Genomic DNA, 47,806 nt, shown 5'->3' with positions numbered 1-47,806 from the left:
CTGCACTTTTGTGGGTGTGGGAGAGTAGGTTATTGCCGCTTTATTATTCAATAGCCCCGGCTTCGCCGGGGCTATTTTTGTTTGGGGAGGCCCTAGGGCCTCCCCATTTGTCTTTAACATCCCATCAGTACGGGTGCACGGAAGGTGTTCTCTATACTAGAATGGTATGGCTTATGTTTAGGCATTAGCGGGTGCATCTAAGCACCCCTCATAGAGTTGATGCCTCAGGCAGCGGTTCGCCCGAATCGACTGCATACCCTACCCGCCCAAGAGCGGATACCTCCCAAGGAGATTCATGTCTGAGACCCCCCGTCACGAGTCTAACGGCTCCGGCCCCCGCCAGCACCGCAAGAACAGCGGAGGAAAGGACTTCCGCTCCAAGAAGGGCGGCAAGAACTTTGGCGGCAAGGGCGGTTTCAAGCGTAACGACCGCGGAGGCAAGAAGTTCGACGGTCGTCGCTCCGACTCCCGATCCAAGGCACCTCGCTCCAACGGCCCCGAGGCAGAAGCACCCCGCGAAGAAGTACGCAGCATTGGTGGCCGCGCAGGCTACCGCCCTGCAAAGCCCAAGGCACCGGAAATTGACGACGACATCACCGGTCGCGAGCTGGACGGTGCAACCTTCCGTCAGCTGCGTGCCCTGGAGCCCCGCAACGCTGAAACCGTTGCAAAGCACCTCGCCATGGCCGGTCGCTACCTCGACATCGACCCCGAGTTCGCGCTGGAACACGCGGTTGCTGCATCCCGAAGTGCAGGCCGTATTGCCGCAGTACGCGAAGCAGTCGGCGTCGCCGCATACGTTGCAGAAGACTTCGAACTGGCACTGCGCGAACTGCGCACCCACCGCCGTATTAGCGGCTCCGTAGACCACCTGGCACTGCTGGTGGACTGCGAACGTGCACTCGGCCGTCTGCCCAAGGCAATGGAAATGATTGCAGAATTCAAGAAGGAAGAACTGCCCGCCAACGTGCGCGTAGAGCTCGCCATCGTTGAATCCGGCATCCTCAGTGATCAGGGCAAGAAGTCTGAAGCTGTCGTAGCGCTGCAGATTCCTCAGCTGAACCCCAAGCGTGCCTTCGAGTACAGCCCCCGTCTGTTCAGCGCATACTCCGACGCGCTGGCTAACGCAGGCCGTAACCAGGAAGCAGAACGCTGGGCACGCCTCGCATTCATGGCAGAAGCAGCACTGGGCCAGGGCAACTTCGCAGAACCCGAAATCTTCGACATGTTCGGTGAAGCAGGCCTCTTCGAACAGGAAGAGAAGTCCGTAGAACTCACTGAAACCGCAGAAGACGCTGAAGGGACCGCGGAAGCTTCCGCAGAAGAGGAAGTAGCTGAGGACGAGAAGACCGAAGCGCCCAAGACTGAAGAAGCAGAAGAAACCTCCGCAGAATAAGACTGCAGAGAATCTAAGAATTCTAAATACGTGACCTAAGTGTCAGCGTGAAACCGCTGGACGCCACACCCAAGCAGGGGAGAGCGTCCAGCGGTTTTCTATATAATCGCCCGAAGGCACCAACGCTAGAGTGTCTAACAGGTACGATTAATAGCGACAACCGCCAGAGCCCCCGAGAGGAACACTCTATGACCACGAACGTACTCCTATCCCGCTACGATGCCCTCCTCTCCGATCTGGACGGCGTGGTCTACGCGGGTCCCTTCGCCATCGAAGGCGCACCCGAAGCGCTCAACCGTGCCGAAGAAGAACTCAATGTACCGGTCATCTTCGTCACCAACAACGCATCGCGCTCCGTAGAATCCGTAGCAGAGCACCTGCGAGAACTGGGTGTGCACACCCGAGCAGAACGAGTCGTCAGCTCCGCACAGGCAGGCGCCGCACTGCTCGCACAGCACGTACCCGCAGGCTCCAAGGTACTCATCACCGGTACCGAAGCACTCGCCGACTGCGTTCGTGCGGTAGGCCTCGAAACCGTACGCAAGGAAGAAGAAGGCCCCGTAGCCGTCATCCAGGGTTTCGACCCCAAGATCGGCTGGGAAGACCTGGCGGAAGCCGCCTACACCCTCGCAAACCCCGACATCCTCTGGATTGCCACCAACACCGACCAGAGCATCCCCAAGGAACGAGGCCAGGCACCCGGTAACGGCACCCTCGTAGCAGCCGTGGCAAGTGCAACCCGCCGCACCCCGCTCGTCGCGGGCAAGCCCGAAGCACCCATCTTCCACACTGCAGCAAAGGCAGTGAACTCCAGCCGCCCCGTTATCGTGGGCGACCGCCTGGACACCGACATTCTCGGTGCCAACAACGCAAAGATGGACGGTGCCCTCGTCCTCACCGGCGTACAGACCTACCAGGACGTCATCGAGGCAGTACCGAATCAGCGTCCGACCTATATTCTGCGCACCCTCGAGGACTTCTTCGCACCCTACCCCGAAATTGAGGTGCTCTACGAAGGCTATGAAGTCACCGCAACCGGCCCCACCTGGCAGGCACGAGTCCGCGGTGAAAACCTGAGCCTGACCGGCCCCGAGGTTGAAGACACCGAAGCATTTGCGGGCAGCGAGAGCGAAGCCGAAGCATGGCGTGTAGCCTGCGCGGCATGGTGGGCGGCAAACCCCGAACAGGGCGCACGCCCCAACATCCAGGGGATCCCCGGTGCCTAAAGAACCGGAGACTAATAGCACGGCAGAGGAAACCGCTGAGCTTGATGCAGAATTCGAGCGCCAACTCGCGGCGACCCTCGCCATGGATCCCGTAGAGCGCGTCAAGCGCCTCGAAACGATGAGTGAGCAGCTGGAGAAAGACCTCGAAAACCTCTCCTAGTTCGCGGCGGTGTCACCTCAGAACAGCAATGCTCTGAGGTGACACTAGATAACCCGTCACCAGACGATGACATCACCAGACGACGACAGAAAGAAGACAAGGACACCGTGCGCCTCGATAAATACCTGGTCGAAGCCGGATTCGTGAGTTCCCGAACCCTCGCCGCAAAACTCATCGCGGCAAGGGACGTGCAAGTCAACGGCAAGGTTGCGCGCAAAGCGTCCATGCTCGTGGGCCCGGAGGATACCCTCTACGTGCGCCAGAGCGAGCTGACCGAATACGTCAGCCGCGCAGGCCACAAGCTCGCCGGTGCCCTCGACGCGTTCCCCGAAATCGAGGTAGAAGGCAAGCGTTGCCTGGACGCGGGAGCATCCACCGGGGGCTTTACCGACGTGCTGCTTCGTCGAGGAGCCGCCCACGTAGCCGCCGTTGACGTCGGACACGGGCAGCTCGTGGACACGCTACGCGAAGAACCGCGAGTCGGCGTGTACGAAGGACTCAACGTTCGCTACATGAAGCCCGAAGACATTGGTGGGCAGGTCGAACTGACGGTTTCTGACCTCTCGTTCATCTCGCTGACCCTGGTTATGGAGGCGCTAGCGAACGCCACCGAAACCGGCGGCGACCTGGTGCTCATGGTCAAGCCGCAGTTCGAGGTCGGCAAGCACCGCATCGGACGTGGGGGAGTGGTGCACGAAGAATCCGCCCGCCGTGAAGCAGTAGAAAAAGTTCAGGCATCTGCGGTCAGCCACGGATTGCGTGTGATGGGTATGGAACCCAGCCCGCTCCCCGGACAGGACGGCAACGTAGAGTACTTCCTATGGTGCAAAAAATAAAGGGTCTTCGGAATATATAGTGGAATTACTTTCTTAATAGTTTAAAAACAACTGGTGTTTAAATCGGATTTTCTGGTGGGATGTTAGGATAATCAATAGTATTATATAAAAGTATCAATCACATACGAGTGATACTTTGGGAAAAAAATAAAATAGTCCAATTTACTTGACCGTGTACTATGGTACATGGTTTATAATATTCAGGGGGTGAAATAAGATGATTTATCGCATTAGTGAGTTTGCAGATAAATGTGGAGTTAATAAAGAAACGATCAGATATTACGAGCGAAAAAATTTATTACAAGAACCTCACCGAACGGAAGCTGGTTATCGGATATATTCATATGATGACGTTAAGCGTGTTGGGTTTATTAAACGAATACAGGAACTTGGTTTCTCTTTAAGCGAGATTTATAAATTACTTGGTGTTGTAGATAAAGATGAAGTTCGTTGTTAAGATATGTTCGAATTTGTTTCTAAAAACAAAAGGAAGTGCAAAAACAAATAGAGGATTTAAAACGAGTTGAAACTATGTTATAGTAGAAACATTAACAAACGAAAGGAGCTTTTTTATGAATAAATTTAAGGTAAACATTTCAGGAATGACTTGTACGGGTTGTGAAAAACACGTAGAGTCAGCACTTGAAAAGATAGGTGCTAAAAATATTGAGTCTAGTTATCGTCGTGGTGAAGCAGTATTTGAACTGCCCGATGATATTGAGGTTGAAAGTGCAATAAAGGCGATTGATGAAGCAAATTACCAAGCCGGAGAAATTGAAGAAGTATCATCACTAGAAAACGTGGCGTTAATTAATGAAGACAATTATGACCTTCTTATTATTGGTTCTGGTGCTGCTGCCTTTTCTTCGGCAATTAAAGCTATAGAATACGGTGCAAAAGTTGGAATGATTGAGCGTGGAACGGTTGGGGGAACCTGTGTGAATATTGGCTGTGTTCCGTCAAAAACTCTTCTTAGGGCAGGGGAAATCAATCATTTATCAAAAGACAATCCGTTTATAGGTTTACAAACATCCGCTGGAGAAGTGGATTTAGCTAGTTTAATCACGCAAAAGGATAAATTGGTGAGCGAACTTCGGAATCAAAAATATATGGATTTAATTGATGAATATAATTTTGATTTAATTAAAGGTGAAGCAAAATTCGTTGATGCTAGTACGGTTGAGGTCAATGGGACAAAGTTATCTGCAAAACGCTTTTTAATTGCAACAGGTGCATCGCCTTCGTTGCCCCAAATTTCAGGACTTGAAAAAATGGACTATTTAACTAGTACAACACTTCTTGAGTTAAAGAAAATACCAAAACGATTAACTGTAATTGGTTCAGGATACATTGGAATGGAGCTTGGACAACTATTTCATCATTTAGGTTCAGAAATAACGCTTATGCAAAGAAGTGAGCGACTTTTAAAGGAGTATGATCCTGAGATTTCAGAGTCAGTTGAAAAAGCGTTAATTGAACAGGGTATAAACCTTGTCAAAGGGGCAACTTTTGAGCGTGTTGAACAAAGTGGAGAGATAAAAAGGGTTTACGTAACAGTAAATGGCAGTAGAGAAGTCATTGAATCAGATCAGTTACTTGTTGCCACTGGAAGAAAACCAAATACGGATTCTTTAAATTTAAGTGCAGCAGGTGTTGAAACTGGAAAAAATAATGAAATCCTGATCAATGATTTTGGTCAAACAAGTAATGAAAAGATTTATGCAGCAGGAGATGTGACTTTAGGACCACAATTTGTATATGTAGCAGCCTATGAAGGTGGAATTATTACTGATAATGCTATTGGTGGATTAAACAAAAAAATAGATTTATCGGTAGTTCCTGCTGTTACGTTTACGAATCCGACGGTTGCAACGGTTGGTTTAACAGAAGAACAAGCAAAAGAGAAAGGGTATGATGTGAAGACATCTGTATTACCTTTAGATGCTGTTCCAAGAGCAATTGTAAACCGTGAAACAACCGGTGTATTTAAACTAGTAGCAGATGCAGAAACACTAAAAGTATTAGGGGTTCATATTGTATCTGAAAATGCAGGAGATGTCATCTATGCAGCATCATTAGCTGTTAAATTTGGCTTAACGATAGAAGATTTAACAGAAACCCTAGCGCCATATTTAACAATGGCTGAAGGGCTAAAATTAGTTGCACTTACGTTCGATAAAGATATTTCGAAATTATCTTGTTGTGCAGGCTAAGGGAACTTTTTTACAACTCCCTATTCAACGATGTCGAAAGTAAATATAGTGCCGAAAATAAATAGTGGTATTGGCAGTCTGAGAAAACCGCTCGGTAACGCAGGAGGCGTTGAGGGCGGGGCTTTCTCAGGCTGCCGCGCTATTCGCAGGTATTTTTACAGGTATTTTAGAGATACCCCAGCTGTACATTATTCGAAATAATTTTCTAAAAATATAGCTATTTAGAAAATCTTCGAGAACATATTCGGTATGATAGGTGTAGATACACCATCTCAACACCCGATGGGAGAGAGTCGTTATGGCAGAACACGAAAGCCACGCACCGCAGGAAGCAACCGCGCAGGTAGCTACCGCAGGTGCGCGTCATGGTTCCGAAGACTCGGTGGAACAACGTCACCGTAAGATTCTCGTCTTCGCCCACGTGGGGCGCAAAGAAGCACGAGATGCCGCCCGACAGGCATGCACCCAGCTCTACGAAGCGGGACTCGCACCCGTCATGACTCGCTCCGATCTGGAGACCCTGAGTGAAAACTGGGACGAGCCCGTCCCCGTGCAGGTCGTCCACGAATCCGTGGCGCTCATCGATATTGAACTCGGCGTGGTGCTCGGTGGTGACGGTTCGATTCTTCGCGCCGCAGAAATGGTGCGCCGAACCAGTGTTCCGCTCATCGGTGTGAACCTGGGGCACGTCGGCTTCCTCGCCGAATCCGAAGAGAGCGACCTGACCGAAACCGTTCGCTGCATCGTCAACAACGAATACACCGTTGAAGAACGCATGGCAATCGACGTGGAAGTCTGGAACGACGGCAAGCGCGTGCACAGCGACTGGGCGCTGAACGAAGCTAGCGTCGAAAAGGGCAACCGCGAAAAAATGATTGAAGTCATTATTGAGGTGGACTGCCGCCCGCTCAGCAGCTTCGGCTGCGACGGCGTGGTCATGGGAACCCCCACCGGCTCGACCGCCTACGCTTTCTCCGGCGGCGGCCCGGTCGTCTGGCCCGAAGTTGAAGCAATTCTCATGGTGCCGCTCTCGGCTCACGCGCTCTTCGCGCGCCCGCTGGTAGCAGCGCCGACCTCCACCCTGGCGGTAGAAATGATGCCCGGAAACGGTGCCTCCGGCGTGCTCTGGTGCGATGGCCGCCGAACCGTAGAGCTGGACCCCGGCTCCCGTATTGAGGTGCGACGCTCCGAAAAGTCGGTGCTGCTCGCCCGTATCCACCCGGCTCCCTTCTCTGAGCGACTGGTGCGTAAATTTGAGCTTCCGATCCGTGGCTGGCGTGGCCCGCAGGACACCGAGAAGCACTAAAGAAAAGGAATGAACGTTCGTGATTGAGGAAATCCATATTCGAGACCTCGGCATCATCACCGATGCGAGGCTCCCCCTCGAACCCGGATTCTCCGTGCTGACCGGTGAAACCGGCGCAGGTAAAACCATGGTCGTCACCGCCCTCGGTATGCTCCTGGGCGCCCGATCCGACGCCTCCAGCGTGCGCAACGGTGCTAAGAGCGCCCTCGCCGAAGCAGTGATTCGCCTGCCCCACGGGCACCGCGCCCTCGAGCTTGCCGAAGAAGCCGGCGGTACCGCCGAAGACATCGACGAACAGACCTCCGAGCTGCTGCTGGCACGCACCGTCAACGCCTCGGGACGCTCCCGTGCCCACGTCGGCGGTTGCTCCGCACCCATCGGGACCCTGTCTCAGATTGGTCAGACTCTTGTTGCAGTCCACGGCCAGTCCGATCAGCTGCGCCTCAAATCAGCGGCAGAGCAGCGCCAGTCCCTCGACCTGTACGCCGGTGAAGAGCTCTCCAACCTGCTGGAGAAGTACCGCGAAAACTACGAGCGATACCGCGCCGCCGCCGCAGAGCTGAAGGAAGTACGCGAAAACTCGCGCGCACGAGCCCTCGAAGCGCAGACCCTGCAGGGAGCCCTCGAAGAAATCAGTGCCGTCAACCCGCAGGAGGGCGAAGAAGAAGAGCTCAAAGCCGAAATGGTGAAGCTCATGAACGTTGAAGCGCTACGCATTGCCTCGGCAACCGCCTCCGCGGCGCTCAGCGGTAGTGAATACTCTACCGGCGACGAGCAGAGCGTCATGAGCCTGCTCGATGCAAGCCGCTCCGCGCTCCAGGCGCAGGCAGACGCTGATGAAGAGCTTGCTTCTCTCGCCGCGCGCGTCAACGAGCTGTTGATTCTTGCCACCGATATCTCCTCGGAGCTGTCCTCCTACATGGCCTCCCTGGATGTTGAAGGCCCCGAACGTCTGGCGCAGGTGCAGACTCGCCGCGCCCAGCTGGCGACCCTCACCCGCAAGTACGGTGCCGATATTGCCGAGGTCCTCGAATGGGCCGAAGAATCCCGTGCACGCCTCGAGACCCTGGTGGATGACCCGCAGCGACAGGAAACCCTGGAAACCGAGCTGGTACAGCTACGCAAGGTGCTTGGTGCCCAAGCAGAAGAGCTGACCGCCCTGCGCCGTGCCGCCGCGCAGAAACTGGCGGACGCCGTCAGTGAGGAGCTCACTGCTCTTGCCATGCCGAACGCCTCCCTGGTCGTGGAAGTTGCCGAAGCCGAAAAGTTCTCGGTACACGGCCGAGACACCGTGACCTTCATGCTGGCGCCCCACCGAACCGCCGTGCCGCGCCCGCTCGGTAAGGGCGCCTCCGGCGGCGAGCTCTCCCGCGTGATGCTCGCCCTGGAGGTAGTGCTTGCCGAAGTGGACCCCGTACCCACCTTCATCTTCGACGAGGTGGACTCCGGCGTGGGCGGTAAGGCCGCTATCGAAATCGGTCGCCGCCTCGCCATGCTCGCCCGACACGTGCAGGTTCTAGTGGTCACCCACCTGCCGCAGGTTGCAGCTTTCGCGGACCAGCACATCCTCGTGCTGAAAAACGATGACGCGTCCCTCTCAAAGGTCAAGGTACTTTCCGAAGAGGAACGCGTGGTGGAACTTGCGCGAATGCTCTCCGGACACGATCAATCAGAATCAGCGCGAGAGCACGCCCGAGAGCTGCTGGCCGCCGGTCGAGAAGTGCCCCAGGGGCGCTGAAACTGACGGCAAACCGGCAGGGAAAAGCATGAGGAAAGTGCTGGCAAAAGCACCGAAAGGCGGCATCTTTCGCACCAAAGACCATCAAAGGGGCTGAAGTGCGAGAGCATGCCTCGGAAAGTTGTCGGTGTAGCCCGTGCCGGTGACCAGCAGCGGCGCATGGAGCCCAGAGGATGTGAGATACTCTGTGAATGCTCCTACACCTGCTTCTACACGGCGCGGCGGGAATAATAAATCCCCGGCTCCGTTTACAGTGGTGATAAGGACAAATAGGGGAGGGAAAGCCGCCTGAGAGAATCCTCTCGCGGCAAAACCCTCTGCTTGGATAGCAGACAAGAAAATGGTAGGCTTGAATTCCGTGGTGAATGAAAAAAATAACGCTCTGAACGCGTCCTCTAACGACAAGGTAACCCGCCAGATTTTCGTGACCGGCGGCGTTGCATCTTCTCTCGGTAAGGGCCTGTCGGCCTCTTCCCTCGGTCAGCTTCTTCGCGCACGTGGCCTCTCTGTGACCATGCAGAAGTTCGACCCCTACCTGAACGTCGACCCCGGTACGATGAACCCCTTCCAGCACGGTGAAGTCTTTGTCACCGACGACGGTGCTGAAACCGACCTCGACATCGGACACTACGAGCGCTTCCTGGACGAGAACCTCGACCAGTCCGCTAACGTGACCACCGGCCAGGTCTACTCCTCCGTCATCGCAAAGGAACGCCGCGGCGAATACCTCGGTGACACCGTCCAGGTCATCCCTCACATTACCGACGAAATCAAGGCCCGCATGCGTCACGCAGCGGAAATTGACAACGCACCCGACATCATCATCACCGAAATCGGTGGTACCGTCGGCGATATCGAGTCCCTGCCCTTCATGGAAGCAGCACGCCAGGTACGCCGCGATGTTGGCCGCAAGAACGTCTTCTTCCTGCACGTCTCCCTGGTGCCCTTCATCGGCCCCTCCGGCGAGCTCAAGACCAAGCCGACCCAGCACTCCGTCGCAGCACTGCGCGGCCTGGGCATCCAGCCTGACGGCCTGATCCTGCGCTGTGAGCGTGAGGTCCCCGTATCGCACCGTACCAAGATCGGTAACGCATGCGACGTGGACAGCGACGCAGTCATCTCCTGCGCCGACGCACCCAGCATCTACGACATCCCCAAGACCTTGCACAGCCAGAAGCTCGACGACTACATCCTCGACTACTTCGGCATTGAGGCTCCCGCACCGGACTTCACCCAGTGGGACCGCCTGCTCGACGCAGTGCACCGCCCCGCCGCAGAGGTCAACGTTGGCCTGGTCGGTAAGTACATCGACCTGCCCGACGCATACCTGTCTGTCTCCGAGGCTCTGCGCGCCGGCGGCTTCGCAAACAACGTGAAGGTCAACATCAAGTGGGTTGCAGCCGACCTGTGCGCAACCGACGAAGATGCAGACCACCAGCTGCGCAACATGGACGCAATCCTCGTGCCCGGCGGCTTCGGCATCCGCGGCCTGGACGGCAAGATCGGCGCCCTCAAGTACGCACGTGAGCACAAGATCCCGACCCTGGGTATCTGCCTCGGCCTGCAGTCCATGGTCATCGAGTACGCACGCAACGTACTGGGCCTGTCAGAAGCATCCTCCACCGAGTTCGATCCGGAAACCTCCGTACCGGTCATTGCAACCATCGAAGAGCAGAAGCAGTTCGTCGAAGGTGCAGGCGACCTGGGCGGCACCATGCGCCTGGGCCTGTACAAGGCAAACCTGGTTCCCGGCTCTCAGGTTGCTAAGGCGTACGGTGCAACCGAGGTTGCAGAGCGTCACCGCCACCGCTACGAGGTGAACAACGAGTACCGCGAGCAGCTTGAAGAAGCAGGCCTGCGCATCTCCGGTACCTCCCCGGACTCCTCGCTGGTCGAGTACGTGGAACTGCCCGCAGAGGCACACCCCTACTACGTGGCAACTCAGGCACACCCCGAGTACCGCTCGCGTCCGACCCGCCCGCACCCGCTCTTCTCCGGCCTGATTAAGGCTGCTCTGGAGCGCCGCGGCGCCTAACAGCTAGGCACAAACGTTCAGCATCCCGCTCACCCCGCGCAGGGGAGAGCGGGATGCTTTCATTTAAACCTGAACATGCCTTATTCCGTGCCCGTACCTGACGCGCCAAACGTAGCGGGGCTAAGAAGCCGCCTACAATGAAAGAATGAGCAACAACCAGCAGATTATTGATGCACCCTCTGAACGCACCATCCGCACCCGCACCGTGAAGTACAGCGGCTACGTCATCGAAACCACCGTGGAAGAGTACGAACTTAACGAAAACACCGTGCTGACCCGCGACGTCGTGGAAATGCCCGGCGCCGTCGCCGTGGCGGTCCTCAACGACAACAACGAACTGCTGATGCTTAACCAGTATCGCCACCCGGTGCGCATGAACCTCTGGGAAGTACCCGCTGGACTGCTCGACATCGACGGTGAAGACCCCCTGGTCGCCGCGCAGCGCGAACTTGCCGAAGAGGCAGACCTGCAGGCAGAAACCTGGAACGCACTGACCGACTACTTCAGCAGCCCCGGCGCAACCAGCGAAGCAGGCCGCGTCTACCTGGCGCGTAACCTCTCGGAACTGCCCGCCGAAGAACGTAGCGAGCGTACCGAAGAAGAAGCTGAAATGACCTACCGCTGGGTGCCCCTCGCCGAGGCGGTACAGCTGGTACTGGGCGGAAAGGTTCATAACGCGCTCGCTATCCAGGCGGTACTCGCCACCTACGCGGCTGCGCAGAACAACTTTGAAGGCCTGCGCCCCGCCGAGGGTGGCTGGGAGTTCCACCCCTACATGGGACAGCGCCGCGAAAAGCCGGAGAACTTCCGCAACCACTAAGAACGGAACAGGGGGGGGGCGGGGGAGTAGCCTCGCCTACGGCAAGCCCAAATATCAAGAGGCCCAAACATCAACAGAACCGACAGAGGAGATAGCGTGAAGCAGACAAAAAGCACGGTGAGCAAGGCGCCCCGCGGCGCGGGTCTGCTCGGCGTAACCTCTTCTGCCGGTTCCTCCGTGCTGGGTTCTTCTGCTCTGGATTCTTCTAGCCTGGGTGCTTTCCACCAGGAGGCACAGACCCCGCTCCAGAAAGCCGTTGACCAGTACCTCATCCACCTGCGCGTGGAACGAGGAAGCAGCGAGCACACCATCGCCTCCTACGCGCGTGATTTGCGACGATACAGTGCCTACATGGCGACCCTCGGCGTCATCGACCCCGAACGCATCACCACCGCGCAGGTACGCTCCTTCATGCGGGAACTCGCCGCCCCCACCGTGCCCCTTGCTGGATTCGTTGCCGGATTCGAAGCGGGGGAGAAGGACAACCAGAACGCACGGGAAGCTCGGGAAGCGCAGGAAGAAGCCGCAGAATCGCTGGCGCTGATGATCGCCTCCGAATCGGGGCGAGGTACTGGAAACGGGCGTGCCGGGCAGTCGAAAGCTGGGGCCCCTGAACAAGAAACGCCAACCGCAGAAGGCGCGCCAAGCCTGCCCCTACCGTTGGGCCCGAACTCCATCGCCCGCACTATGGCGGCAGTCCGCGGCGCGCACGCCTTCTGGGTCTCCGCGCTCATCGTGCCCACCGACCCGGCGGCGCCGGTCACCCCGCCTAAGAACGTCAAGCGTCTGCCCAAAGCAGTTAGCGTCGAAGACATTCAGCGGCTACTTGCCGTACCCGACCGTGAAACCGCAACCGGGCTACGCAACCGAGCCATCCTCGAATTTCTCTACGCCACCGGCGCGCGCGTGAGCGAAATGCTCAACGCCGATATTGACGACGTGCACTTTGAAGGAACCCTCACCGACGAAGACGGCAACCAGATCACCCTGCCCGGCTACGTTCGTCTCTTCGGCAAAGGAAACAAAGAACGACTCGTGCCCATCGGTAGTTACGCCCAAAAAGCGATCCAAGACTACCTGGTGCGCGGGCGGCCCGCGCTCGTGGCGCACGGTAAAGGCACCGCCGCGCTCTTCGTCAACGGACGAGGCGGCAGACTCGGACGCCAAGGTGCGTGGCTCATCCTCAAAGAAGCCGCCGAAGCCGCCGGGCTCAGCTCCGACTTCTCGCCGCACTCCATGCGCCACAGTTTCGCAACGCACCTGCTACAGGGCGGAGCCGATATTCGTGTGGTGCAGGAACTGCTCGGGCACGCCTCCATCGCGACCACGCAGGTGTACACGAAGGTCACGCCCGAGGGGCTCATGGAGGTGTACCGCATGGCGCATCCGCGTGCTCACGAGAGGGGATAAAACCCCGTCAATCCGCGGAACAGCCGCTCTTGAGGTAACCTTATAGACAACGCTTAAACTTTAAAACTTCGAATTCATTGATGAAGGTGAACCATTGACTGAAGCTCAGGCTCAAGAACTCGGCCCCACCGGTCGACCCCTGCGCGTATACCCCGACCCGGCTCCGCTGAGCAGCCACGGTCCCGCCCGCATTATCTCTATGGTGAATCAGAAGGGCGGCGTGGGTAAGACCACCTCCACCATTAACCTGGGCGCAGCACTGGCAGAATGCGGCCGTAAGGTGCTACTGGTCGACTTCGACCCGCAGGGTGCTCTCTCCGCAGGTTTCGGTGCGAACCCGCACGAACTGGACCTGACCGTCTACAACGTCATGATGGACCGCAAGGTCGACATCAAGGACGTCATCCTGCCCACCGGCGTGGAGAACATCGACCTGCTGCCCGCCAACATTGACCTCTCCGCAGCTGAAGTTCAGCTGGTCAACGAAGTGGCTCGCGAGCAGGTTCTCGCCTCGGCGCTGCGCAAGGTCCGCGACGAATACGACGTCATCCTCATCGACTGCCAGCCCTCCCTGGGCTTGCTGACCGTCAACGCACTGACCGCCTCCGAAGGCGTCATCATCCCGTTGATTTGTGAGTTCTTCGCGCTGCGCGCCGTCGCACTGCTGGTCGACTCCATCGAGAAGGTGCAGGACCGCCTGAACCCCGACCTCGAAATCTCCGGCGTACTTGCCACCATGTTCGATGCCCGCACCATCCACTCCAAGGAAGTTCTGGCACGCATCGTGGACGCATTCGGCGACAAGGTCTTCGACACCGTCATCAAGCGCACCGTGAAGTTCCCGGACGCATCGGTGTCCGCTGAGCCGATTCTCAGCTACGCCTCCAGCCACCCCGGCGCGGAAGCATACCGCCAGGTGGCACGCGAACTGATCTACAAGGGCGGCGCACGCTAAAGCCCCCACACCTATACGCCCTCTGCTGAGGTGACTCTCACCCTTGAGTCACACCGGCAGAGGGCGTATAATTGTGTGGATTCTAAAGACCCCGCACACTGCTTACGCCGAAAAAGTAGGCGAAGTAGCAGCCGCATCTGAGACGGCACCAACAAAGCCGGGGAGAATAAACCTAAGGAGAATAGGTCGTTTATGACCACGAACGTCGCTGCCGTGAGGGTACCGACACCGAACGCAGACACCGCCGCGAACGCCCGGACTGAGGGCCGCGGCCTGCAGAACCCGGGTTTCACCCTCACCCTCAGTAATTTTGAGGGTCCCTTTGATCTTCTACTGACCCTGATTTCGCGCCGCAAACTCGACATTACCGAGGTGGCGCTCGCAGAGGTCACCGACGAGTTCCTCGCATACCTGCACGCCCTCTACGCTGAAGGCACCGAACGCGCACTCGACGAAGCCAGTGAATTTCTGGTCACCGCCGCAACCCTGCTGGAACTCAAAACCGCACGCCTGCTCCCGCAGCATCGTGAACCCCTCGAAGAGGACGTTGCACTGCTGGAGGCGCGCGATCTGCTCTTCGCCCGTCTGCTGCAATACCGCGCGTACCGCGAAGTCGCCGATATTTTTGCTGAACGCTGGGCGCAAGAAGCGCAGCGTTTTCCCCGTGCGGTAGCCCTCGAAGAACGATTCGCCCAGGCACTTCCCGAGTTGGTCTTCACCGGAGGTGCCGAAGAGTTCGCCCGCATCGCCGCAGCAGCGCTGAGCCGAACCCCCAAAGATCCCGAACCGGAACCCGAAGAAATCGTTGAAGAACTCAACGAGCACTTGCACGTTCCGCTAACCACCATCGCGGCTGAAGAACATTACATTCTGCACAGCCTGCTCGATACCGCGGCGCGGGAACTGAGCTTCGCCGAACTGGTTCAAGGATCCGGCGAACTAGAAATCGCGGTGGTTCGTTTTCTCGCCCTGCTCGAGCTCTACAAAGAAGGTGCCCTGCACGTGGAACAGGACGCACCGCTCGGAGCCATTCGGGTACGTGCGAGCGCGAGCGCCGCACAGTTCGTGATCCGCGAAGAAAGTACAGACACCGCAGGCACTCAGGATGCGCACGAAACCAGCGAAGCACCTGAACCACCCGAAGCGAACGGATCTGAAGCTAACACGGGACCGGTAAAGGAGGATTATGAGTAATCACGGCTCACGCTTTGACCGTGAATTCACCCCCGACGACCTTGCCATCGTGAACATGGGCTACTGGGATCCGAACGCAGACGAGGATTCGGAACAGGCAGACTTAGCGCCGGTAGAGGCGGTAGAGGCCGAGATATCAAAGCCTGCTGAGGCGGACGCTGAGCCGGCTGGGCACGAAGTAGCCGTAGCGCCTCTGGAGGCTGAGATTCCCGAAGATGCTGAGGTTACCGAAGAAGCTGAGGAGGCTGAAGCCGCTGAAACGGTAGAGGACTCCGATGGTTCCGACATTTCCGACAGCTCCGAGGAATCGCAGGAAACCGCACCCCGCGAGTCGAAGAAATCTGTAACGAAATTGGCAGCGAAATCGGCAAAAATTCCGGCGGGAGGTCCCTCCACCGCACCCAGCGTGGCGGTCGATGCCGAAGCCGAATTCTCCAAGGTCGAGGCAATCCCCGGCGGCGTCAAAAGCGCCATCGAAGCAATCCTAGCCGTTGCCGAAGCGCCCGTGAGCGTGCGTGAACTCTCCGCCGCGCTCATCGTCAGCGAACGCGCTGTTGAGCACGCGCTCGACCAGCTGTACCGCGAGTACAACGGCGAAGAAAGCGGCTACGGAGAAGACGAAAACCGAGTGGCGCCCGAACCGCGCGGATTCCAGCTGCGGAACGTCGCCGGAGGCTGGAAACTCTACGCCCGCGACGACTTCGCCCCCTGGGTGGCACGCTTTGTGACCCGCTCCAAGAGCGCGACGCTGAGCAAACCAGCCTACGAAACGCTGGCTGTCATTGCCTACCAGCAGCCGGTGACCAGGGCGAGGGTAGCCTCCATTCGAGGCGTAAATGCGGATGCGGCAATCCGTCAGCTGCTGCAACGGCAGCTGATTCGTGAAGCAGGGCGAGAAGCCGGAAGCGGCGCGACCCTCTACGAAACCACGGAGCTACTGCTGGCGAAGCTCGGGCTGAACTCCCTGGAGGAGCTGCCGGCGCTTGCGCCCTTCCTGCCCGATGATACGGAAGCCGCAGTGCTTGCCGAGGGCAACGACTAAGACAAAGACAACGAATCAATAAGACGAACGAACGTTCGGGAAATTCCTGAAACGTTCGCACTATACGACAGAAAAGAGAAGAACACCATGGCATATGGAAACTCCTCCCGCGGCGGCCGCTCTGCATCCGGTCGCCCCCAGAACTCCCGCGGTGGCCGTCCCGGCGCTGCTCGTCCCGGTCAGGGCGGTAAGCCCGGCGCTAAGGGCGCATCCGCACGCGGCGGTCGTCCCGGCGCACCGAAGAGTGGCGCAGGCAAGGGCGGCGCAAAGGGCTTCGGCGAGAAGAAATTCGGTGACAAGAAGTTTGGCGAGAAGAAGTTCGGCGCAGGCCGCGCAGGTTCCGGCCGAGGCCGCGGTACCGAACTGCCCAAGCGCGAACGCCGCGCACCGGGCCGCCCCTACCGCTCCGGCGAAGCCTTCGCAAACGAGCGCGGCGAATACCGCGTCAGCAACTACGCTGGCCCGCACCGCCCCCGCCGCCCCCGCAACGCCCCGGTAGACCACTACGAGTTCTACGACCACGACGGCGTACGCCTGCAGAAGCTGCTTGCCCAGGCCGGTGTGGCATCCCGCCGCGTCTGCGAAGAAATGATTACCGAAGGCCGCGTCACCGTCAACGGTGAAGTCGTGACCGAGCTGGGCGTGCGCGTGGACCCCTCCAAGGTCACCGTGCAAGTGGACGGCATGACCGTTCAGACCAACGACAAGCTCGTCTACATGGCATTCAACAAGCCCGCCGGCGTGGTCTCCACCATGGAAGACCCCGAAGGTCGCCCCTGCATCTCCGACTTCCTGCGTTCCTCCATGAGCGAGCGCGTATTCCACGTGGGCCGCCTGGACGTCGAAACCGAGGGTCTGCTGCTGCTGACCAACGACGGTGAACTGGCGAACCGCCTCACCCACCCCTCTTACGAGGTGCCCAAGACCTACCTGGTGCAGGTTCCCGGCCCCATGGAGCCCGGCGTCGGCGCAGCCATGAAGAAGGGTATTCGCCTGGAAGACGGCGTGACCCGCGTTGACGAGTTCAAGCTGGTGGACTCCACCCCTGGCCACGTGCTCGTTGAGGTGACCATCCACTCCGGTAAGAACCGCATTGTGCGCCGCCTCTTCGACGCGGTCGGCTACCCGGTCGAGCGCCTGGTCCGTGTCGAGATGGGCCCGATTCGTATTGGTTCGCAGAAGCAGGGCACCGTCCGTAACCTCTCCAAGGTCGAGATCGGTCACCTGCTCGCTTCGGTGGACATGTAATAACGCTAAGGAGTTGTCATGAGCTCGCCCGCTGAGCTTTCCGCATCTGAGCTGCCCATGGACTCAACGCTAACCGGGCCGGTGCTCATTATCGGCTCGGGTCTGCTGGGTGCCTCCATTGGTTTGGGGTTGCGTGCGGCAGGATGCGAGGACGTGTACGTCCAAGATATTTCACCCACCGCCGAGGCAGTGGCGCAGGATATTGGTGCCGGTACAAGCATCTCCACCCTGTCGGAGGAGGAACGCGCCGCCTTCGCCCCGCAGCTGGTGGTGGTGGCGGCGCCTCCGGATAGTGCCGGTGCCGTGTGCGCTCGCGCGTTGAACACCTATGCGCCTCGACCGGAGGCGGGCTACCCCGGCGCCGTGGTGACGGATGTTGCCTCGGTGAAGGTGCAACCGCTGGCTGATGTGCTTGCCTCGGGTGCGGATGCGTCCCGTTACGTGGGTTCGCATCCGATGGCTGGGCGTGAGAAGTCGGGCCCGGTGGCTGCTCGCGGTGAGCTGTTCCAGGCGCGTCCGTGGATTATCTGCGAGCACGATTCGGTTCGCCCCGAGTGTGTGCGTCTGGTGCGTTCTGTGGCGGTGGAACTGGGCGCGATTGTGACTTCTCTGAGCGTTGAGGAGCACGATCAGACGGTTGCTCTGATCTCTCACGTGCCGCAGGCGATGAGTTCACTGTTGGCTTCGCGTCTGCAGGACACTCCGCTGTATGCGCTGTCTTTGGCGGGTCAGGGTTTGCGCGATACGGTGCGTATTGCGGCTTCGGACCCGACGCTGTGGGTGCAGATTTTTGCGGCGAACGCTGACCCGATTGTGAAGACCCTCTACGGGGTGCGTGATGACCTGAACCGCCTCATCGCAACGCTGGAGAACCCGACGGCATCCGGCGCTCGCCTGGATTTGGCGCAGCTGATGAGCGAAGGCAACGCGGGCGTGAGCCGTATTCCGGGTAAGCACGGTACAGCCCCCGCCGCGTTCGCAAAGATGACGGTGCTGGTGGACGACACCCCCGGCACGCTGGCTCGTTTGCTTGCCGAGATTGGTGAGCTGGGCGCGAACCTTGAGGATTTGCGTCTGGAGCACTCGACGGGCGCCCCGGTGGGTATGGCTGAAATCTCGGTCAATCCGTCCATTCATGAGGCGCTGGTCCGCGATTTGTCGGCTCGCGGTTGGCGTGTTGTGAAGTAGAGTTAAAGCTGTATTTTCCGGCATAAAGTTTGAGACGAATTTTAAGGAGTGCTGATGCACGAGAACCCTAAACTGACGATTGCTATTGACGGTCCCTCCGGTTCCGGTAAGTCGTCTGTGTCTAAGGAAGTTGCACGCCACTTTGGTCTGGCGTACCTGGACACCGGTGCAATGTACCGTGCCGCAACCTACCGTGTGCTGGAACTTGGCATTGACCTGAACGACGCTGAAGCGATCGCGAAGGCTGTCGAGGAGATGCCCCTGGTGTTCGGTACGAACATTAAGGAAGAAGAGATTCTGATGGGCTCGACCGATATCCGTGAGGAGATTCGTAGCGAGCGCATTTCTTCGGCTGTTTCTGCTGTGGCTTCGGTTCCGGCGGTTCGTGAGCACCTGATCGGTCTGCAGCGTTGGATGATTGACCACGCTATTAACGGCATGGTCGCTGAGGGCCGCGACATCACCACCGTGGTCGCTCCCGACGCTGATGCGCGCATCCTGCTGACTGCTTCTGAGGAGGTGCGCATGGCGCGCCGCGGCCTGGAGAACGCGGAGAAGTCCGGCGCTTCGGGTGATTTGAGCAAGCAGATTGCTGAGCGTGATGCGAAGGATTCGAAGGTCAATAACTTTATGGAAGCTGCCGAGGGCGTGACCCTGGTGGACAGCTCGGATCTTGATTTTAATGCGACGGTCTCTGCAGTGATTAACGCTGTGAATGACCAGTTGAAGGCGAAGCGCGCGGGCTAGGCCCCGCCGAAACGCTGGGGGAGTGGTGCATCCGCTCCCGATAAGACGTTGAGCCGTGCTCGCGTGCTGACCAATGGGTTGGGCGCGGGGGCGGGTAGAGAAAGGAATGCGCATGGCTGAGGACGCTATCCGCGACGATTACGAAGATAAGTACCTGGGCGGTGGCGAGGACGACGTTACCGAGCGCCTCGCTGAGATTGATGATGAGACCGCTGACCAGCGTGCTCAGGCTCTGCTTGAGGGTCTTGAGGACTACGACCTGGATGAAGAGGACCGCGCCCTGCTGGGTGCCTGGGGTTTCGACATTGAGGAAGAGGAAGAGCAGCTCGCTGATCCGGTAGTGGCGATTGTTGGCCGCCCGAACGTGGGTAAGTCGACCATCATTAACCGTATTCTGGGCCGCCGTGAAGCGGTGGTTGAGGATAAGCCGGGTGTGACTCGTGACCGCGTGTCCTATAAGGCTGAGTGGCTGGGTAAGAGCTTCACCCTGGTTGATACCGGTGGTTGGGAGTCTGACGCTCGCGGTATTGATGCTCAGGTTGCTGAGCAGGCTGAGATTGCTGTGGAGCAGGCCGATGTTGTGGTCCTGGTGGTGGATGCCCGCGTGGGTGTGACCGCTTCGGACGAGCAGATTGTGCGTATGCTGCGCCGCGTGAAGAAGCCGATCATTCTGATTGCTAACAAGATTGACGACGCTCACCTGGAGCCGGAGATTTATAACCTCTGGTCGCTGGGTATGGGTCAGCCGTTCCCGGTGTCGGGTCTGCACGGTCGTGGCCTGGCGGATGCTCTGGACGAGATCCTTGAGGTCATGCCGGAGCACTCGCAGTTTGCTCAGCCGGAGGCGCTGGGTGGTCCGCGTCGTGTGGCTCTGGTGGGTCGCCCGAACGTGGGTAAGTCGTCGCTGCTGAATAAGCTGGCTGGTTCTGAGCGTGCCGTGGTGAATGACCTGGCTGGTACGACTCGTGACCCGATTGACGAGATTATTGAGCTGGGCGGCTACCCTTGGCGTTTTGTGGATACCGCGGGTATTCGCCGTCGCCAGCATATGGCTAAGGGTGCGGAGTTCTACTCTTCGCTGCGTACTCAGACTGCTCTGGAGCGCTCTGAGGTTGCCGTGGTGCTGCTGGATGTTTCCGAGCCGATCTCTGAGCAGGACGTGCGTATCGTGCAGACCGTGATTGATTCGGGTCGTGCGATGGTCCTGGCATTCAATAAGTGGGATACCCTCGATGAGGATCGCCGCTACATGCTTGAGCGCGAGATTGAGCGCGACCTGGCCCACGTGCAGTGGGCGCCTCGCGTGAACATTTCGGCGAAGACCGGTTGGCACAAGGACAAGCTGGTCCCGGCCCTGGAGCACTCGCTGGAGTCGTGGGATTCGCGTATTCCGACCGGCCGCCTGAACGCATTCCTGGGTGAGATTGTGGCCGCGCATCCGCACCCGCTGCGCGGTGGCAAGCAGCCGCGTATTCTCTTCGGTACTCAGGTGTCTTCGCGCCCGCCGAAGTTCGTGCTCTTTACTACCGGTTTCTTGGATCCGGGTTACCGACGCTTCATCATGCGTCGTCTGCGTGAGACCTTTGATTTCACAGGCACCCCGATTGAGATTTCGATGCGCGTGCGTGAGCGCCGCTCCCTGGGTGAGCGTCAGAGCGCGAAGGCTAAGAAGGGTAAGGGCGGCCGCCGCTAGTAGCGGGGGTGTCTGCCTGATGCCGTGTTGCTGGGCTGGGCCCCCACGCGCTGGATCCTGTGCAGAAAATCTGCAAAAAAAGATTTTTAAGATTTTTTCTAAAAATGGGGATTCTGGCTTGCGCGGGGGTTGAAAGCCCGGTATAGTTATTCGAGTGTTCAGGGGAAACCTTGAAAACAATATCGTGAATAACGAATCGGGTTGTGGCGCAGCTTGGTAGCGCACTTGACTGGGGGTCAAGGGGTCGCAGGTTCAAATCCTGTCAACCCGACAGATAAAGCTCCGGAAGGTTTTTCCTTCCGGAGCTTTTTGTATGCCGTTTAGTGGTTTTTGTTTTGCTTGCTTGGATGGGGAAATACGGGAGTCGGTGCCAAATACACGGCTGGAAGCACTGAAGGGCGCTCTCTTCCTTGGGATGGCGGGGGAGGGGCCGGCATTGCACCTGTAAAGCGGTGGGTCTTTAGGTTAGTGTGCAATTATGAGCTTCGATCTAAATGTTGGAATATGCCCGATTTTGTGGGTGATGGGTGGTACATTGGGTACACAAGGAATCGCGTTTTAGCGGTCAGAAATTTTAGCTTTGGCACTGAATTTCCCTTGACAAATCAAGGAATATTTAGGTTTCTGTGACTAAAACACGACTTCATACACACTGAATTTCATAGCCGCAAAACCAACACGAACCCAAGTGAAGGCATATATCCCCAGAGGATAGCGCCCATAACGCATAAAACAGCTAGGTGCACGCACCTGCAACACACGGCACACACGCCGCCACAAGCGTCGCTGGGAAGGTTTTACGGCACAACTCGATCCCGCCCCTCGGGGCGCGGAAAGGAACGCAATACAATCATGTGGCAGCAAGTCTACGACCCGCTACACTCGAGTGCCCTCTCTGCACTCGTGGCAGCAGTCCCGATTATTTTCTTCCTTCTGGGCCTCACCGTCCTGAAGCTCAGCGGTATTAAATCTGCCGTCATCTCCCTGGCGCTCGCACTCGTGATCGGTTGCGGCATCTTCGGTATGCCCGTCACCGCAGGTGCAGGCTCCATCCTCTACGGTTTCCTCTCGGGCATGTGGCCCATCGGCTGGATCGTTCTCATGGCAGTGTGGCTCTACCGCATTTCCGTGCGTTCCGGCGGCTTCGAAATCGTTCGCTCCTCCATCTCGTCCATCTCTACTGACCAGCGCATCCAGATGCTGCTGATTGCATTCTGCTTCGGCGGCTTCCTTGAAGGTGCTGCAGGCTTCGGTATCCCGATTGCTATCTGTGCTGCACTGCTCGTGTCCCTGGGCTTCAACCCGCTCAAGGCTGCAATGTTCGCTCTGATTGCTAACGTGAGCTCCGGCGCATATGGCGCTATCGGTATCCCCGTGACCACCGCAGCAACCCGCGGCGGCGTGGACCTGCACGGTCTGTCCATCGAAATGGTCCTGGTTATCCAGATCATGGCAGGCCTGATTCCCCTGGTGCTCGTCGCTATTCAGGACGGTCTGCGCGGTATCCGCGAAGTCGGTCTGGTAGCTCTCATGGTTGGCGTTATCTACTCCGGCGGCCAGTCCGTTCTGCTCGCAACCCTGGGTAACCCCGAGCTCGTTGACATCATCCCGCCGCTGCTGGCACTGGTCGCTCTGGCACTGGTCATGCAGAAGTGGCAGCCCAAGCACATCTTCCGCGAGCCCACCGCTCCCTCCCTGGAAGAAGTCCAGGCGCAGCAGAGCGTCAAGCACACCGGTGGCGAAATCCTCAAGGCTTGGAGCCCCTTCGTCTACCTGTCCGTCGTGATTCTGCTCTGGTCCACCGTTCTGAAGCCCCTCTTCGCTGCTAAGGGCGCGCTCGGCTTCACCAACATCTCCTTCCCCCTGCCCTGGCTGCACCAGAGCATCTCGCAGGCGGCACCGATTGTTGCAACCCCCAAGCCTATCGACGTGACCTACACCTGGAACATTGTGGGCGCATCCGGTACCGCAATTCTGGTGGCTACCATCATCACCATCCTGACCTCCTCCATCAGCTGGGGTGAGGCTATCGAGGAGCTCGGCGGCACCTGGAAGCAGCTGCAGACCCCGATCCTCATGATCTGCCTGGTCATGTCCGTTGCTAACGTCATGAACTACGCAGGTATGATTACCTCTATCGCGCTGGCTGTTGCCGCTGTGGGCGCAATCTTCCCGCTGCTGTCCCCGATCATCGGTTGGATTGGCGTGTTCGTGACCGGCTCTGTGGTGAACAACAACATCCTCTTCGCTGGCCTGCAGGCTACCACCGCACAGCAGATTGGCGTCAGCCAGACCCTGCTGGTTGCATCTAACACCGCCGGTGGTGTGATGGCGAAGATCGTGTCCCCGCAGTCCATCGCAATTGCAGCTGCTGCTGTGAACAGCGCAGGCGAGGAATCCAAGATTACCTCCATGGCAATCAAGTACAGTGCAGCTCTGCTGGCTATCACCTGTGTTTGGGTTTACGTCCTGTCTCTGGCCGGCCTCTAAACAGCGTGAAACCCCGATGCGTGTAACCTACCTTCTTTGAAGGTAAGGTGCCCGCGACACGGTTGAGCGAAAGCCCCTTCTACTTCGGTAGGAGGGGCTTTTGCGTGTCTGTGTTTGTGCGCTGGGGAGGAGGTTTGTGGCTAAGGAGCGCAATTATGCACATAAGTTTCATTTGTGCACACTTAAGGTCATCCTATCCTGAAGTCTCGAGGAGGACCTGTTAGCTTAGACAGATAAAGTCAAGAGCACCTAGTGAGAGGGACAGAGTCCCGCTCACCGCCGCCGCGCCACGGTATATTGCCTCGGTATATTGCCTCGGCATATCGCCACGTCATACAACCAAACGCCCGGCAGCTAAAGACCATCACGCTTCACCGATGGACCCATCCACGACGCAAGGACTGGGGCCATCGGTTTTTATGCGGCCTAACGCTTCCATACAGCGCAGGCGCCGTACCGGAAGAAGCGACCGCTAATACACACAGACCGAAAGGAACACCCGCCCCAATGTGGCAGCAAACCTACGACCCGCTGAACTCACCGGTGCTCTCCGCACTGGTCGCAGCAGTACCCATCATCCTCTTCCTGCTGGGCCTGACCGTCCTGAAACTCAGCGGCCTCAAATCAGCACTGCTGACCCTCGTCACCACCCTCATCATCGGTTGTGCCATCTTCGGCCTGCCTATCACCGCAGGTGCCGGCTCCATCCTCTCCGGCTTCCTCTCCGGTGCATGGCCCATCGGCTGGATTGTGCTCATGGCGGTGTGGCTCTACCGCATTGCCGTACGCGCCGGTAACTTCGACATCGTGCGCTCCTCCGTCTCCTCGATCTCGAACGACCAGCGCATCCAGGTGCTGCTGATTGCCTTCTGCTTCGGTGGCTTCATCGAAGGCGCGGCAGGCTTCGGCATCCCGATCGCTATATCCGCGGCACTGCTGGTATCCCTGGGCTTCAACCCCCTCAAGGCATCCATGCTGGCGCTGGTAGCCAACGCCGCATCCGGCGCCTACGGTGCTATCGGTATTCCCGTGACTACCGCAGCTAAGGTTGGTGGCCTCGACACCGCGCACCTGTCCGCAGGTATGGTTCCGGTACTGCAGATCTTCGTCGCCTTCGTGCCGCTGCTGATGGTTGCAATCCAGGACGGCATCCACGGCATCCGCGAAGTCGGCCTCGTAGCGCTCATGACCGGCGTGATTTTCTCCGGCGGTCAGGCGGCTATCCTGATGCTGCTCGGCTCGCCCGAACTGGTCGATATCATCCCGCCGCTGCTCTCCCTGGTAGCACTGGCGCTCGTGATGCAGAAGTGGCAGCCCAAGCACATCTACCGCGAATCCACCGCACCCAGCCTCGAAGAAGTTCAGGCGCAGCAGGGCGTCAAGCACACCGGTGCTGAGATCGTTAAGGCGTGGAGCCCCTTCATCTTCCTCTCCGCAACCATCCTGCTCTGGTCCACTGCCCTGAAGCCGATTTTCGCAACCAACGGCCCGCTGGGTGCTGCAACCCTGGCGTTCCCCATCCCCGGCATTCACGAATCCATCACCACCGGTACCGGCAAGACCGTGACCGCGATGTTCTCCTGGAACACCCTGGGCGCATCCGGCACCGCAATTCTGGTGGCGGCAATCATCACCATCCTGACCTCGAAGATTAGCTGGGGCGAAGCCTTCGAAGAACTCGGCGGTACCTGGAACCAGCTGAAGATGCCGATCCTCATGATCTGCCTGGTCATGTCCGTCGCAAACGTCATGAACTATGCCGGTATGACTACCTCCATCGCTCTGGCGCTCGCGGCAGCCGGCCCGGTCTTCCCGCTGCTGTCCCCGATTATCGGTTGGATTGGCGTGTTTGTGACCGGTTCCGTGACCAACGCTAACGTGCTCTTTGCGGGCCTGCAGTCCACCACCGCAGCCCAGATCGCTGTTGACCCGACTCTGCTTGTTGCCGCAAACACCGCCGGTGGCGTGATGGGTAAGATCGTCTCCCCGCAGTCCATCGCGATTGCTGCGGCGGCTGTGAACAGCGCAGGTGAGGAATCGAAGATTACCTCCATGTCCATCAAGTACAGCGCTATTCTGCTGGGCCTGGTCTGCGTCTGGTCCTTCGCGCTGTCGCTCATGGCTGGCTAAAGCCATTCGTGAGTCTCATATCGGGGCAGATAGCAATAAGACGCTGAACCCCTAATGATTCTGAGGTAAAGCCCCCTTCTCGACCCGTGCGGTCGGGGAGGGGGCTTTGTCTTACCTGCCGCCGTATAAGTTTGGCTCGGGCAGTAGAAAGGGACTGAGCGGAGAAAATAACTACCGACAAGGACTAAATCGTAATGACTCTTAACTAGCGTTTCACACTGTAAAAGCACCCAGTACCTAGCAAAGGACCCACATGCCACAGTGATACAGTTCTCAGTGGGCATTGGCGCCGTAGGCGAGAGCACGAGCTAAGGAACTTTTAGCTTCGAGGCCTCCAACGAGAGAACCAACGCCCCGCATCGTGGAAATATCCTTCCCCGCGCCCCCTGCCTTCAGCCAAGGCTACAACACAGACACATGATGTTGCTACGCCTTTCACGTTCAGGGACCCTCAGCGGTAGAGGCGTCGTGAGGCTACGCCTCGTGCTACCCCATAAGGGCAGGCGGACGCACCCTACAGCGGCATCCAAACCGCTGTAGGTACACCCTGCGGCGAGGAAGGACATACCACTCTCATGTGGTCGCAGACCTACGATCCCCTCAGCTCCCCGGTGCTCTCTGCACTCGTAGCGGCATCCCCCATTATTCTTTTTCTACTCTGCCTCACGGTTTTCAAACTCAGCGGCATCAAATCAGCGCTAATCACCCTAGCCCTGACCCTGTGCATCGCACTCGGAGTCTTCCACCTGCCCTGGACAGCAGCCGCAGGTTCTATTTTCTACGGATTCCTCTCAGCGCTATGGCCTATTGCATGGATTGTGCTCATGGCAGTGTGGCTCTACCGCATCGCGGTGCGCAGCGGAAAATTCGCCATCGTGAGGTCCTCCGTCTCCTCAATCTCAGCAGACCAGCGCATCCAGGTGCTACTCATCGCCCTCTGCTTTGCCGGGTTTATTGAGGGTGCGGCGGGCTTCGGCATCCCGATTGCTATTTCTGTGGCGCTACTGGTTGCCCTGGGCTTCAACCCGCTCAAAGCCGCTATGCTCTCCCTGGTCGCTAACGCCACCGTGGGCGCCTACGGTGCGGTCGGTATTCCTGTGACCACCGGTGCCGCTATCGGTAACGTAGACCTGGGGCACCTATCCAACCAGATGGTTTGGGTCCTGCAGATCTTTGCGGCCCTCGTACCCGTGCTCGTGGTAGCTATTCAGGACGGTCTGCGCGGCATTCGTGAGGTAGGCTTAGTAGCGCTCGCAACCGGTATCGTGATTTCTGGCCTGCAGAGCATCATGCTGTGGGTCCTGCAGGACCCCGAGCTCATCGGCATTGTGCCGCCCCTTGTCGGCCTGGTGTTCCTGGCAGTAGTGATGCGTTTCTGGCAGCCCAAGAACATCTATCGCGAGCCCACCGCACCGACTCTAGAAGAGCTCTCCGCACAGGACGAACCGACGTACACCCTGCGCGAAGTTGCGAGCGCCTGGAGCCCCTTCATCTTCCTTTCCATCACCATCCTGCTCTGGTCCACCGTGCTGCGCCCCGTCTTTGACCATAACGGAGCCCTGGGTTTTGCAAACCTGAGCTTCCACGTGCCCGGTATCCACCATCAGATCGGCGACGGTGAAGGCCTCGCTATCCACGCAGTCTTCAACTGGAACATTCTGGGTGCGGCGGGTACCGCCATTTTGGTGGCGGCTCTGCTCTCTGCGTTCACTTCGAAAATTACCGTCCGTGAGACTCTGGAAGAACTCAACGGCGCATGGCAGCAGTTGAAGAAGCCCATCTACATGATTTGCCTGGTCATGTCCGTAGCAAACCTCATGAACTACGCGGGCATGACCTCCTCCATCGCTCTGGCGGTAGCTACCGCGGGTGCACTCTTCCCGCTCTTCTCGCCCATAATCGGCTGGGTTGGCGTGTTCGTGACCGGTTCGGTGACCAACAACAACGTGCTCTTCGCCGGTCTGCAGGCAAGCACCGCGCATCAGATTGGTGTAGACCCCGCCATACTGGTTGCAGCCAATACCTCCGGTGGTGTGATGGGTAAGATTGTGTCCCCGCAGTCGATTGCGGTGGCGGTTGCCGCCGTGAACGAGGCAGGGCAGGAGTCGAAGGTTACCTCCATAACCATCAAGTACAGTCTCTTCCTGCTGGTACTGCTGTGCATGTGGACGTACCTGCTCACGCTCATCGTGCACTAGGCTTTTAAGCGACTTTTCCTGTCTTCGAGGAAGAACCGGAGAGATACGCAGAACGCTCGTTGCGAGGTCATGTCGCGGCGAGCGTTCGCCGTATCTGAGGTACCCAATGTCATACGATGAGGATAATCCGCCCGGCAGGAGTAGAATTAGTGTTTGTGCCCACACACCGGAGACGTGCACAGGAGAGGCTGCCCGGCTGTTATCTGTGCGTTACTCGCTCGCCCGCTGCGTGAGACACACGGCTAACAGATGACCTACTACTCAAGGAGAAACAATGCAGGCACTCGCAACGGTCACCACCGTTTTTGCCTTCGTAGCAATCGCTATTCACGTGTACATCTGGATTATCGAATCCTTCCTCTGGACTAAGCCCAAGGGTCGCGAAACCTTCGGAATGACCGAAGAATTCGCCGAGTCTACCAAGGAGATGGCGGCAAACCAGGGCCTGTACAACCTGATGCTCGCCTGGATCGCCGCAACCGGTCTGCTCGCTTTCTGGTTCGGCTCCCCGCAGGTGGGTGTGGCACTCATGTTCGCAGGCCTGGGCTCCATGGCGATTGCCGGTGTCTACCTGTTCCTCACCTCCCCGGCAAAGCGCAAGCCGGCACTGATTCAGCTGACCCCGCCGCTGCTGGCGCTGATTTTCCTCTTCGTGATGATCTAACCCTGTGACGATCTAATTCAGGGCGGAACATCTCAACGTATAAAAGCCGCGTGCTTACTTCTACGAAGTGGCGCGCGGCTTTTCTGCGCCCTTAGACGCGAGCACGCCGAGTGAGGGGAGCTTAGGGCGAGGGGGCTTAGGCAAAGAGCCCCGAACAGCCTCGCCGATGTGAACCCACCAGGTGAGCGTCGACCATACCGACCGCGCACATGAGCGCATAGGCGGTCACCGGACCCAAGAACACACCTCCTAGAGCTTTAAAAGATTTGGTAAGAAGCGCGGACTCGGGCGTATCGGTAGGAATATCCTCCAGGGTATGCGGTGCGATAGTCTCGCGCGGCGCGAAGGACCACAGCCACGCCGACAGCCCGCCCGGTACACGCGTGCCGTCAGATAGGGTGCGCTCGCGCATCCGGTCCAGATCTTCGGGGTTTAGCGTCCGCACACGACGACGGCGGGTATTCGGCGCCTCAACGCTATCCGTATTGGTCGGGGTAGAAGAGTGGGTGATAAGGGGAAGATGAATATCCTCCGCGGAGGCGTCACGCGGCGTGGCGGCAAGCTCACGCATCCGAAGGGTCAGTTGTGCATTGGAGATGACCGCGCGAATCTTCCGCTCGTTACGGATAATCTCTTCGTCCTGGAGGAGCCGCGCAACATCCTGATCAGTGAACGCAGCTACACGTTCGGGATCGAACCCCTCGAAAGCGCGACGAAATGCCTCACGGCGGGCAAGAATCGTGCGCCAGGAGAGGCCCACCTGAAAAGCCTCGAGGCTCAGGGCTTCGAAGAGTCCCCGCTCATCGGTGACGGGCATACCCCATTCGGTGTCGTAGTAGTCGCGCAGAAGCTCATCGGTCACCCACGTGGGGTAACTCAGGGGGTTTTCGAGGGGGTTGGCGGGAATAGTAGGCTGTGAGGTCACGGTTTCTCCTCTCTGAGAGTGCTGAGCTCATCCGAATATTTCGGAAGCATGTTCTACTTAAACAGTAGCCCTAGCGTGAGTAAATCGCAAGTATATTCGATTATATGTCGTGGTGCAGAGCAACGAAACCGAAAATAGGTACGACAAAGGGCAGAGCCCGCATCCGATGCATGCTCCGCCCTCTGATAAGTCTCAAACACCGCCGAGTGACACCGCCGGGTGACCTAGCTAGAAGAGCCGCGCCTCCCGCACCTCTTCCGGCTCCTCCAGATCCAGGAGGAACTGCTTACGCTCAACACCGCCAGCGTAGCCAGTCAAACTACCATCAGCACCAATAACGCGGTGACACGGAATCATAATAGAAACCTTATTGCGGCCGACCGCCTGCCCCACAGCCTGCGCCGGAGCGCCGGGGCCAACCGCACGCGAAATCTCGCCGTACGTGGTGGTGTACCCGGCAGGAACAGTCTTCAGGTGCTCCCACACAATCAGCTGAAAATCGGTGCCCTCAGGGTCTAGGGGCAACGTAAAAGAAGTGCGCTTGCGCTCAAAATACTCGGAGAGCTCTGCCTCAGCACGCGACAGCAGCCGCGCTGCAGCATACTTGCCGGTAGGCTCTTCACCTTCTGCAACGTTGTGCCCCCGCAGATAGTCACCGGGGTTTTCAATCAGTCCACCAAGCTCATGGGGGAGCGGGAAGTGCGCCTGATCCTCGTACCAGATGCCCACAATCGCATCCGTACGGGCGGCAAGGTAGAGCACGCCGACGGGGCTCGAATAGCGAGTGTACCAGCGCGCGAGTGCTTCCGGCGGCTGCGGCGAATCGGTCGCTTTGGTCATGCTCTTCCTCGTAGGCTCGTGGGCGTGTACTGCAGATGATGGTAGGGGTAAATACCCCTTTCAACCATCATAGGGGAGGGGCGCCTCCGTACCGTACCCGCGGCGGGTTTTGTCTATAACTAACCGCTACGAGATATATGCATCGCCGGTTATGCCTCTCACTGTGCCCCGCCAATTTTGATTGAGCCCCAAGAGCTGGCATTCTGTGAAGTACACACCGATACACCGCAATTCAATACTCCGGCTTCTCCACCCCGTAGCGGGTAGGGGATGGCCTGTGTTTCTCGTGCCTCAACGATGGGTTCAACGACGACTGAAATTGCAAGGAGAAACATGGAAGACCTGAAAGACCTCCGCCGGCAACTCAAGGAAAACCCGGAGAGCCGAGAACTCAATAACCGTTACGCGCAGGCGTGCCTCGACATTGCGAAAGAATATACCGTTACGTCCCAGGGACATATCTTTATTTGCTCGCCCTCAGATTTAGAAGCTGTACGGTACATCATGGCCAAGATCCCTAACGCTTCGCCTCTAGACGGCGAAACCTTGCAGGAATACAAACGCCTGGAGAGAGCCGTTACCCAAGCTCGTATGAATAGAGGCAAGCCCGGTAGCAAGATGGGCATTTACTATGCCCTCATCCTTTTTATGGTGATGCCTTCCATGGCGGCACCAGTCCTTCTGTTATGGGAACTCACCGTGCTTGGCTCAGACCACACCCGCGACCCGAGAGCTCTTATTTACCTGATTCCTGTCGCTCTCATTACCGCTGCGCTTCTCTGGGTTGGGTGGCTTTTTGAACGAATCCCCGGCTGGAAATATAACGCTCTGATCGTCGAAAAGAACAAAAAGATAGAACTAGCCAGAGCCGAAGCTGAAACACGTCAAAGTACTGACTCAAACCGTTCAGACATGGTTGCAGTATCGGACTCTGAACCGCAATCTTAAAGTAAATGTGCCGCCTCACCGGTATTGGTGAGGCGGCACATTTTGCTATCTAGGGGATGAAGAGCTCGCTACTTAGCGGCTACTCCATCAGCGTTGCCCTCCGTGTGGTGCAGATGCGGCAGGTGAGTCGAGTGCAGGTCGTGGCCGAGCACATCGTGCGCATCCGGGTCCTCGTTCGGGAGCACGTGCGAGTACTTGGAGTAGTAGCGGTACAGCGCGTAGGCGCCAATCACCGTCAGCACGATAGCAATGCCCAGAGCCCACGGCACAGCGGCGGCAGAATACATAACAGAGAAGAGCACCAACAGCCAGGAGAGAGCAGCTGCAAGAACCGAAATATTCATAGCAATAATTGCAAGCTTACGGCGACGGACATCAACCATAATCGGTGCGGGAAAACCCGCTCCCTCCTTCCAACGGAGCCTATCTCCGTTCTCGCGTGCACCCGAAGGTGTCAGATGCTTAACTAACCGCCATCTTCGGTGGTCAGAATAGAATCATAAGCCTATATATCTATGATACGGCGCTTGAAGTAGACATCAAAGGTTTACAAACACCATTAGAGCAACCCCACATAACAGGTGAACGGGTATCTCAATATGAGGTATAGAATGCGTAATTCTTACACAAAAGATGGGTACTCCATACCCTCTCATTCACTCTACGAACTGTGTAGGAAACGATAAAAGCTCACCGCCCTCCGCGGTACGTGAAGCACCACGGCGGACGGTGAGAGGAGCGTAAATAAGTATCAGCGCGAACCGCTGGTTGCGCGAGGAAACCCAGAATATGTCAACGGAATCCTGGACGGTACTGACACCTCACGAACAACACCGCGCCAGGTGATCGGCGGAAGATACCAAATTTACAAAAACCAACGGTACCCCCAGCACTAATTTTTGTAGAAATTACGCCGCAATAAACGCTGAATTGAGCGTCATAAAACAGCGAAAAGCCCCGGCTACTTCAACCCCATAGCGGGGGAGAAGCAGCCGGGGCGTCGCTAGTACGCGGGCCGTGCCGTTAGGCAACGGGTGCTGCGATTAGGCGGTCGGAACGTCCTCGTCAACCCACTCGAGGGTGCGGGAGACAGCCTTCTTCCACAGGCGGTACTGGCGGTCGACCTCTGCAGGCTCCATGGAGGGCAGCCAACGCTTGTCTTCAACCCAGTTGTCCACAACGTCCTGCTCGCCGGTCCAGAAACCAACAGCGATACCTGCAGCGTATGCTGCGCCCAGAGCGGTGGTCTCAACAACCTTCGGGCGGATCACGGGAACGCCGAGGATGTCAGCCTGGAACTGCATTAGGAACTCGTTAGCGGTCATGCCGCCGTCCACGCGCAGCTCGGAGAGCTCAACACCGGAGTCAGCGTTCATTGCGTCCAGAACTTCACGGGTCTGGAATGCGGTTGCTTCCAGCGCCGCACGCACGATGTGTGCACGGTTCACGTAGCGGGTCAGACCAACGATGACGCCGCGAGCGTCGGAACGCCAGTGAGGCGCGAACAGGCCGGAGAATGCGGGAACAACGTAGCAGCCGCCGGAGTCCTTGACGGAGGTAGCCAGTTCCTCAGACTCTGCAGCGTGCTCAATCATGCGCAGGTTGTCGCGCAGCCACTGGATCAGGGAGCCGCTCATTGCGACCGAGCCTTCCAGAGCGTAGACGGGTGCTGCATCGCCAATCTTGTATGCGACGGTGGTCAGCAGACCATTGTTGGAGAAGACAGGCTCGTTGCCGGTGTTCATGAGCATGAAGTTACCGGTACCGTAGGTGTTCTTCGCCATGCCCTTCTCGAAGCAAGCCTGACCGAAGGTTGCAGCCTGCTGGTCGCCGAGGATACCCGCGATAGGGGTGCCTGCGAGCAGACCGGTCGCGCGGCCGAAGCCGTACACCTCGGAGGAGGACTTGATCTCGGGCAGCATGCTCATGGGGATACCCATATCTGCAGCAATCTGCGGATCCCATTCGAGGGTGCGGATGTTCATCAGCAGGGTGCGGGATGCGTTGGTTACGTCGGTGACGTGCACGCCGCCGTCAACACCACCGGTCAGGTTCCAGACCAGCCAGGTGTCGGTGTTGCCGAAGAGCAGGTCGCCGCGTTCTGCGCGCTCGCGTGCGCCTTCAACGTTGTCCAGGATCCACTTGATCTTGGGGCCGGAGAAGTAGGTGGAGAGGTTCAGGCCGACGATGTCGTGGTACTTGCCAACGCCCTCTTCGCCTGCGAGCTCTTCAACGATTTCCTGGGTGCGGGTGTCCTGCCAGACGATTGCGTTGTAGACGGGCTCGCCGGTGTTCTTGTCCCATACGACGGTGGTTTCACGCTGGTTGGTGATGCCGACTGCAGCGATTTCGTGGTGGTTGACTTCGCCGTTTGCCATAGCGGTTGCTACGACCTTACGGACGTTCTGCCAAATTTCGGTTGCGTTGTGCTCGACCCAGCCTGCCTTGGGGAAGATCTGCTCGTGCTCGAGCTGACCGTGCGCTACGTTCTCGCCCGCCTTGTTGAACAGGATCGCGCGGGAGCTCGTCGTGCCCTGGTCAATGGAGAGGATGTACTTGCGCTCGACGTTGAGGGTTGCGGAGTGCAGAGAAGTCGTCATTGATTTTTCCTTAGAACAAAAGAACGGGGGTATTAGAGAGGTTTAGAGGGGCAGAACTGCCGGAACGATCAGGCCTGCGAGGATAGCGCCGATGATCGGGCCAACAACCGGAACCCAAGCGTAAGACCAGTTGGAACCGGTCTTACCGGGGATAGGCAGGAAGGTGTAGGCGATACGGGGGCCGAGGTCACGTGCGGGGTTGATAGCGTAACCGGTTGCGCCACCAAGACTCATACCGATAGAAACAACGACCAATGCAACAGCCAAGGGGCCAATCTGGGCGGGGGTCTTACCGGATGCGATGATCCAACCAATCAGGACGAAGGTGCCGATAATCTCGGTGAGCAAGTTCCAGCCGTAGGACTTGATAGCGGGGCCGGTTGCGAAGATGCCGAGGCGGTCGCCCGGGTCCTCATCGAAGTGCTTCTTGTAAGTCAGGTAGGCTGCGGTTGCACCAGCCATTGCGCCGAGCATCTGAGCGACGATGTACAGGGTGATGTTCAGCGGGGTTGCGGGAACGCCGGTTGCCAGGTCGCGGCCTGCAGTTGCCAGGCCAACGGTCACAGCGGGGCTCAGATGTGCACCGGAGTGGAAGGAGAGGTATACGGCGGTGAACACTGCCAGACCCCAACCGAAGGTGATAACAACCCAGCCTGCGTCCTTAGCATAGGACTTCTTCAGGGTCACTGCGGCGCATACGCCGGCACCGAGCAGAATCAGGATGAAGGTGCCGAAGAACTCGGAAAGTACAAAACCAAGAGTGGTGGGGGCACCGGATGCATCCACGAGTGCGGATGAGCCGGCTGCAAGTACAGTTCCTGCGGAAGCAAGAAGAGACATTGATGCTCCTTGAAGACGAAGCGTCTGGAAGGCAAGCGAACCTTTGCTTGCGTGTTCCCGTGCGTCCTCACCGCACGGGCGGATCGGGGCACAACGCTGTGCTGAAATGTGTAGCGGATTGCTACGAAAAATTGATAGATGTTTTTGGATGAGAAGCAGATCGTACCAGTGGGTTAACCCTGTATTTAGCTCGCTGCTTCTTATGCAGGGGATTATCGTAAACGGTTATTTAACCTCTCGTCCACCCCTCACCGAAAATATGAGATAACCCATGCTCGGTGAGGGGTGAACGGTCGGTTCGTACCGGATAACCGGTCACGAAAGGTGCGTGGAATCTCTACGGATTAGAGCTTCACACGGGGTGCCACGGGGGTGACAGCCTCAATCTTTGCCGATGCCTCAGCGTCGGTGGAGGTGGACTCTGCCTCGCGCATTGCTGCAACGCGTGCTGCGTAGAGGTCGAGTTCTTCCTTGACCTTCTTGTCGTCCCAGCCGAGCTCGGCACGCATGATGTCGAGGATCTCGTCTGCTGCTGCCAGACCGCGGTCGCGCTGCTCGAGGTCGAGGCGTACGCGGCGGACCAGTACATCCTCCAGGTGTAGTGCACCCTCGTAGCGGACAGCGAAGACGACGTCTGCACGCAGGAACTGGGGTGCCTTAGCCAGGGGAGCACCGAGGGAGGGGTCAGCGTCGATGAGAGCGCCGAGGTCCTCAATCTGCGCGCCGTAACGCTCGAGCAAGTGGGTGATACGGTCCTCATCCCAGCCGTAACGCTCTGCGTAGCGTGCACGGTTAGCAGCGATTGCGTGGTAGCCGTCTGCACCGACCAGGCCGATGGTTGCGGTCACGGAGGGGTTCTGCTTAGCCTGCTCGCCCAGTGCGAAGTCGACAGCGTCGGCAGCCATGACACGGTAGGTGGTGAGCTTGCCGCCTGCGATGGCGCTCATGCCGGGTGCAACCTCGGTCACGGTGTGCTCGCGGGAAACCTTGGTGGATGCTGCGCCGTCCTTGACCTTGGGCTGCAGCAGCGGGCGCAGACCGGTGTAGGTGCCGATGATGTCCTCGCGGGTCAGCGGGTTAGCGATCAGCTTGTTGGCCTGCATCAGGACGTAGTCGATGTCCTTGCTGGTTGCGACGGGGCGCTCGCGGTCCTCGGCGTAGGGGGTGTCGGTGGTGCCGATGATCCAGTAACGCTGCCAGGGGATGATGAAGAGAACGGACTTCTCGGTCTTGGTGAAGATACCGCTGGTTGCGTTGATGCGGTCGCGGGGAACCACGATGTGGATACCCTTGGAAGCCAGAACCTCCAGGCCACCCTCGGGGTTAGCGAGGGACTCAGACTCTTCGGTCCACACGCCGGTTGCGTTGATGATGTGCTTTGCGCGTACGTTCAGGCGCTCGCCGGTCTCCAAGTCTGCCAGCTCTGCGCCGATGACGCGGCCGGATGCATCCTTGGTGAAGCCGACAACCTGGGTGCGGGATGCAGCCAGTGCGCCGTAGCCTGCAGCGGTGCGGACGACGTCGATGACGAGGCGTGCGTCGTCAACGCGTGCATCGTAGAACTGGATTGCGCCGCTGAATGCGGAGTCCTTGATGTCGGGGAAGACGGTCTTGGTGCCGGTCTTGGTGAAGTGACGCTGGGAGGGGACGCCCTTGTTGCCGCGGGAACCGAGGAATGCGAGGGTGTCGTACATGCCGATGCCGATTGCGGAGTATGCGCGCTCGATGACGGGCATCTTCAGGGGCCACAGGAAGGGCTGTGCGTGCACCAGATGGGGTGCGATCTTGTTCAGCAGCAGGCCGCGCTCGGTCAGTGCTTCGGTCACGAGCTTGAAGTCGAGGTTGTAGAGGTAGCGCAGGCCGCCGTGAACGAGCTTGGAGGACCATGCGCTGGTGCCTGCAGCCCAGTCGCCTGCTTCGACGATACCGGTGCGCAGACCGCGGGTTGCTGCGTCGAGGGCAATGCCTGCACCGGTGATGCCGCCGCCGACGACCAAGATGTCGAGTTCTTCGTTGACCATGCTCTTGAGCGCCTTGGCGCGGGACTCGGCGGTCAGCTGAGACTGCTGTGCAATGTGCTGGGAGCTCATGTACTGCTCTTTCCTGTATTGCCGCTTGTGCGGCGTGGGGGTTTCATCTTGCATTTAGTAAAACCCAATGGTGAAATAATAACCAAGCAGTATGAACGGATTTTCACTGGGGGTCTGTGGCAGATGAACGAACGCGCTAACCATACCTACGAGGCAGCGCAGCTTTACTACATTCACAACATGACGATGGACGCTATCGCGGCTCGTCTGGGGGTTTCTCGAGCCACTGTGTCGCGTCTGCTTAAAAGTGCTCGTGAGAGCGGCATGGTGCAGATCCGTCTAGATGATTCCTTCCGTGCCCGCAGCGAGCTTGAGCGCCGCATCGGTGAGCGCTATAAGGTGCGCGTTACTCTCGTGAATGTCCGTTCGGACGCCACCCCCATCGCCCGCATGAGCCAGGTATCCCGTACTGCGGCGGCTCTACTTGATTCCCTGATTGATAATGGAACGAGCCTGGGTGTGGCGTGGGGTTCAACGATGACCGAGATTTCTCGTCATCTGCCGCGCCGCCCTCTGAAGGGCGTGACTGTGGTGCAGATGAATGGTGCCGGTAACGCGCACCATTCGGGCATTCCGTACCTGGGTTCCCTGCTGGGGCAGTTGGTGAATGCCTATGATGCGCAGACTATCCATTTTCCGGTTCCCGCGTTCTTTGACTATGCGGACACGAAGACCGCCATGTGGCGTGAGCGTAGCGTGCAGAAGAATCTGCATGCCCAGCAGAATGTTGACCTCGCTATTTTTGGCGTGGGTGCTTTTGGTGGACCTATTCCTTCTCACGTGTATTCGGGTGGCTATTTTGAGGTGCAGGAGCAGCGTCAGTTGCGTGAGCTGGGCGTTGTGGGGGATATGTGCACGATTCTTCTGCGTGAGGACGGCTCGTGGGCTGATCTTGAGTTGAATAAGCGTGCGTCCGGTCCGACTCCGAAGGAGCTTGCCCGCATTCCGCGCCGTATTTGCGTTGCGTCCGGTACTCACCGTGTGCGTGCTTTGCGCGGCGCGTTGCGTACGGGCGCAATTACTGACTTGGTTCTTGATGATGCCCTGGCAAAGGCGCTCATGGAGAAATAGCTAAAAATAATCGCCGCGGGTATGAGAGTCCGTGGTGATGGGGTAAAGGGGCGCCTTGAATCTGAAAGGTAGTGCTTGAGAGCTTTCCTGGTGAAGCTCTCAAGTGTCGCCTGAACAATGTTTCAAGGTGCCCTTTAGTGTCGTCAAAAGCTGCTTTCTGACCCTACAATGTGAAACGTTTGCGCATGTGAAAGCGCATATTTGTGCACTCCATTGAATCCAATGAAGGTGTGTGCCACTCACCGTTAGAAAGAACCAACCATGACCCCCACCTATAACGCCCAGGCGAATCCGCACCTGGGCGCACCCGGCATTACCACCATGCACGGTGATGCCCAGTCTTCCGACGCTACTCCTCTTGCCGGCCCCGGCGCTGGTGACTGGAAGATTACCGGCACGAAGCTCGGCGGCGCCTGCCCGACGATCCTTGCCGGACGCGACGGCTTCATTCAGGTGCTCTGCACCCAGGTCTTCGCCCACGGCGAGTTCATCACCCCGAAGCTTTCTATCCTTGACCCGCATACCGGTCGTGAACTTTCGCACCTGGACATTCCGAAGGGCGCACTGCTCGGTGGCGTATACGCCTACCTTGATGCGCAGGACCGCATGGTTCTGGTGGATGGCTCTCAGTGTCTGCTGCGCCTCTCCCACTCTGCTGACGGACGCAGCATCCGGGTTGATGAGCGTATTGACCTGAGCCGCATGCTCGCGCAGAGTGCCAATGACGCTGTGGTTGGTCTGGTGCCCGACTGGTCCGGTCGCATTTGGGTTGCGACGAAGAACGGCTACATTGCGGTGATTGATTCTGCCCGCGGCACGATTCGCTCGATGCGCCTGAATAAGGCGTCGATTGCGGGTGAACGTATCGATAACTCGATTTCGGCGTGCCCGCAGGGCGTGAGTGTGGTTACTTCCCACGCTATTTATATGCTGAACGCTACCGCAACCGGTGCGCCCACCCTCAAGTGGTGGCATGCGTACGATCGAGGTAGCGCCCGCAAGCCCGGTAAGCTCGCGTGGGGTTCCGGCGCCTCCCCGACGTTCTTTGGTCCGAACGGTTCGGATTACGTGATGCTGACCGATAACTCTGATATTCAGGAGTCGGTCATTGTGTACCGCACCGATAACGGTGCGAAGATCGGTAGCGCCGGCCTGTTTACTGCCGGTACCTCTGGCACTGAGAACTCCATGATCGGTGTGGGTAACACGATGGTCGGTGCAAGCACCTACGGCTACCCCTACCCGAAGTACCCGGAGGGTGCCGGCCCGTCGGTTCCTGCGAATGCGCTTTTTGCTCCCGGTATGGAGCGTTGGGATATTACCGACCGCGGTCTGCGTAAGATCTGGGACCGTAAGGACGTGTACTCTTCGGCTGTTCCTCGCTATTCCACCGCTGACGGCCTGATTTACACCTGTGAGCGTCGCCGCGGTCCGGCTGGTTTGGCGAATGGTGCTTACGCGTGGGCTGTCGCGCTGGACATGGAAACCGGTAAGACGATGCACGAGCAGCGCCTGCCTCAGCATGTGAGCCTGCTGCTTGGCGGTGGTGACACCCTGCAGATGGTGGGCACGATTGACTGTTACGGCACCTGGTGGCAGGGCACGATTAGCGGCGTGTACCGTATCGCGAAGGCTTAGGGGAGTAGAAAATGACTAAGAATAATCTGATGAATGCTTCTCGCCGTACCGCGTTGAAGGTTGCGGGCGCTTCGGCTGCCCTGGTGGCTGGCGGCGTGAGCGCTGCGGAGGCGGCAACTCGTTCGGGCGGTAAGCGCGCTCGCGTGACCCCGGTGACCCAGCGTCCTGGTGGACAGCGCGGCGGGCAACGCGGTCAGCACGGCGGTGGACAGCACGGTGGCGCGGCGAGTTCTGCGCTGGTGCAGGTTCCGATGCGCTATAACGAGTCGTGCATCCGTCTGGAGTTGAAGGCTGCTAACGGTGTGCAGGCTGTGTCTTTGCAGAGTCAGCCGGCGCGTACTGTTGCTTTCCGGAATCTGCCGACTCGCCTGAGCATTATTAATGAGGGCAATTCGACGCTGCCGGTGGGTACTCGCCTGATGGTGCGTGCTCGCGCGCAGGACCCGAAGACTGGTTTGTTGTTGAATCCAGCGGTGACTCTTCGTGTTACCTCGGGGCAGGCGGTGCTACCTTCGGGTAGCCTGGGTGCTTCAGCCCTGGTGGCTCCTGTGGATGCTCTGAATCTTGATGCGGTGCGCCGTAGCGAGCAGACCGGTCAAGCTGGTGCCGGCAGCGAGAACGTTCTGGAGTTGCGTACTGCTATTCCTCGCGGTCACCGCTTGGATGTTCAGCTGAATTATCAGGTGGCTTCGGATGTTGCCGGTTCTGCGTTGAAGCAGGTTCATGTGAGCGCTGTGCTGGATATGGCGGCAGCTGGTTTGTCATCTTCGTTCTACGAGGTGCAGAGCTCGGCTGTGGTTGCTTCGCTGAACTAGCAGTTGGGCTGACCCTGTGAAGGATAGGCACGGCGGGGGAATGGCTCCGTTGTGTGTTTTTATACCTTATATATAGGCGCCTGTTCAAAAAGGTATGTTGAAAGGTCGGAGTCGTTCCTGGGAACGGCCCCGACCTTTGCATTGTCTAGTCTGCTGGCGTGGCTGGCAGTTAATTTTTCTTATGCGGTTTCGCTCCTGTCGTGTTCGCCGAATGCAACCTGCACCGCGTGGTGCAGTGCTTCGCGCACCATGGCGATGGCGGGGTTGGCGGCGGACTCTCGGCGTACGGCGGTAAAGATTTTGCGGCAGGGCTTGCCGGGTAGCTCGACGATGCGTAGCCCCTCGGTGGTGGAGAGGGAGGAGAGGATGAAGCCGGGCACGATGGTGACGGCGAATCCTGCTTTGACGAGGTTGGAGTTCGTAATCATGTCATTGGCGCTGTAACGGATGACCGGCTCGAATCCTGCGGTGCGGCACTGGTTGAGCGCCCAGCTGCGGGAGGTGTTCTGTTCCATTTCGAGAACCCAGGGCAGTGCGTGCGCCTCCTCGATTGAGGTGATGGTGGAGGTGCTGGGCACAATCAGGCTGAGCGGGTCTTCGGTGAGTAGTTCGGAGTGCAGTTCGGGGTATTCGGGGATGTGGTGGTGCGGGTAGGCTTCGGAGAGCACCATGTCGTATTCGCGGCTTCGAGTCAGGGAGGTTCCGGTTTCGGGGTCGATTTGCAGTACCTGCAGGGTGAGTGAGGGTGCGTGTTCGGTAAGGTAGCTGAGGGTTTCCGGTAGCAGTGCGAAGGCTGCGGACTGGAAGATGGCGAGGCGGACCATGCCTGCGGGTTCGCCGGTGAGGTTGGCGACGGAGGTTTGCATGCGGTCGAGTTCGCGCAGGATGCTGCGGGCGCTGTCGACAATGATGAGTCCGGCGCTGGTGAGCTGTACACGCCTGCCGATGCGCTGCAAAAGCGGGGTGCCGGTTTCTTTTTCGAGGGTGGCAATCTGCTGGGAGACGGCGGAGGGGGTGAGGCTGAGTGCTTCGGCTGCGGCGATGACGGTGCCGCGTTCTTGGATTTCGAGGAGCATTTGCATACGTCGGATGTCGTAGATGGACATATTTTCCTCCCTGGTGCACTCGGCATTGCGCTGGCTGTGGCTGCCACCGTATTCCATGGTGCGTCTCTCATCGTGGACTCTTGTATATGGTACCGCGCAGGCTTCCGGCCGGCTCTTTTTGAGACGCCTGAAATGGGGTGCCGGCATGTTGGCTTGTGTAGCGAGTATTTTCGCGCTGAATGTGACGATTCTTGGGGTTGAAGATGCTTTTGGGACTGGTTTTGAAGTGTTCGTCTGTTACGAAGTGGGTTCGATATTTGCGCTCTGAAAGTGCTAGCCTGAGAGAGATGGATAGCGATGTCGCTACAAACTTCACCTTGTCTCTTCGAACAGGAGGTTCGGAGGGGGCGCGGGGTGAAAACCTCACCGCACAATCATTAAGAAAATCTAAATGAATTTTGGAAAAAACATTCAGTTTTTCTAATGAGGTATTTATTACCCTTTTGTGGTGAAATAGAGACATCGCCAAACGTGGTGCGTACCGCACACAGTAAGATAGTTAGGAGTCAAGGATGACCCATCCTTTCGCATCTGAGCACTACCAGAAGATGGCTCTGGAAGCTCGTCAGCTTGTTCGCCAGTGGGTAAATGAGTCCCAGTCGATCAAGCCCACCTTCGCAGCTGAGCAGCTCGCCGGTGTTCTGAAGGACCCCAATGGTCTTCCCTTCACCGTCGGCTTTGTTGATGGCGTTATTCGCCCCGAAGACGACAACGTCTCCGGCCGCAACCTCTCCCGCATTTCCGGCCTGGCACCTTCCTTCCTGCCCTGGTACATGAAGTCCGCTGTTGGCTTCGGTGGCAAGCTGGCTGGCAAGGTCGCATGGCCCACCGTTCCCGTTGCACGCCGCGTGCTGCGCGAGATGGTTGGTCACCTGATCGTCGACGCTTCCGAGGAGAAGCTGGGCGACGCAATTGCAGAGCTGACCAAGACCGGTAACCGCCTGAACGTCAACCTGCTCGGTGAGGCAGTTCTGGGTGACAAGGAAGCAGAGCACCGCCTGGCTGAGACCAAGCGCCTGCTGGCACGTGACGACGTTGACTACGTCTCCATCAAGGTGTCCGCTGTTTCCGGCCCCCACCAGCACTGGGCATTCGACGAGGTCGTTGAGACCGCTGTTCGCCGCCTGACCCCGCTGTACGAGCTGGCTGCATCTAGCTCCCCCAAGAAGTTCATCAACCTGGACATGGAGGAGTACAAGGACCTGGACCTCACCATTGAGGTGTTCACCAAGATCCTGGACCAGCCCCACCTGAAGGACCTGGAAGCCGGTATCGTGCTCCAGGCATACCTGCCCGACACCCTGGCTGCAATGCAGCACCTGCAGGAGTGGTCCGCAAAGCGCGTTGCTGCTGGCGGCGCAGGCATCAAGGTCCGCCTGGTTAAGGGCGCAAACCTCTCCATGGAAATCGTCGAAGCTGTTATGCACGGCTGGCCGCTGACCACCTGGGACACCAAGCAGGCTGCTGACACCAACTACAAGCGCGTTCTGGACTACGCACTGCGCCCCGAGCACGTGAAGAACGTTCGCCTCGGTATTGCAGGCCACAACCTCTTCGACGTTGCTTTCGCACTGCTGCTGTCCGAGGACCGCGGCGTGAAGGACCGCGTCGAGTTCGAGATGCTGATTGGTATGGCTGAGCAGCAGGCAGAGATCATCCGCCGTCGCGTTGGCCACCTGCTGCTGTACGTGCCCGTCGTGAACCCCAAGGAATTCGACGTTGCTATCGCATACCTGATCCGTCGTCTCGAGGAGAACGCTTCCTCCGAGAACTTCATGTCCGGTATCTTCGACCTGGCAACCGACGAGTCCATCTTCAAGCGCGAAGAGGACCGCTTCATGCGTGCACTGAACTCCGTCACCGACGAGGTTCCCGCATCCAAGCGCACCCAGAACCGTCTGACCGAGAACGAGGACAACGTCTTCGTACCGGCAGGCCGCTTCGAGAACACCCCCGACACCGACCCCGCACTCTCCGGTAACCGCGAGTGGGGCCGCGCAATCCTCGAGCGTTCCAAGACCACCAAGCTGGGCATCGACACCCTCAAGGCTAACGAGCTGACCAGTGAGGCTGAGGCTGAGAAGCTGATCAAGGAAACCGAAGAGGCTGGCAAGGCATGGGGCAAGCTCTCCGGCCACGAGCGTGCAGAGATTCTGCGCAAGGTCGGTAAGGCTATCGCACTGCGCCGCGGTGACCTGCTGGAGGTTATGGCAGCTGAGGCTGGCAAGACCCTGGAGCAGGGCGACACCGAGGTCTCCGAGGCAATCGACTTCGCATACTACTACGCAATGCTGGCTGAGGACCTCGAGAAGATCGACGGCGCAAAGCCCAAGTCCGTTGACCTGACCCTGGTTGTTCCCCCGTGGAACTTCCCGACCGCTATCCCCGCCGGTGGTGTTCTGGCTGGTCTGGCTGCAGGTTCTGCTGTCATCTTCAAGCCCGCAACCATCACCGCTCGCACCGGTGCCCTGATCGCAGAGATCATGTGGGATGCAGGCGTTCCCAAGGAAGTTCTGAAGCTCGTCAAGGTTGTTGACCGCGGTGCAGGCAAGCTGCTCATCTCGCACCCCGAGGTTGACCGCCTGATCCTGACCGGTGGTTACGAGACCGCTGAGCTCTTCCGCTCCTGGCGTGATGACCTGCCCCTGTTCGGTGAGACCTCGGGTAAGAACTCCATCATCGTCACCCCGAACGCTGACATCGACCTCGCCGTCAAGGACGTCGTCTACTCGGCATTCGGCCACGCAGGTCAGAAGTGCTCCGCTGGCTCCACCGTCATCCTGGTTGGCTCCGTGGCACAGTCCGAGCGTTTCCGCCGTCAGTTGCTTGACTCCGTCAGCTCCCTGCACGTGGCACACCCGCAGGACATCGAGTCCGAGATGGGCCCCGTTGTTCAGAAGCCGGAAGAGAAGCTGCTGCGCGGTCTGACCACCCTCGGCCCGGGCGAGCGCTGGCTCGTTCAGCCCAAGGAACTGGACGAGACCGGTCGCCTCTGGAGCCCCGGTGTTCGCGAAGGTGTCAAGCCCGGTTCCGAGTACCACATGACCGAGTACTTCGGCCCCATCCTGGGTATCATGACCGCTGACACCCTGGAAGAGGCAATCGAGCTGCAGAACGCACCCGATTACGGCCTGACCGCAGGTCTGCACTCGCTGGATGCTGACGAGCTCGAGCTGTGGCTCTCCAAGGTCCAGGCAGGTAACCTGTACGTCAACCGTGCAATTACCGGTGCAATCGTTCAGCGTCAGCCCTTCGGTGGTTGGAAGAAGTCCACCGTTGGCTCCGGTACCAAGGCAGGTGGCCCCAGCTACCTGATCGCTCTGTCCGATTGGGAGCCCGCACAGGCAACCGCAACCGCTGTCACCCAGTCGGTGACCGTCCGCGAGACCCTGGCTACCATCGAGAACTCCGAGCTGGGCAAGCGCGAGGACTTCGCATTCATCAAGCGCGGTGTCTCCTCTGACGCACACGCTTGGGACACCGAGTTCGGCTTCGGCCACGATCCCTCGAAGCTGGGCGTGGAGCGCAACATCCTGCGCTACGTACCCACCCAGGTTCTGGTTCGTGCAGACGAGTCCGCATCCGCAGCAGAGACCCTGCGCGTTGTGCTCGCCGGTCTGGCAGCTAACGCACCGGTTGCTCTGTCCGTCGGTAAGGACCTGCCGGTCGACGTCCGTGGCGTCCTCGAGAACAAGGGCATCAAGTACGAAGTCAAGTCGGACGCTCAGTTCCGCGAGTACCTGGCTTCGAACGCTAAGACCCCGGTTCGCGCACTGGCTGGTACCCCGCTGGAAGGCACCCGTATCCGCTACATCGGTAACGATGAGAAGTCCCTCTACACCGCACTGGGTGGTCGCCCGGACGTTGCAGTGTACTTCGCACCCGTCACCGAGGCTGGCCGTATCGAGATGCTGCCCTTCCTCCGCGAGCAGGCTGTTTCGATTACCGCACACCGTTTCGGTAACCCGAACCGCTTCTCCGAGCGCGTCATTTCTTCCCGCTAAGGCGCTGTGAGAGTTTAGCTCTCTAGCCTAAGGCTCAGGGCCCTGCACCATCATGGTGTGGGGCCCTGAGCCTTTTGGTGTGTCTGATGGCTCCCTGCTGGAGGTGAGTAATAGGGGTGCTTCTAGGGCCTTGGGAAGGGGCGCTTGTTGAGCGGTTAGATAGGATAAGGAAAATATAGTGTCATAGAAGTGGTACGGGGGTGTTTGGACGTGCCCCGCGTTACTTCTTATGTGATAATTGGTGTAGGACGTTCCGTCATCCCACATACGGAACGACACCGTGCGCGGGACGGTCCGCGCTACGCAAGAACACACTGAAAGGACACCGCTGCTATGAGCAACGTTCCCGCAGAACTCTCGTACACTTCTGAGCACGAGTGGGTTTCCGCTCTCACCGCCGAGGGCACCGTACGTGTTGGTATTACCGACCACGCTCAGGATGCACTGGGTGACGTCGTCTACGTCGACCTTCCCTCTGTCGGCGATTCTGTAGCTGCTGAGGATAGCTTCGGTGAGATTGAGTCCACCAAGTCTGTCTCCGATCTCTTTGCTCCCATCGCTGGCGAGATTGTCGCAGTGAACGAGGGCCTGGAGGATGACCCCGCACTGGTCAACTCTGATCCCTACGGCGAGGGTTGGATCATTGAGATTCGCCCCGAGAACGCTGATGATCTGGCTAACCTGCTGGATGCAGAGGCGTACAAGGCTGAGCTGGCTAAGCTCTAAGTCGATAGTCTAGCTCGATAGACTCTATAGCTCTGGCGTCCCTCGTGTTAAGAGGTACGTACTGATGAAACGGCGAGACCGATTGGTCTCGCCGTTTTTCATTAATAGTGCACACAAACGCAAATAAACGGACGTATATAAGGTTCATCTTGAGGGTCTCTGAAGTTGTCTGAGAGGCTTGAAAGATGGCTAAACCCCTAGTGGGGGCCTCTTTCAAGTTAAATGTGATGAAAACTTCAACTATCGCGAGAAGATAAAATTTTCCTCGTAAAGCAGTCCAATATGAGATATATGTGTTCGAAGTATTGGAATTTTGCTAAAATTGGTACTGTCTCTACTGATTAATGTTTGATTGTGTGGCTATTTTTGGGTTCAAAAAGCCTCTGAAAAGGGCGAACTAAATAGTAAAATGCCTTGTGAGGCTATAAGATTGTCTCGAAGGTTTGCGGTTTATCATTTCGTGATAAACAACTAAACTTATCTATCACACTCTCAACACTAAGCAAAGATGTTCGGCACGGAGCGAGACCCCCGACCGGGGGAACGAGCCACTCACTCAAATTTCGGCTCGTATCGACATCGGCTGAACAAGTACCCGAAAGACATAGATGACCTCACGCATCGATGAAAACCTCACTAACGCTGAGGTTCAACTAGAGGACGTGGAGAACGGCGACTCTGACCGTAACCCGCGTGACGTTAAGAGCCGGACCATCGGTCAGGTTCTTAGTCAGCTCGACCTGGAGTTCCCCGGAATTAGCGCATCCAAGATTCGCTTCCTGGAGGAGCGCGGCCTGGTGCACCCCAGCCGTACCGAAACCGGTTACCGCAAGTACTCCCAGACTGACATTGAGCGTCTGCGCTACATCCTCACTATGCAGCGCGATCACTACATGCCGCTCAAGGTAATCCGTCAGCATCTGGAGGATCTGGAAGCCGGTCGCGTGCTGAACTCCATGCCCGCCACCGTAAGTGAAGACGTCCTGGATACCGTCCTCGGACCGGACGAGCAGGAAGGCCGCACCTACAGCCTCCGTGAGCTGGCAGAATACGCTAACACCACTCCCGAACTGATTCGCGAGCTGATTGACTTTGGACTGCTCGAAGACGGCTCGGATGTGGAGTACACCGATTACGACGTGCTGATTGCCCGCGTGAGCGCAGAGCTGACCCAGCACGGCATTCAGCCCCGTCACCTGCGCGCATTCAAGTCTGCGGCAGACCGTGAAATTTCCCTCGTGGAAATTGCGGTGGCTCCGCTGGCATCGCGCCGCGACGCAGCCTCCCAGGCTCAGGCGCAGGAACGAGCCGACAAGATCCGCAAGTTGTGCCTGCAGTTGCACGCAACCCTCGTCGAATCGGCAATGCCTACCTACGAGTAGGCGACTGAAGGGGCAGGCGACCGGACTGTCTACCCTTCACAATCTTTGCGGTTCTACCGCACCCCGAACGGGGATTTCCCTCGGGAAACACCGCTGACCACGGTGATTCCCTCTATAGTCCCTATCCGCACC

The 47,806-nt window shown here is 58.2% G+C and carries 35 protein-coding genes, 1 tRNA gene and 1 pseudogene; 30 read left to right on the top strand and 7 right to left on the bottom strand.

Annotated elements, in window-relative coordinates; translation table 11 throughout:
- Window positions 1-295: 295 nt before the first annotated feature.
- The 23 genes and pseudogenes from HMPREF2842_RS01425 to HMPREF2842_RS01325 all read left to right on the top strand — a co-directional run bounded on the left by HMPREF2842_RS01425 (window position 296) and on the right by HMPREF2842_RS01325 (window position 28,689).
- Window positions 296-1,396: a tetratricopeptide repeat protein gene (locus HMPREF2842_RS01425; protein WP_070642039.1), complete on the top strand. Its 1,101-nt coding sequence runs from the start codon at window positions 296-298 to the stop codon at window positions 1,394-1,396.
- A gap of 188 nt (window positions 1,397-1,584) precedes the next feature.
- Window positions 1,585-2,622: an HAD-IIA family hydrolase gene (locus HMPREF2842_RS01420; protein WP_070642036.1), complete on the top strand. Its 1,038-nt coding sequence runs from the start codon at window positions 1,585-1,587 to the stop codon at window positions 2,620-2,622.
- Entirely contained in the window at window positions 2,615-2,782 is a 168-nt protein-coding gene (locus HMPREF2842_RS01415) for a hypothetical protein (RefSeq protein WP_005506658.1), read from the top strand. The genes HMPREF2842_RS01420 and HMPREF2842_RS01415 overlap by 8 nt, the downstream gene beginning before the upstream one ends.
- Window positions 2,783-2,889: 107 nt before the next feature.
- The gene (locus HMPREF2842_RS01410) at window positions 2,890-3,618 is read left to right on the top strand and encodes a TlyA family RNA methyltransferase (RefSeq protein ID WP_070642033.1); all 729 of its coding nucleotides are present in this window, start codon (window positions 2,890-2,892) and stop codon (window positions 3,616-3,618) included.
- A gap of 217 nt (window positions 3,619-3,835) precedes the next feature.
- Window positions 3,836-4,155: pseudogene (merR, locus tag HMPREF2842_RS09050) on the top strand (Hg(II)-responsive transcriptional regulator); the annotation flags it as partial.
- A gap of 35 nt (window positions 4,156-4,190) precedes the next feature.
- Window positions 4,191-5,831, top strand: coding sequence for a mercury(II) reductase (gene merA, locus HMPREF2842_RS09045; RefSeq protein ID WP_001031938.1), 1,641 nt, complete (start codon window positions 4,191-4,193; stop codon window positions 5,829-5,831).
- Window positions 5,832-6,129: 298 nt separating this feature from the next.
- Window positions 6,130-7,137, top strand: a complete 1,008-nt coding sequence (locus HMPREF2842_RS01405) for an NAD kinase (protein WP_141752166.1) — start codon at window positions 6,130-6,132, stop codon at window positions 7,135-7,137.
- A gap of 19 nt (window positions 7,138-7,156) precedes the next feature.
- Window positions 7,157-8,875: a DNA repair protein RecN gene (gene recN, locus HMPREF2842_RS01400; RefSeq protein WP_070642029.1), complete on the top strand. Its 1,719-nt coding sequence runs from the start codon at window positions 7,157-7,159 to the stop codon at window positions 8,873-8,875.
- 340 nt (window positions 8,876-9,215) lie between these two features.
- On the top strand, window positions 9,216-10,910 hold the full coding sequence (locus HMPREF2842_RS01395; RefSeq protein ID WP_070642023.1) for a CTP synthase: 1,695 nt from the start codon (window positions 9,216-9,218) through the stop codon (window positions 10,908-10,910).
- A 145-nt stretch (window positions 10,911-11,055) separates the two neighbouring features.
- Window positions 11,056-11,730, top strand: coding sequence for an NUDIX domain-containing protein (locus HMPREF2842_RS01390; RefSeq protein ID WP_070642020.1), 675 nt, complete (start codon window positions 11,056-11,058; stop codon window positions 11,728-11,730).
- A 96-nt stretch (window positions 11,731-11,826) separates the two neighbouring features.
- Complete coding sequence (locus tag HMPREF2842_RS01385; protein ID WP_070642015.1) at window positions 11,827-13,140, top strand: tyrosine recombinase; 1,314 nt, start codon at window positions 11,827-11,829, stop codon at window positions 13,138-13,140.
- 94 nt (window positions 13,141-13,234) lie between these two features.
- Window positions 13,235-14,095, top strand: a complete 861-nt coding sequence (locus HMPREF2842_RS01380; RefSeq protein ID WP_005506637.1) for a ParA family protein — start codon at window positions 13,235-13,237, stop codon at window positions 14,093-14,095.
- A 192-nt stretch (window positions 14,096-14,287) separates the two neighbouring features.
- Window positions 14,288-15,289 carry a segregation and condensation protein A gene (locus HMPREF2842_RS01375; protein ID WP_049358677.1) on the top strand — a complete coding sequence of 334 codons (1,002 nt, stop codon included), beginning with the start codon at window positions 14,288-14,290 and terminating at the stop codon, window positions 15,287-15,289.
- Window positions 15,282-16,331: an SMC-Scp complex subunit ScpB gene (gene scpB, locus HMPREF2842_RS09040; RefSeq protein ID WP_083309195.1), complete on the top strand. Its 1,050-nt coding sequence runs from the start codon at window positions 15,282-15,284 to the stop codon at window positions 16,329-16,331. The genes HMPREF2842_RS01375 and scpB overlap by 8 nt, the downstream gene beginning before the upstream one ends.
- An 87-nt stretch (window positions 16,332-16,418) precedes the next feature.
- Window positions 16,419-17,579 (top strand): pseudouridine synthase, encoded by a 1,161-nt coding sequence (locus tag HMPREF2842_RS01365; protein ID WP_005507699.1) that lies wholly within the window; start codon window positions 16,419-16,421, stop codon window positions 17,577-17,579.
- 18 nt (window positions 17,580-17,597) lie between these two features.
- Window positions 17,598-18,767: a prephenate dehydrogenase gene (locus HMPREF2842_RS01360; RefSeq protein ID WP_070642012.1), complete on the top strand. Its 1,170-nt coding sequence runs from the start codon at window positions 17,598-17,600 to the stop codon at window positions 18,765-18,767.
- A 54-nt stretch (window positions 18,768-18,821) separates the two neighbouring features.
- Window positions 18,822-19,514 carry a (d)CMP kinase gene (gene cmk, locus HMPREF2842_RS01355; RefSeq protein WP_060823702.1) on the top strand — a complete coding sequence of 231 codons (693 nt, stop codon included), beginning with the start codon at window positions 18,822-18,824 and terminating at the stop codon, window positions 19,512-19,514.
- Between the two features lie 112 nt (window positions 19,515-19,626).
- Window positions 19,627-21,207, top strand: a complete 1,581-nt coding sequence (gene der / locus HMPREF2842_RS01350; RefSeq protein ID WP_070635124.1) for a ribosome biogenesis GTPase Der — start codon at window positions 19,627-19,629, stop codon at window positions 21,205-21,207.
- A 197-nt stretch (window positions 21,208-21,404) separates the two neighbouring features.
- Window positions 21,405-21,478, top strand: a tRNA-Pro gene (locus HMPREF2842_RS01345).
- 581 nt (window positions 21,479-22,059) lie between these two features.
- The gene (locus tag HMPREF2842_RS01340; protein ID WP_070642009.1) at window positions 22,060-23,697 is read left to right on the top strand and encodes an L-lactate permease; all 1,638 of its coding nucleotides are present in this window, start codon (window positions 22,060-22,062) and stop codon (window positions 23,695-23,697) included.
- 507 nt (window positions 23,698-24,204) lie between these two features.
- Complete coding sequence (locus HMPREF2842_RS01335; RefSeq protein ID WP_070642005.1) at window positions 24,205-25,827, top strand: L-lactate permease; 1,623 nt, start codon at window positions 24,205-24,207, stop codon at window positions 25,825-25,827.
- Window positions 25,828-26,402: 575 nt separating this feature from the next.
- A complete protein-coding gene (locus HMPREF2842_RS01330) occupies window positions 26,403-28,025 on the top strand; it encodes an L-lactate permease (RefSeq protein WP_070642002.1) in 1,623 nt (540 codons plus the stop codon).
- A 274-nt stretch (window positions 28,026-28,299) separates the two neighbouring features.
- The gene (locus tag HMPREF2842_RS01325) at window positions 28,300-28,689 is read left to right on the top strand and encodes a DUF1304 domain-containing protein (protein WP_049353022.1); all 390 of its coding nucleotides are present in this window, start codon (window positions 28,300-28,302) and stop codon (window positions 28,687-28,689) included.
- A gap of 136 nt (window positions 28,690-28,825) precedes the next feature.
- Here the strand turns inward: HMPREF2842_RS01325 and HMPREF2842_RS01320 are convergent, their stop codons facing one another.
- Together HMPREF2842_RS01320 and HMPREF2842_RS01315 are read right to left on the bottom strand one after the other, a co-directional pair.
- Window positions 28,826-29,614: a DNA-3-methyladenine glycosylase I gene (locus tag HMPREF2842_RS01320; protein ID WP_070641998.1), complete on the bottom strand. Its 789-nt coding sequence runs from the start codon at window positions 29,612-29,614 to the stop codon at window positions 28,826-28,828.
- Window positions 29,615-29,842: 228 nt separating this feature from the next.
- Window positions 29,843-30,454 (bottom strand): methylated-DNA--[protein]-cysteine S-methyltransferase, encoded by a 612-nt coding sequence (locus HMPREF2842_RS01315; RefSeq protein WP_049354903.1) that lies wholly within the window; start codon window positions 30,452-30,454, stop codon window positions 29,843-29,845.
- 333 nt (window positions 30,455-30,787) lie between these two features.
- On the opposite strand from HMPREF2842_RS01315, the gene HMPREF2842_RS01310 reads away from it, so the two are divergent.
- Window positions 30,788-31,402 (top strand): hypothetical protein, encoded by a 615-nt coding sequence (locus tag HMPREF2842_RS01310; RefSeq protein WP_070641996.1) that lies wholly within the window; start codon window positions 30,788-30,790, stop codon window positions 31,400-31,402.
- 68 nt (window positions 31,403-31,470) lie between these two features.
- Here the strand turns inward: HMPREF2842_RS01310 and HMPREF2842_RS01305 are convergent, their stop codons facing one another.
- The 4 genes from HMPREF2842_RS01305 to HMPREF2842_RS01290 all read right to left on the bottom strand — a co-directional run bounded on the left by HMPREF2842_RS01305 (window position 31,471) and on the right by HMPREF2842_RS01290 (window position 36,932).
- Window positions 31,471-31,785 carry an N-acyl-D-glutamate deacylase gene (locus HMPREF2842_RS01305; RefSeq protein WP_246823128.1) on the bottom strand — a complete coding sequence of 105 codons (315 nt, stop codon included), beginning with the start codon at window positions 31,783-31,785 and terminating at the stop codon, window positions 31,471-31,473.
- 660 nt (window positions 31,786-32,445) lie between these two features.
- Window positions 32,446-34,002 carry a glycerol kinase GlpK gene (gene glpK, locus HMPREF2842_RS01300; protein WP_070616624.1) on the bottom strand — a complete coding sequence of 519 codons (1,557 nt, stop codon included), beginning with the start codon at window positions 34,000-34,002 and terminating at the stop codon, window positions 32,446-32,448.
- A 42-nt stretch (window positions 34,003-34,044) separates the two neighbouring features.
- Window positions 34,045-34,842 (bottom strand): MIP/aquaporin family protein, encoded by a 798-nt coding sequence (locus HMPREF2842_RS01295; protein WP_005507711.1) that lies wholly within the window; start codon window positions 34,840-34,842, stop codon window positions 34,045-34,047.
- Between the two features lie 344 nt (window positions 34,843-35,186).
- The gene (locus HMPREF2842_RS01290) at window positions 35,187-36,932 is read right to left on the bottom strand and encodes a glycerol-3-phosphate dehydrogenase/oxidase (RefSeq protein WP_070641991.1); all 1,746 of its coding nucleotides are present in this window, start codon (window positions 36,930-36,932) and stop codon (window positions 35,187-35,189) included.
- A gap of 123 nt (window positions 36,933-37,055) precedes the next feature.
- Here HMPREF2842_RS01290 and HMPREF2842_RS01285 point away from each other — a divergent pair, with 123 nt between their 5' ends.
- The 3 genes from HMPREF2842_RS01285 (at window position 37,056) to HMPREF2842_RS01275 (ending at window position 40,456) form a co-directional block, all read left to right on the top strand.
- On the top strand, window positions 37,056-38,003 hold the full coding sequence (locus tag HMPREF2842_RS01285) for a sugar-binding transcriptional regulator (RefSeq protein WP_049359844.1): 948 nt from the start codon (window positions 37,056-37,058) through the stop codon (window positions 38,001-38,003).
- 261 nt (window positions 38,004-38,264) lie between these two features.
- Window positions 38,265-39,641: a 6-pyruvoyl tetrahydrobiopterin synthase gene (locus tag HMPREF2842_RS01280; protein ID WP_070641989.1), complete on the top strand. Its 1,377-nt coding sequence runs from the start codon at window positions 38,265-38,267 to the stop codon at window positions 39,639-39,641.
- 11 nt (window positions 39,642-39,652) lie between these two features.
- The gene (locus HMPREF2842_RS01275; protein ID WP_049337532.1) at window positions 39,653-40,456 is read left to right on the top strand and encodes a hypothetical protein; all 804 of its coding nucleotides are present in this window, start codon (window positions 39,653-39,655) and stop codon (window positions 40,454-40,456) included.
- 179 nt (window positions 40,457-40,635) lie between these two features.
- Here the strand turns inward: HMPREF2842_RS01275 and HMPREF2842_RS01270 are convergent, their stop codons facing one another.
- On the bottom strand, window positions 40,636-41,562 hold the full coding sequence (locus HMPREF2842_RS01270; protein WP_049337534.1) for a LysR family transcriptional regulator: 927 nt from the start codon (window positions 41,560-41,562) through the stop codon (window positions 40,636-40,638).
- 512 nt (window positions 41,563-42,074) lie between these two features.
- On the opposite strand from HMPREF2842_RS01270, the gene HMPREF2842_RS01265 reads away from it, so the two are divergent.
- The 3 genes from HMPREF2842_RS01265 to HMPREF2842_RS01255 all read left to right on the top strand — a co-directional run bounded on the left by HMPREF2842_RS01265 (window position 42,075) and on the right by HMPREF2842_RS01255 (window position 47,674).
- The gene (locus HMPREF2842_RS01265; RefSeq protein ID WP_070641987.1) at window positions 42,075-45,566 is read left to right on the top strand and encodes a bifunctional proline dehydrogenase/L-glutamate gamma-semialdehyde dehydrogenase; all 3,492 of its coding nucleotides are present in this window, start codon (window positions 42,075-42,077) and stop codon (window positions 45,564-45,566) included.
- 333 nt (window positions 45,567-45,899) lie between these two features.
- Window positions 45,900-46,292 (top strand): glycine cleavage system protein GcvH, encoded by a 393-nt coding sequence (gene gcvH, locus HMPREF2842_RS01260; RefSeq protein ID WP_005507722.1) that lies wholly within the window; start codon window positions 45,900-45,902, stop codon window positions 46,290-46,292.
- A 608-nt stretch (window positions 46,293-46,900) separates the two neighbouring features.
- The gene (locus HMPREF2842_RS01255; protein ID WP_005507723.1) at window positions 46,901-47,674 is read left to right on the top strand and encodes a transcriptional regulator FtsR; all 774 of its coding nucleotides are present in this window, start codon (window positions 46,901-46,903) and stop codon (window positions 47,672-47,674) included.
- Window positions 47,675-47,806: the final 132 nt, after the last annotated feature.

This window comes from Rothia sp. HMSC069C10 (assembly GCF_001812205.1).
Lineage (GTDB): Bacteria > Actinomycetota > Actinomycetes > Actinomycetales > Micrococcaceae > Rothia > Rothia mucilaginosa.
Note: the sequence above shows the minus strand (reverse complement) of the source record. Positions and strands in the feature narration are given on the sequence as shown.

Coding starts and splice junctions, on each gene's coding strand:
- HMPREF2842_RS01425 (WP_070642039.1), top strand. CDS start 296: ATGTCTGAGACCCCCCGTCACGAGTCTAACGGCTCCGGCCCCCGCCAG.
- HMPREF2842_RS01420 (WP_070642036.1), top strand. CDS start 1,585: ATGACCACGAACGTACTCCTATCCCGCTACGATGCCCTCCTCTCCGAT.
- merA (WP_001031938.1), top strand. CDS start 4,191: ATGAATAAATTTAAGGTAAACATTTCAGGAATGACTTGTACGGGTTGT.
- HMPREF2842_RS01405 (WP_141752166.1), top strand. CDS start 6,130: ATGGCAGAACACGAAAGCCACGCACCGCAGGAAGCAACCGCGCAGGTA.
- HMPREF2842_RS01395 (WP_070642023.1), top strand. CDS start 9,216: ATGGTAGGCTTGAATTCCGTGGTGAATGAAAAAAATAACGCTCTGAAC.
- HMPREF2842_RS01390 (WP_070642020.1), top strand. CDS start 11,056: ATGAGCAACAACCAGCAGATTATTGATGCACCCTCTGAACGCACCATC.
- HMPREF2842_RS01375 (WP_049358677.1), top strand. CDS start 14,288: ATGACCACGAACGTCGCTGCCGTGAGGGTACCGACACCGAACGCAGAC.
- scpB (WP_083309195.1), top strand. CDS start 15,282: ATGAGTAATCACGGCTCACGCTTTGACCGTGAATTCACCCCCGACGAC.
- HMPREF2842_RS01365 (WP_005507699.1), top strand. CDS start 16,419: ATGGCATATGGAAACTCCTCCCGCGGCGGCCGCTCTGCATCCGGTCGC.
- HMPREF2842_RS01360 (WP_070642012.1), top strand. CDS start 17,598: ATGAGCTCGCCCGCTGAGCTTTCCGCATCTGAGCTGCCCATGGACTCA.
- cmk (WP_060823702.1), top strand. CDS start 18,822: ATGCACGAGAACCCTAAACTGACGATTGCTATTGACGGTCCCTCCGGT.
- der (WP_070635124.1), top strand. CDS start 19,627: ATGGCTGAGGACGCTATCCGCGACGATTACGAAGATAAGTACCTGGGC.
- HMPREF2842_RS01340 (WP_070642009.1), top strand. CDS start 22,060: ATGTGGCAGCAAGTCTACGACCCGCTACACTCGAGTGCCCTCTCTGCA.
- HMPREF2842_RS01335 (WP_070642005.1), top strand. CDS start 24,205: ATGTGGCAGCAAACCTACGACCCGCTGAACTCACCGGTGCTCTCCGCA.
- HMPREF2842_RS01330 (WP_070642002.1), top strand. CDS start 26,403: ATGTGGTCGCAGACCTACGATCCCCTCAGCTCCCCGGTGCTCTCTGCA.
- HMPREF2842_RS01325 (WP_049353022.1), top strand. CDS start 28,300: ATGCAGGCACTCGCAACGGTCACCACCGTTTTTGCCTTCGTAGCAATC.
- HMPREF2842_RS01315 (WP_049354903.1), bottom strand. CDS start 30,454: ATGACCAAAGCGACCGATTCGCCGCAGCCGCCGGAAGCACTCGCGCGC.
- HMPREF2842_RS01310 (WP_070641996.1), top strand. CDS start 30,788: ATGGAAGACCTGAAAGACCTCCGCCGGCAACTCAAGGAAAACCCGGAG.
- HMPREF2842_RS01305 (WP_246823128.1), bottom strand. CDS start 31,785: ATGGTTGATGTCCGTCGCCGTAAGCTTGCAATTATTGCTATGAATATT.
- glpK (WP_070616624.1), bottom strand. CDS start 34,002: ATGACGACTTCTCTGCACTCCGCAACCCTCAACGTCGAGCGCAAGTAC.
- HMPREF2842_RS01295 (WP_005507711.1), bottom strand. CDS start 34,842: ATGTCTCTTCTTGCTTCCGCAGGAACTGTACTTGCAGCCGGCTCATCC.
- HMPREF2842_RS01290 (WP_070641991.1), bottom strand. CDS start 36,932: ATGAGCTCCCAGCACATTGCACAGCAGTCTCAGCTGACCGCCGAGTCC.
- HMPREF2842_RS01285 (WP_049359844.1), top strand. CDS start 37,056: ATGAACGAACGCGCTAACCATACCTACGAGGCAGCGCAGCTTTACTAC.
- HMPREF2842_RS01280 (WP_070641989.1), top strand. CDS start 38,265: ATGACCCCCACCTATAACGCCCAGGCGAATCCGCACCTGGGCGCACCC.
- HMPREF2842_RS01275 (WP_049337532.1), top strand. CDS start 39,653: ATGACTAAGAATAATCTGATGAATGCTTCTCGCCGTACCGCGTTGAAG.
- HMPREF2842_RS01270 (WP_049337534.1), bottom strand. CDS start 41,562: ATGTCCATCTACGACATCCGACGTATGCAAATGCTCCTCGAAATCCAA.
- HMPREF2842_RS01265 (WP_070641987.1), top strand. CDS start 42,075: ATGACCCATCCTTTCGCATCTGAGCACTACCAGAAGATGGCTCTGGAA.
- gcvH (WP_005507722.1), top strand. CDS start 45,900: ATGAGCAACGTTCCCGCAGAACTCTCGTACACTTCTGAGCACGAGTGG.
- HMPREF2842_RS01255 (WP_005507723.1), top strand. CDS start 46,901: ATGACCTCACGCATCGATGAAAACCTCACTAACGCTGAGGTTCAACTA.